Source organism: Arthrobacter sp. TWP1-1, from assembly GCF_049897845.1.
GTDB lineage: Bacteria > Actinomycetota > Actinomycetes > Actinomycetales > Micrococcaceae > Specibacter.
In genome coordinates this window covers 114,396-157,754 of sequence record NZ_JAFCXC010000004.1, presented here as the reverse complement: position 1 = coordinate 157,754, position 43,359 = coordinate 114,396, and the positions used below count along the sequence as shown (strand labels likewise).

Here is a 43,359-nt window from a genome sequence, read left to right as displayed (position 1 = left end):
GCTCTCGCCGTTGGGGGGGGGGGGGGGTGGGGGCGGGGCGTCGGGCGCCGGCCGCCCCCCCCCCCCCCCCCCCCCCCCCCACCACCGGGAAGGGCTTTAGTGGAACTGCTGGGCTTCGGTGGAGCCGGCCAGTGCGAGGGTGCCGCTGTTTGGGTTCAGCGCGCTCGCGACCAGATCGAAGTAGCCTGTGCCCACTTCGCGCTGGTGCTTGGTTGCGGTGTAGCCGCGTTCTTCGGAGGCAAATTCGCGCTCCTGCAGTTCGACGTAGGCGCTCATCCCGTCCCGGGCGTAACCGTGGGCGAGGTCAAACATCGAGTAGTTCAGGGCGTGGAAACCAGCCAGGGTGATGAACTGGAATTTGAAGCCCATAGCGCCAAGTTCACGTTGGAACTTGGCGATCGTGGCGTCGTCCAAATGCTTTTTCCAGTTGAACGACGGTGAACAGTTGTAGGCCAGCATCTGGTCCGGGAATTCGGCGTGGATGGCGTCGGCAAACTTCTTTGCGTGTTCCAGATCCGGGGTGCCAGTTTCCATCCAGATGAGATCGGCGTGAGGTGCGTAGGCGAGGCCGCGAGCAATGCAGGGCTCGATCCCGTTGCGCACGTTGTAGAAGCCTTCGGGAGTGCGTTCGCCGGTGATAAACGGCTTGTCGCGATCGTCGACGTCGGAGGTGATCAGGGTGGCTGCCTCGGCGTCCGTGCGGGCAATGATGACCGAAGGGACACCGGAGACGTCCGCCGCGAGGCGTGCTGCGTTGAGTGTGCGCACGTGCTGGGCCGTAGGGATCAAGACCTTGCCGCCCAGGTGGCCGCACTTCTTCTCGCTGGCGAGCTGGTCTTCCCAGTGCACACCGGCCGCGCCGGCGGCAATCATGGACTTCATGAGCTCGTAGGCGTTCAGTGGCCCACCGAAGCCGGCCTCGGCGTCGGCCACGATCGGCACCATCCAGTCCTCAACGCTCTGCTTGCCCTCGGAGAACTCGATCTGGTCCGCACGGAGCAGGGCGTTGTTGATGCGCCGAACAACTGTCGGGACCGAGTTGACGGGGTAGAGCGACTGGTCGGGGTAGGTATTGCCCGAGGTGTTGGCATCGGCGGCAACCTGCCAGCCGGAAAGATAGATGGCCTTCAGGCCGGCCTTGACCTGCTGCACTGCCTGGTTTCCGGTCAGCGCGCCCAGCGCGTTTGTGTAGTCTTCCTGGCCGGCGTTGCGGAGCTGGTCCCACAGCTTTTCGGCGCCGCGGCGGGCCAGCGTTTGTTCCTCGGTGACGCGGCCACGGAGCTTGACGACGTCGGATGCTGAGTAGGTGCGTTCGATCCCGTTCCAGCGGGGGTTGGCTGCCCACTCGAGTTCGAGGGCTGCGGCTGCCTGTGCGTTGCTCTGCTCCGGCGTCATTGCGGGTTCAAATGCTGCAGTCATGATGCTTGCTCCTTGTGCGATTCCGTGTTCTTCTTCGTGATTTCTACTATTCAGCGCTTTTCAAGGGGTTACTAGGGGTAAATGGTGGAAAGAATGGCAGTTCTTCGCGTATTCTCAAGAAATGACTAATGTGGGCTGGAACACAGGCGCCGCGCGGACGCCCAACGGCAAGGGATCCAGCGCAAACGCGGAACTGGACATTATTTCCCTGGGCAGGAGGGTGCGGCACCTGCGCAAGAACCTTGGCATGACCCTGGACGATCTTGGCGCTTTGGTGGGCGCGGCGCCGTCGCAACTTTCCTTGATTGAGAACGGCAAAAGGGAGCCAAAGCTGACGCTGCTGCAGCAGCTGGCCGGGGCACTCGGCGTCGGACTTGAACAGCTCCTGGGAGCCGAGCCGCCCAGCCGTCGGGCGGCGCTGGAAATCGAACTGGAGCGGGCGCAGCGCGGGCCGCTGTACCAGTCGCTCGGATTGCCCACCGTCCGCGTCAGCTCGCGGCTTTCCACAGAAGTGCTCGAGTCGCTGGTGGGTCTGCAGCACGAGCTGGAGCGGCGGTTGGATGAGCAGTCTGCAACGCCTGAGGAGGCGCGCCGGGCCAACACCGAGCTGCGCATGGAAATGCGTGAGCGCAACAACTATTACCCGGAGATTGAACGCCAGGCCCAGGAGCTGCTGGCCAAGGTGGGACATGACCGCGGGCCGCTCTCCCACCACGTGGCGGCCGACGTCGCCGAGCACCTCGGATTTGCCCTTCACTATGTGGGTGATTTGCCGCATTCAACCCGTTCGGTGACGGATTTGAAGAATCGCCGAATTTATCTCACGCAGGGCCAACGCTCGGATCACGACCCCCGTTCGGTGCTGTTGCAGGCGCTTGGACACTACGTCTTGGGCCATAAGACGCCGCTGAACTACGCAGACTTTTTGCGCCAGCGCGTGTACACGAACTACTTTGCCGCGTCGCTGCTGATGCCGGAACGGGCCACCGTGGACTTTCTCAAGGACGCCAAGGCTGCCAAGGAGCTGGCCATTGAGGACATTCGTGATGCGTTTTCAGTGTCCTATGAAACGGCCGCGCACAGGTTTACCAACCTGGCCACCGAGCATTTGGGGATTACGACGCACTTTCAGAAGGTGCATGAATCTGGCATTATTCACAAGGCCTACGAGAACGACGGCGTGAACTTCCCTGCCGATCACACGGGCGCCATCGAGGGGCAAGCTGTATGCCGGTTCTGGACCTCACGGGCGGTGTTTGATGTGCCGGACAAGTTCAGGGCGTTCAACCAGTACACGGACACCGGCGTCGGCACCTATTGGTGCACGGCGCGGACGGAACGTCATTCCTCGGGCGAGTACTCGCTGAGCATCGGAGTGCCCTACGCCCATGTGAAGTGGTTCAGGGGACGCGAAACCACGGAGCGCTCGCAGTCCAAGTGCCCAGATCCGGGCTGCTGCCGCCGCCCGCCGGCCGAGCTGTCCGCAGAATGGTCTGGCAATGCCTGGCCGTCAACCCGTGCCAACTCGCATTTGTTGGCCGCGATGCCGCAGGGCGCGTTCCCCGGCGTTGACGAGACCGAGGTTTATCGCTTCCTGGCGGCCCACGAGGGGCGCTAGGCCGGGCAGCCCGCCAGAGCGCGCCGTCGAGCCGTCACATAATGCCGCTATGAACGTTCAGAACGGCATTATGTGACGGCTCAACAGGCGATCTAGCTTGGGCAACGTTTTCCCGATCTTCGTCCGACGTTCATCTCACCATTGGCCTGCGGTCCGGCGGGGCAACATAGCGTGAAGTTGTCAGGAGCACCAAGGCTCCCAAGAGTGAGGAACTTTCATGACCACGAACCAATTCCCAGTCGTTTTGACCACCGAGGATGCTGCTTCCGATAACGAAGATGTTGTTGGAGGCAATGTTTCCGTCGTGAATGAGATGTACCTGGCCCTACTGAATGCAAACGAGATCGCGCCCAACGCGTTGCGCAGCTACTTCGTTGACTTTTACCTCGCTCAGGCGCTCGACGGCGGATTCGCCCAGTATGTCTTCATGACGCCCGACCGCGAAGAGCTGGACGCGTACATCCGCGAAGGCTTCGAAGCGATGGGCGCCAAGGCGCATCTGGAGCTTTTCAACCGTACCGCCGCGCTCTACGACCTCCTGTCTGAGCAGGACACGGAGGCTTACCTCGAGGACGAATCAGATTCAGAGTCCGAGCGTTCAGAGGGCGTCATTGCCATGGAGGAGCTGGACAACGAATTTGAGGAACTGTTTGAGTCCGAGGACGTCACCGGCCTGAACGCCCAGTGGCTGCGCGGACAGGAAGGGTTGCTCATCTTGGATGCCGAGGAGCTGGCCGCACACATCGCCACCCGCGTCGCAACGGTCACCGATCTTGAGGCGCGCAGGGCCGAAGCCGAGCTGGAGGACGCTCCCGAATTTGAGCAGGTCATCCGTGAGCTTTGTTCAGTTGCTGGCCACGAGCTCGAAAAGATCACCTTGGGCGATCCCAACTACGAGCACAACGGCGAAAAGGTCCTGGCCTGGCACTTCACGACCGACAAGGGCGAATACATCATGATCGACGACGATATCGAAGCCGTCATGATCGAGCCCAAGACGAAGGAGATCATCGCCACAGTTGAGTTCGAGCTGGACGACGAGCTCGCGGACGCATAGCCCAAGCTTCGCGCTCTGAGCTCCCTGAGCTCCCAAGGCCGGGGCACCCTATGTGGTGTTCCGGCCTTTCTGGCGCCATAGTAAAAAGAACGGATTGGCGCGGCCGTGCCGTAGGGTCAACTCCATGGAAGATCTCAAATGGACAGGCACGGCCCCTGCCAAAAAATCGTGGCAGGCGATGCCTTTCGCCCCCGGCATGTACAAAATATTCTTGACGGGCGCCCTGCCCAAGGATGCGAACTGGCCCGCAGAATTGACGCCGCTGAAGCGCGGTGACCTGCTGTACGTTGGCAAGGCGACGAACCTCCGCAGCCGTGCAAAGCACCACGCGGTACAAACATCCAAGTCCACTTTGCGCCGTTCCCTGGCAGCCATGTTGGGGCTGCAGGCGCAGTGGCACGGCAAATCAGCGCATCCGCGGTTGACTGACGTGGATGAAGAGGTCCTTAGCGCGTGGATGGTGGCCAACCTTGGCATGTCGTTTGCCGTGGTGCCCGAGCTTGAGCCCGTCTCCGGTCTCGAAGACGCCATGCGCGAGGAACTCTGCCCGCCCCTGAACCGCGATGGCCGCACGCCGGAACAGCTGCACGTCTCGGCAGTTACCGCGGCCGCCCAACGCAACGCCCTCCGCGACAAGGGCTAAGCAGCCGAACAGGTGGCCCCGGCGTCGTGCATTGTTAATGTGCGACGCCGGGGCCTTGCCTTTGGCGCGTTGGTGCACCTCTTGATTGGGGTGTCGAAGTGACACATGATGATCAAATACGGATCGGTTGTGCAACGGGGAGGACCGCGGGTGCAGTTCCATCAACACGGGTATGTTTCGGGGGATCCGCGCATCAGGCCGGCGGCGGGGATCGGGCTTGACCGCCCTAGCGAGCTGCCAGCGGAGATGGATGTATTGATCGTTGGCACCGGGCCGGCCGGCATGATCACGGCTGCCCAGCTGGCCGCGTTCCCCGACATCAACACCCGCATTGTGGAACGCCGCGGCGGGCGCTTGGAGATTGGCCAGGCCGACGGCATCCAGGCCCGCAGCGTGGAGACGTTTCAAGCCTTTGGCTTTGCCGAGCGGATCATTGCGGAGGCCTACCGGATCACGGCAACCGTGTTTTGGAAACCGGATCCCGCCGACCGTACCAACATTGTCCGGGCCGCCAGGGCTCCTGATGACACAACGGGCATCAGCGAATTCCCGCACCTGATCGTGAACCAAGCCCGTGTGCTGGATTACTTTGCAGAGGTCATGGCGTATTCGCCTTCTCGCATGAAACCAGATTACGGCTGGGAATTTCAAGGCCTGTCCATCGACGAATCCAGTGAGTATCCGGTGGCCGTGACGCTCGTCCGTACCGTGGGAGAGCATGCCGGTGAGGAGCGGGTTGTTCACGCCAAATACGTTGTGGGGGCGGACGGGGCACACAGTCCTGTCCGCGAATCGATCGGCGCCAAACACAGCAGCACCCACGCCAACCACGCGTGGGGCGTCATGGATGTCCTGGCCGTCACCGATTTTCCTGACATCCGTGCCAAGTGCGCCATCCAGTCCGGCGACGGCGGCAACATCCTCCTGATACCGCGTGAGGGAGGCTCCTTGTTCCGTATGTATGTGGACCTCGGCGAGGTCATTGAAGATGGCGCGCACGCGGTCCGCAACACCACGGTTGAGCAGGTCATCGCCAAGGCCAACAGGATCCTTCACCCCTACACGCTGGATGTGAAGAGCGTTGCGTGGAGCAGCGTCTACGAGGTGGGACACCGGCTCACTGACCGCTTTGACGACGTCCCGTTGGAGGAGCTCGGCACCCGGCTGCCCCGTGTTTTCATCACCGGCGACGCCTGCCACACTCACAGCGCCAAGGCCGGGCAGGGCATGAACGTCTCCATGCAGGACGGCTTCAACCTGGCCTGGAAGATCGCCCACGTCTTGGTGGGGCGGAGTCCTGCCAGCCTGCTCGCCACCTATTCGGCCGAGCGAAAAGTGATTGCCAAGAACCTCATTGACTTCGACCTTGAATGGTCAAGGCTGATGGCCATGCGGCCGGAGGAATTTGAAAACCCCACCGAACTTGAAGACTTCTACGTGCGAACCTTTGAATTTCCCGCCGGCTTCATGACGCAATACCAGTCGTCGATGCTGACCGCCGAGCCCGCGAACCAGGAACTGGCCACGGGATTCCCGATCGGCAAGCGTTTTAAATCTGCGCCGGTGGTGCGCGTGGCGGATGCCAACCCGGTGCAACTGGGCCATCATCACCGGGCTGACGGGCGCTGGCGCCTCTACGCCTTTGCGGATTCACATGCGGTGGGGGAGGCGTCCTTGCTGACCGACTGGGCACAGTGGCTCTCCACCTCGCCCGACTCGCCCCTCGTGAAGTACACCCCGGATGGCGCAGACATCGACAGCGTTTTTGACGTGAAGCTCATTACGCAGCAGGACTTTGAGGGCGTTGATCTGCGTCGCGTGCCGGCAACGTTCATGCCGCGCACAGGCCCGTTTGGGCTCATTGACTACGAACTGGTCTATGCCACCGATCCGGCGAATGACATTTTTGAAGCCCGGGGAATCAGCCGCGACGGCGCCGTGGTGGTGGTCCGCCCGGACCAGTACGTGGCGAATGTGCTGCCGCTTCAAGCGCCCACGGAGCTAGCGGAGTTCTTCGCGCCGATCATGCAAGCGAAGTCGTAGCCGACGTTGCTTAGGGGTTGTGTTGGTCCTTTGCGGACGTCCCCCGGGTACCCGTGATCTGAGGTGGGGTGCCGTGCTGGATCGACACCAAACAGCCCGACGTGGCCGCGGTCCGCAGAGGTTCTCCACCGGAAGGCCGGCTTATGCCATGCTGCGGTCGAACCACTGGCGCAGAAGTGCTTCCTCGCCACTGCCCGTGGTGCGCAGGCGCAATAATGGGATCTGGTGGACCTCGCAGATGGCGTCCTTTTGGACGTCCCGCCGCAGCTGAGCGGGATTGTTTTCGTGAAATGCGAACCCGTCGATCTCAATGGCGAAAGCCAGCCGGTTCGTGATGCGGTTGTATACGACGACGTCCAGCGTCGTGGCGCGGTGTCTAACGTAGTCGGCCTGTTCTTCCGTGAGTCGGGCCAGGTCAGGGAGCAGGTCGCGCAGCACGACTTGGTCCGTGACGGTGAAATCGGCGTACTGATCCTCGGCCAAAATGTCGTGGAGCACAGTCCATATGATGTTCTCAGAGGCATACTCGGACCTGTGCTGCAGCCTGGCTGCCAGCGGTTTCAGTCTGGGGGAGTAGTCCCTGTACAACAGGTCAAAGACAGAAATTATATTGCTGTCGAACACCTCCTGGCCGGGATTGTTGTATTGAATGTAGTGGACCAAGTCCCGCAGGTTGCGGCTCTGCGGCAGCATGTCATGGTTCGTGACGAGCACAAACTGCTTCTCGGCCCGGGACACGGCAACGTTGACCAAGTGGGGGTCGTCCACGAAGGCTAGGGTATTTCGATCCGAAACCCACCCATCCAGGACGGTGCTCATGATGACGATTTCCTTTTCACGGCCCTGGAATTTGTGGACCGTGCTTGCCTGGACTCCTGCCAGTTGTGCGGCAAACTTGTCTGCCTGGAGCCGGTATGGAGTGGCGATGCCAATCTTGTCGGGGTCGGTATCTGCAAAGAACTGACTGATGACCTCCTGGGTCACCACATCGATCTCCCTCTGGTTGCTCCGTCCGCCTTCCAGATGCCGCCGCATATGGTTGCCTGCCGTTGTCCGGACTATTCTCAAGGCTTGCACCCCGGGATTACCGGGCTTGTAGGCGACAAGCTGTCCGTTATAGAACTTCTTGTTGCAAAAGCCAATGATGGCCGGATCGCACCTGTAGTGCTCTCTGAGCATTGTCCGGGGGAGGCTGTCGCCATGCAATGCGATCAGAGACGACAGGATGTTGTGGCGCAGGTAGTCGTAGGGCGGCGCGGGGGCAGGGCCGGCGGCGGCACCGGCTGGAGTGTTTGGGATGTGCTGGAGCTGCTGGAGATCGCCGACAACAATCACGTTTCGGGCTTTTTTCAATGCCAGCCCCGCCGCAAGCAGGTCGACCTGGGACGCCTCGTCGATGATGAGGTAGTCCAACAGGTATCCCTCTGGCAGGCTGTTGCCCAGCGAGTGGCAGGTGCTGAGAATGACCGGGTAGTCCCGGACAAACTGCCCGAACTGTTTCTTGTACGTCGTCGGGCTGAAGTTTGTCCGGGGAATTTGGGCGTACCGCCGGTGAAGCAGACCCCGGAGAGCCTGGGCAGAAAGCTGCTGCTGTTCCATTGCCAGAGCCTTCATGTCGGCTGCTTTCAGCGAATGCTCCGCCGCCTCGATGTCGTGCTGCAGTTCAGAGATCTTGTTCTGGTAATACGCACGCTGCAGCTGCAGGACGGTGTCTGTACTTGCCGGGTCGATGCGCTTCGTGGAGCCGAACTGGAAGTATCTACGGATGCTTTGCAGAAGGCGGCGGACCGGATTCCTTTCGGCCTTGGCGAGGGCCGTCTCCGCAAGGAAGTCTAAGATGCGCCCGGATGTTTGTTTCAGGAGCGGATGCCCCTCGAGATGGGCTGGGCTGTGGCGCTCGAAGTGCTCGCTGAAGTGGCGGAATTCAAGGATGTACGCATCACGCTGCTGCCGCAGTTGCGCCAGCTGCAGCTCAGTTTCATGTAATGCCTGCAGGCGTCTGTCGACGTCGGCGATTTGTTCCGCCGGCGGCAAGGGTTCAGCACTGGCTCCGGCCAGGCGGTCGACGGCGGCATTTCTCTCCGCTTGGCTGGCAAAGAATTCGGCCCTTTTCTCTGTGCGGCCCAGGCCGGCAACGACGTGGCCAAATCCTTCCTTGTCGAGCTTTTCCCTGACATTGTCCACGGCCGAGTTGTTGAACGAAACGATGCCGACGGTTGCCCCCGGCGTGGCAATGATGTTCGCCACCAGGTTTAAGATTGTTTGGGTTTTGCCGGTGCCTGGCGGGCCGTCGATGACCGACACAGGGTGGCTGAGGCATGTGCCGACCGCCTCTCGTTGGCTCAGGTTTGCGGAGAACGGGAACAGGAGCGTTCCAGTGCCCTCTTCTCGCTCCACAGGGGTCCCATTGAGGTATCGACCCAGTGCGCTCTTAGTATCGACAAAGCCCAAACGTTCATAGGAAAATCGGAGCGGGTCTTTCGGATCCAGGCCGGAAACAATCCTGTGCCAGTGGTTGAGTATGTCCGCTGCGCGTGGTGCGGCGGCTGCGTCCTGATGGAATTCAACGTCTTTGTCGGTATGGCTCGCATAGCCTTCTCCGCCAGGGCTGGAGTAGACGATGTGCCACCAAGAGGCGTCGGGCCCGTCGAATCGCCAGGCCTCGGTGGCATTGCTCCACAGGGCTCCGCGGACGGCCAGGCGCATGCCGTTGTGGAGGGGGCCGCCTGCCGGGTTGCCCACCACTGCCACGTTTTCGGAACGATACCTGTATTCCTTGCCCCCATTGGCGGATCCAAATGTCAGGTACGTATAGCCCCGGTCTGCGCGGACGTGGAGCACGTCAGCGGACTTGTCGGCGAAGGCGCCGCCGTCACTGGGGCGGACAAACACCGCCTCGTGGCGAGGGTCGATCACGGCGGCTCCTTGGGGGTCAGATGCTGCACCTGGCTTGAAGTCTACGCATACCGGCCAGCAACGCACCTCAGGCTACGGGCCAGCGATGATGAATTCGTCCACGGGCGTTGTCCCGTCTGATTCATAGACCGGAACGCTGACGGGCTTTCCCTGCGGCCGAGGAGCGCGCGGTGCGCACGGCCAGCGACTGGTCAACTGGCGTCCCGCGTCGCCAGCCACAATCGACGGCGGACGTCAGCGCCCGGCCGGTGTGCCGCCGTCGTCCGCGTCCGCGTCAGGCAAAGCGGGGATGAACGCGGCGGCCAAGCCCTCGCTGCCCCGGGCCAGCAGCGTGACGTCGGCACCAACCAAGATCAGGTCCGCGCCGGCGTCGAGGTAGTGCCGGGCCGTGGCCGCACCAAAGGCGTTGACGCCCACGGGCTTGCCCGCCGCTTTTGCCGCCTTGATGCAATGCTCGACGGCGGCCAGCACCTCCGGATGTTCCTGCTGTCCCAGGAGGCCAAGGGACGCGGCTAGGTCCGCCGGGCCAAGGAAGATGCCGTCGATCCCGTCCACCGCGAGGATGCCTTCGACGTTGTCCACGGCCTGGGCCGATTCGATCTGCACCATGACCGTGATGGTGTCCGCGGCCCGGGCCAGATAATCCGGAATCCTGTTCCAGCGCGAGGATCGGGCCAAGGACGAGCCAACACCGCGCATGCCCCGGGGTGGATAGTGGGCGGCGGCCACCGCAGCCTCGGCGTCGGCAATGGTGTGGACCATGGGGATCAGCAGCGACTGCACGCCCACATCCAGATATTGCTTGATGATGACTGGATCGTTGATCGGCGGACGGACCATGGGCGTGACGGGGTAGCCGCGCACAGCCTGCAGCTGGGACAGGATCCCCTCGAGCCCGTTGGGGCTGTGCTCAGCATCGATCAGCAGCACGTCCAAGCCGGCCCCGGCGCAGATCTCGGCCACGAGCGGGCTGCCCGAACACACCCACATTCCAGCCAGCGGGCGGGTGGCGGCGGCGAGCGCGTCCTTCAGCGAGGGGTCCGGAGTTACTTGAACTGGCATGTGATGGTCCCCAACTTTCCATAGTCGGCAAAAATGGTGTCGCCGGCGCTGACCCAGAGCGGCCGGGTGAAGGAGCCCGCCAGGATGAGTTCCCCTGCCTTGAGGACGTCCCCGTGCGCTGCAATCTTGTTCGCAAGCCAGGCCACGCCCGACGCCGGATGGTTCAGCACGCCCGCGGCCACCCCTGTCTCCTCAACGGTTTGGTTCCGGTAGAGGATGGCGGCGACCCAGCGAAGGTCGACGGCGTCCGGCTTCACCGGGGTGCCGCCCACCACCATGGCGCCCAACGCAGCGTTGTCGCTGATGGTGTCCACGATGGTGCGGCCTTCCATCTCGATCCGGGAATCGAGGATTTCAAGGGCCGGGGTGACGTATTCGGTGGCGCGTAGGACGTCGATGAGTGTGGCGTCCGGGCCGCTGACGTCCTCTTTAAGGAGGAACGCCAGCTCCACCTCGACGCGAGGGTGCGAGTACTGCTTGCACTCCACCGTGGCGCCATTTTCTAGGATCACGTCCTTGAAGATGATGCCGTAGTCAGGTTCCGTGATGCCGGTGGCCTGCTGCATGGCCTTGGAAGTCAGCCCGATCTTGTGCCCGCCGAGCACCCGTCCGGCAGCCTCGCCCCGTTCACGCCACAGCTTTTGCACCTTGTAGGAGTCCTCCACCGTCATTTCCGGATACCGCTTGGTCAGCAGCGGGACAGGGACTCTTATGCGGGCGGCCGCCACCAGCTCGTCGGCAATGCGGGCGATGGTTTCGTCGTCAAGCATGGTCTGTCTCCTCTGGTTCGGTTGCTGAGAGCCGGCGCGCCGACCGCCGGGAGCCGGGTGGGGCATTTGGCCCGCGGGAGTGGCATCGGGCACCCGCGAAGCGGGCGGCGGGTAAATGCCCCACCGGCGAAGGCGGTCAGCCCGTCGGCGGCGTCAAACGATTCATAGCTGTCCGCCTAATTTGAAGCCGTGTGCCTCGGGATCGCCGCGGGTGTATGAGAAGCCGTCAGCGCCCACGGTGACTGCCATCTCCGAGGACTGGGTGCGCGGGATGACGGGCTGGGGGTTGCCGTCCAGATCGAGGACAAGGGAGGCCTCGGTGTACCAGGAGGGGACAACGGGGTTGCCCCACCAGTCGCGGCGTTGGTTGTCGTGCACGTCCCAGCTGATGACAGGGTTGTCGGGGTCGCCGGTGTAGTAGTCCTGGGTATAGATCTCCACGCGGTGTCCATCCGGGTCGAGGATGTACAAGTAGAAAGCGTTGGAGACGCCGTGGCGTCCTGGGCCGCGTTCGATCCGGTCCGAGATGCGCAGGGCGCCCATTTTGTCGCAGATGGCGATGATGTTGTGTTTCTCGTGGGTGGCAAATGCCATGTGGTGCATGCGGGGGCCGTCGCCACCGGTTAGAGCTGTGTCGTGAACTGTCTGTTTGCGATGCATCCAGACCGCGTACGTGGTTCCGGCCGCGTCCCTGATGTCTTCGGAGACGCGGAAGCCCAAGTCCTCCAGATATTTTTGTCCTCGCGGGACGTCCGGGGTGACCTGGTTAAAGTGGTCAAGGCGGACCAACTCACCTGCTGTGTAAAGGTCGTACCGCTGGGTCAGCCGTTCCACGTGGGTGCTCTCGAAAAAGAACTCGTAGGGAAAGCCCAGCGGGTCCTCCACCCGAACGGCGTCGCCAATTCCCTTAACGAAGCCCTCCTTTCGGCGCTCGGTGCGGCAGCCCAACTCCCTGTAGTAACTTTCGGCCGCATCCACATCCGCCGGAGTCCTGACCCGGAACGCAGCAACGGCAGCGGCGGCCACAGGCCCCTTGCGCAGCACCAAATTGTGGTGGATGAACTCCTCAAGGGTGCGCAGGTAGATGGTGTCGGCGTCCTCGAAGGTCACGTGCAGGCCCAGAACGTCCACATAAAACGCGCGGGAGGCGGCCAGGTCCGTGACCACCAGTTCCATATAGGCGCAGCGCACAATATCGGGCGGCGGGACGTGCGGGGTGGCGATGGGACCGCTCATGGGGTTGCTCCAAACTGGGTTGCTCCGAACCTTGGCGTGTGGACGGTTCCTAGCGTGATGTGGACAGCCTGCTGTTCCGTGTAAAAGTCGATTGAGCGGAAGCCGCCCTCGTGGCCCAGTCCGGAGGCCTTGACTCCGCCGAACGGAGTGCGCAGGTCCCGGACGTTATGGCTGTTAAGCCAGACCATGCCAACGTCAAGATTCTGGGCGAAGGTGTGGGCGCGGGTCAGGTTTTGCGTCCACACATAGGCGGCCAGACCGTACTTGACGCCATTCGCCAAAGCCAGCGCCCCGGCGTCGTTCTCAAAGGGCGTGATGGCCACAACCGGGCCGAAGATTTCCTCCTGGAAGATCCGCGCCTCCGGGGCAACGTCCGCAAAGACGGTGGGGGCAACATAGTTTCCGTTCTCCATGCCCGGTGGACGGCCGCCGCCGGCGAGTAGACGGCCCTCGGACTTGCCGAGCTCAACGTAGGACATGACCTTGGCATAGTGCTCCGGGTGCACCAGCGCCCCCACCTCGGTTGCGGGGTCATGGGGGTCGCCCACCACGATGTTCTTGGCCCGGGCGGCGAATTTTTCACAGAAGTCAACGTAAATGGACCGTTCCACCAGAATGCGGGAACCAGCCGTACAGCGCTCGCCGTTAAGGGAGAAAACCCCGAACAGGGCTGAGTCAATCGCGGCGTCCAGATCGGCGTCGGCGAAGACCACGCACGGGCTCTTGCCACCTAGTTCCATGGACAGGCCCTTGAGGCCGGTGGCCGCGTTGCGGAAGATGGTCTGGCCCGTGGTGGTCTCGCCGGTGAAGGAGATCAAGGGGACGCCCGGGTGTTTGACTAGGGCGTCGCCGGCCTCCTCGCCCAAGCCGTTGACCAGGTTAAACACGCCTTGCGGGAGGCCTGCCTCGGCAAAGATTCCTGCCCACAACGAGGCGGAGAGCGGGGTAAATTCGGCCGGTTTCAGGACCACGGTGCAACCGGAGGCCAGTGCGGGGGCCAACTTCCAGGACTCCAACATGAACGGTGTGTTCCACGGCGTGATGAGGCCGGCGACGCCGATCGGCTTTCGGTTGACGTAATTGATCTGGGCGCCGGGGACCTTCATGGCGTCATCGAACTGTGCGACGATCAGGTCCGCGAAGAAGCGGAAGTTCTCCGCGGCCCGCTGCGCTTGGCCATGGGCTTGGGTGATGGGCAGGCCCGTGTCGAACGTTTCCAGTTCGGCCAGCCGGGTCTCCTGAGTCTCGATGGAATCGGCGATCTGGTTCAGGATCCGGGCCCGCTCGCGGGATTTCAGCTGCGGCCACGGACCCTCGGTGAAGGCTCTGGTTGCTGCGGCGACGGCCAGGTCAATATCGGCCTGTTGCCCGGCGGCGGCCGTGGCGTAGTCGGTGTTCGACACCGGGTCCAGCACGCTGAAGGTTTCCCCGCCTACCGAGTCCGTGAAGGCGCCGTCGATGTAGTGCTGAATGTGGGTGGGCAGATCCTTCGGGATGAAATGGCCGGTCATGGCGTGGTCCCTTTCCTCAGATTGGCGTCCAGTAGATAGGCGTCCAGCGTGGCGGTGCGGTGCGTCCGGGCTGCGCGTTCTATGGTCTCGGCCGAGGCACCGCGCTCAATCAGCGCCAGCAGCGCCTCATGTTCTGCCACGGATTCGCTGGCCCGGTCGGGGATATGGCTGAAGGTGGAACTGCGCAGCGCCTGGAGCCGGTTCCACCCGCGGTGGACCAGATCGAGGATGTGGGGATTGGGACATTTTTCAAACAGGATGCCGTGAAATTCCCGGTTCAGGGCTGTGACTCGGAGGGGGTCAAAATGCGTCAACCCTTCGCGCATGGCGGCGTTGACCTCCTGCGCCCGGGCAATGTCCGCTGGTGTGAGCAGGGGTGCGGCCAGCGCGGTGGCGACACCCTCAACAATGCTCAAGGTCTGCATGGTGTACAGGTACTCGACCGGGTCTATCCCGGCCACGGTTGCGCCAACATTTCGCTCGAACGTCACCAGCCCTTCTGCTTCCAAGCGGCGAATAGCCTCGCGCACCGGAACTACGCTGCAGCGCAGATCCACGGCCAGCGAGGCCAACACCAGCCGGTGCCCGGGAGTGAACCGGCCGTCCAGGATCTTCTCCTTGACGGCGGAGTAGGCCTGCTCCGACTTGCTGGTCGTGGCCATGTCAGCTTCGCGGGTGGTCACGGCAGTGCCGCCGGGTTTGGGTGGCTCTTGGCCCACTCGCTGAACCGCGCCCGCCAGTGCGCATCCAAGGGGAACAGGCCTTCCACGCTGTGACCTTGGGTGACCATTTCCGCGATGAACACTTCCTCGTGTTCCTGGGCGATGGCCGCGTCTGCCACATCTTCCGCGAACGACGGCGGGATCACCACCAGTCCGTCGGCGTCACCGACAATGATGTCACCGGGCTGGACGGTGGCCCCGCCGCAGGAAATGGTGATGTCCGTGTCCCATGGAATGTGCCGGCGGCCAAGGACGGCGGGGTGGGCGCCGGTGTAGAAGGTGGGCATTTCCAATGCTGCGACGGCGGCAATGTCGCGGACGCCGCCGTCGGTCACGATGGCAGCCGCGCCGTTGACCTGGGCGCGCAGGGCCAGGACATCGCCGATGGTCCCCGCCCCCGGATCGCCCCGGGCCTCCATGACTAGGACGTCGCCGTCGTTCAGTGTGTTGATGATGCGTTTCTGGGCGTTGTATCCGCCGCCATGGGATATGAACAGGTCTTCGCGGTTGGGGACGAAGCGCAAGGTGCGGGCAATCCCGGCGATGCGGATCTCCGGCCGGGTGGACTGCAACCCGTCAATGCTGACGTTGTTCAGGCCGCGTTGGCGCAGTTGGGCGCTCAAGGTGGCCGTGCCGACGCTTGTCAGCTTGCGCCTGAGCTCCGTATTGAGGCCCTTCGGTGCCAGGCCGGCGGCCTCGACGGAGCCCCACGCTGCCTCGCGGTCGGCGTCGGTGGTTCGGGGTGCGTTGCCGTAGCTGGCGAAGGGGACCTTGCCCTGCGTCACGGTGGTGCGCAACCGGCCGCTGCTCATTCTTGCCGAGACGCAGTCGACCTCAATTTCCAGCACGTCGCCGGGGCCGGCAACCGAGGACCCTGCCGGGGTGCCGGTGAGGATGATGTCACCGGGGTGCAGCGTCATGAGCTGGGATAGATCAGCGACGATCTGGCTGAAAGGGAAGATCAAGCCGGCACTATTGTCCGACTGTACGAGCCTCCCGTTGACCCATGTTCGAAGGCGCAGCCGGCTCGGATCGACGGTGCGCGCGGGGATGAGTCCCGGGCCGATCGGGGTGAATCCGTCGCCTGACTTGGACCGGACATTGGAGCCCTTGTCCGCGTACTTGAGATCGTAAACGCCAAGATCGTTGCTCGCCGTGACATGTTCAACGTGCGCCCACGCATTGGCGGGTGCAACGCGGTGGGCCGCGGTTCCGATGATCAGGGCAATCTCACCTTCGTAGGCGAGCAGCTCACATCCGTCTGGGCGTTCAACGTCCGAACCGCTCAGACTAAGCGATGACGAAGCCTTCAGGAAGTAGGACGGCAAAGCGGGGACGTTTCCGCGCTGCTCAGCCCGCGACCGGTACGCCACGTGCACGGCGATGACCTTGCCGGCTCGTTTGAGCGTGCCTGCAGAGACCTGTTCCATGAAACACCTCGCCGTTGAAGGTTGCCTGGACGTTTCCGCCGGACCACTCTGCACCGGCGAGATCGTATACGATCAAGCTTCCGTCGTATTGGGAGCCACGTCAAGCATTCATCGTGGGAGGTGGCCTGTCAGAGCAGTATCTACGCGCCCGGGCCCGCTGCATTGATCGGTAGGTCATCGCTGAGCATGTCGAAGACGTCTGCGCGGAAGGCCGGCGGGACCTCTATGAATTCGCCGACCGTGACGAGCCCTTCGTCGGCCCAATGGGCAATGTTCTGCGCGATCGCCAGAAGATCTGGGTGCACAGATTCGGGGTCAGCCAGGGCCTGGATCATCGTCGCGGATTCGGGCGGGGCAACGGAAGAGCACTGGGTCAACCAATCCGACATTTCCAATTGCCAGTACTCGTAGTCGCCTTCTCCAGAGCCTGCCAAGGTGACCGTGAAAATGAAGAGGCCGATCAGCTCTCGCATGGTCTCGATGATGTCGTCCTCATCGGCCGAGGAATCAACCACCGGCTTCGTGACGTAGACGTGTGACTCGTTGATGGTGATCAGGCCAGCCACATCCAACATTTCCCAGTACAGGGAAAGCCGCGCCGCGTCGTGATCCTCAGGAGTGGTGAAATCAGCGGCATTGCCCAGCGTCCCTAAACCGCTATGGGTCAGTGTTGCCGCGCCTTCATCAAAGTCTCGAAGCGTGCGGTGCTCGGTGAGTTCCTTGCCGTCCCCAATCCAGTCCAGCAGAGCCATCGTGTTTTTCCACAACGGGGTGTCTAGGACCGTTGCCAGGATTTCCTTCTGTGTCAGTTCCGGGATGTAGACGTCGGCGAAATCGTAATCCTCCAGGGCTAGGAAGTCCTCTTCTACGTCCGCCCGGCCAGCCATTGTGCCCGTCCGCTTGAGCTCAGCCGTGACCGCATCGAGGTCCTCAGCGGAACCTGTCCAGAGCTTTGCATGAGCCAGGTAGTCCACATAATCCCGGACGCCGGCGCGCAGAGTCAGTACGCCCAGTGGATTGGCGTGGGCCGTGACCTCCATGACCTCTTGTACTGCTGCGGGAACCAGTGCCGTGGGATCGGTCTGCGGCTCAAGCATGCGGTACATGTCAAAGAAATCGTCAAGTATCAGCAGGCTGGTATCGATGGATTTGTCGGGCCTGCTCTGCGATTCCAACCACGCCACAAAACCCGGCGACAACGATTCCATGGCCCGTTCCAGCCGCACATCGGCAGAAGACGCCGTTGCTTTTCCGCGGGCGGCTGCATCGGCTGCTGCTTTCGCCGGATTACCGAAGCGGGACTTCTTGTTCTTCTGGGCCACAGGGTTCCTTGCGGTCGGCGGTACTGTTCCCCACAACGTTAGCGCCTCAGGCGAGCGAGCGTTCGCGAAAAGTGCCCCGGAAGAGAGCGAGCGTTGGGACAATAAGCGCCATAGGTGATGGAGGGTTGGGGGAAACAGCCCATTTAGTGAAGGAGGGTTTGGATTAAGCGGTGAATTCTGTCAGGACGATCTTGCCCGCGCCGTGTCCGGACATGCTTGCCTCGAATGCTTTGGCGGCCTCCTGCAGCGGGAACGTTTGAGCCACGTCAACGCTGAGAGTGCCGTCCTCAACTAGGAGGCTCAGACGTTCCAATTCCTCGGCACTGGGACGGACCCAGATGTATTGCCCGCCGTGGGACAAAACGGTCCAATCGGCGATGGAAGCGTGGCGACCGTCGGCCTTGAGCAACGCGAGGGTGTCGTCAACAACATCGCCGATGAAATCGGCAACGGCATCGACGCCATCGGGAGCCAAGGCGCGGACGCGTTCAACCAGACCGGGGCCGTATTCCACGGGTTCGGCACCAAGCTCGCGCAGGCGCTCATGATTTCGGACAGATCCTGTGGCGATGACGCGTACGCCAGCGTGGACGGCGAGCTGGATGCCTGTGCGGCCCACGCTGCCGGAACCGTTGTGGATCAATAGCGTCTGGCCGGCGGTGACTGCCAGGGCATCGAGAGTTCGCTGGGCTGTCAAACCCGTCAGAGGGAGTGCGGCCGCCTGCTCCCAGCTCAACGTTGCAGGCTTATGAGCCACGATGGCGGCCGGAAGAGCCACGAGTTCGGCAAAGGTTCCACCCTGGATAGTGTCGCGGCGGCCGTAGGAGTAAACCTCGTCACCGACCTTGAAATCCGGGGTATCAAAGCCCACGGCCTCCACCACTCCCGCCACGTCCCAGCCCGGGGTGACGGGGAAGTTCACGTCCATGAGCCCGTCCAGCGCGCCGGACATGATCTTCCAGTCCACGGGGTTGACGCCAGCAGCCTTGACCCGAATCAGCACAGCTCCGGGGGCAACCTTGGGTGTCGGCCGTTGTGTTAGTTCCAAGACCTCGGTGCCGCCGTATTGTGCGTACGTCATGGCCTTCATAGTTGAACTCATGGTGCTGGTTCCTTTCCTTGCCTGTATGGGCTTCCAAGTTGTTCAACGACGCGGGCGTGCCGATGATTCCTACACGTCTGCGTACCGTTATTAGCGAATGGTGCGCCACTTCTGGAGCTGCGCGCCATTCGTTCTTAACCACGCGCAGGCACATCAGTCGGTCAGGCCTGCCCAGCTCGCAACGCCCGGTCCTCCCACCGGTGTTGGGCTGCCGTATCCAGGACGGCTTCGACCCAGCGGCCCATCCCGGCGTAGGCCTCCACTCGGGTCTGGATAGGCGACAAGAACACGTCGTGGAAAGCGCCGGGAATCCTATGCAGAGTCACTCGATTGCCCAAATCAAGGGCACGCTTGGCCACGGCATCCACGTTCAGGACAACATCGGCGGCCAGCGCAGTGGAGGACCATTTGGGCTGCAGGTAGCTCTTGTCCGAAAGCATGACAAGCGCCGGAGCCTGCAGTCCCAATCCGCGGGCGAGCTGCGCCTGACCCTGGAACACCGCATTCAAGAACGACGGCGTCACCGGGAAGCCGCGGTCCGGGCGCCACAGCGATTCGTAATCCCACTCGCCGTCGTACTTCTTGGACACGGCCCGCGTGTAGAAGCCCGGATCAATGCCCGGCAGCGGCGTCATCGGCTTGAACCGGGTTCGCGCCTGGATGAGCGGAGCCATCATGGCCCGGCCCACCTCGCTGGCCTGAAACTCCAGCCACGGACTGTTAAGGACGACGGCGGCTGCCGCGCCCGGGTGCCGCGCGGCCCACAGGCTCAGGGTGAGCCCGCCGGTTGAATGGCCCAACAGCACCAGGGGCCGTTCGCGCGGCGGTTCCGGATGATCTTCCGGATGATCCCGGCCCGCCAGCGCATCAAAGGCGGCGCTGAGGCGGTGCCGGGCTTCCTCCAAAAATGCGATTTCGAAGGTCCATGGATCCGAGGCCTCCTCGGTGGTTGGAAGCGGCATGACCTCTTCGGGGACTCCGCTGCGGCCCATGGCGTCAAGCGCTGCGGCGATGTCGCCGTCGTACTCCGTGAGGGAGGAAACCTGGCCCGGAATCTGGCCAGGGCGCAGGCTTCGACCATGGTTGTGAAGATCCAGAGCGTAGAAATTCGCGCCGGCGCGGTGCCAAAACTCAGCCAGTTCGTGCTGGAAGAAGTAATCGGACCAGCCGTGGACGTACAGGATGTCGGCGCCGCTCAGGGACGACGGCGCCCATTGCTGCGCGGCGCCCACGTAGCGGACAAGCGTCGCCGGCGATCCGGCAGGAAGGTCGAGGGTGAGCTGTTCAAAGTCCGCGCCGAGGACGTCCGGCTGCCAAGAGGTCATGGCTTGATGCTATCGGCTACGAGCAGTATCCGAGTGTGAATTCGGCAATGACCACGGAATGCATGGACGAGGAGCATCAACAGGGCCGTGTGCTTGCAGAAAGATTCAAAAGCAATCGAAATTGCAAGCATCTTAAATATCAAAAACTTGAGACGGCCGTGCCTATGCTTGGAGTGTGCATGCGCGAGGTTTATTTTCCGACCGCCTGTGGCCAGAATTTGCAGTGACGCTGAGAGAAATAGGTGATGACATGGCCTTTTGGCAGGATGCATTTTATGACTGGGCACCCGCGTGGGCTGCCGTGCAGGACCAGGAATCGGAGGTTGCCGGAAACGTTGTCACGATTGGCGCCCAGCGCGTCATGATGTGGCCAGGCGATGCTGATTCTTCCGCTGCTTCCGAGGCGTCCGGCAGCCTGGTCCTGGTGACCGAAGACGTTGATGGCGCCACACACTTTGCCCAGTCGCTGGGACTACGGGCAACAAGGCACCAAGTGCTCCTGAACGCCGAGACGGACACGCTTGACCTGGTACCCGATCTGCCACCCGACGCCAATCTAGCCGAGGCCCCGCTGGAGAACTTCGACCTCGTCGAGGTGGCCCTGTTTGACCGGCCGGTGGCCCGCGGCCGCCTCAGCCTCGGCGACGAGCTGGCCGTGCTGGCTGAGCTGAGCGTCGACGACGGTCACGAAGAATTGGTCCACACGCTGGAACAAGCCATGGTGGCGGGCTTGGGCGAGGAAGCCTTTACTCACGGTGGCGACACGTTGTTCTTGGTCGCCAGTGAGGAGCAGGCGGCACGCTTTGACGCCGTCGAAGGCTGGAGCCGGGCGGCGGAAATCCTCACATTCGAGAAGTAGGGCTAGACCCTGACACGGTGTGAGGCCGTAAACCTGAAGGTGTCATGTTTTATATAGGAGATTTCGCCAGAGTCGGACGGGTGTCGGTGCGCATGTTGCATCACTATGACGCCATCGGGCTGCTGTGCCCTGACCACGTCGATTCCACCGGCTACAGGCTCTACGAAGCCACGGCGCTTGCGCGGCTCAACCGCATCGTGGCGCTGAAAAACCTTGGGTTCACCCTGAAAGCGGTGTCCCGGATTCTGGATGAGAGCCTCAGCGCGGAGGAATTGCGCGGCATGTTGCGGTTGCGCCGCGAGGAGCTGGAGGATCAGCTTGCCGCTGACACCGCCAGGCTGGCATCGGTAGAGGCGAGGCTCCGCGTCATTGAAAGTGAGGGCGTCATGCCTGAATATGAAGTCACCATCAAGTCCCTGCCTGCCGTCCGGCTCGCGGAGCTCTCGGCCGAGGCAGACAGCTTTGAACCGGCGTCCATCAGTCCGGTCATCCAGCCGCTGTACAAGCAGTTGTACACGGCGCTGGAGGCCGCCGGAATTTCACCTGTGGGTCCCGGGGTTGCCTACTACGAAGCGCTCGACGGCGGTCGCGTCCGCGTGCACGCCGGCTGCCCCATCCCCGATTCCGTTCGGGACGGGGAGTTCGACGTCGTTACGCTGCCTGCTGTGAAGCAGGCTGCAACACTCATCCACCGCGGGACCATGGACAATGTCATGCCGTCCGTGCAGGCTCTGGCCCGCTGGATCGACGCCAACGCGTTCACCTCCCAGGGGCTGAACCGCGAGCTGTACCTTGACTACGGCATGAGCGAGGACCCGGAGCAGTGGGTCACCGAACTGCAGGAGCCTGTGGCCTCCAACCGGTAAAGCCCTGACCGCGCAGAGTTCGACGGCGGCACCTGGCCGGGTGCCGCCGTCGAGCCTTGCTGTGGTACTTACAAGATGCGTCCCGGCTGCGGCCATGGCAGAATGGGGGATGGTCCGGGTGCAGACGGGCCCAGTGATAATACAGCCGACCGAGCAAGCCTCCCAGGGGCTCCGGTATGAGCGAACCACTCAGCTAGAGAAATTTGAGACCCATCATGTCCCCGCTGCAAAGCAAAGCTTCGGCAACCCCACTTAAAAACAATGTCGCTCCAACGTTTGCCGCTGTTGGCAGCCCCTACTTTGGGATCCTGCTGGCGGCCATGGCCGTGATCGTCATTCTCTCGAATATCGGCGCATCCAAGGGCGTGCTCTTTGGCCCGATCGTGACCGATGGAGGGTTCTTCCTCTTCCCGTTCGCGTACATTCTGGGCGATGTCATCAGCGAGATTTACGGATTCAAGGTGGCGCGTAAAGCCATTTTGACCACCTTTGTCCTTTCGGTTTTCGCGTCCCTTTGCTACTGGGTGATCATCGTGTTGCCCGGTTTTACCGATGACTACGGCATGGCAAAACAAGGAGCCATGGAATTGGCGCTTGGCCCGGTACCGCAGATTGTGCTGGCCAGCCTCCTCGGATTCCTCGCCGGGCAGACCATTAACTCCTGGATCATGGTCCGGCTCAAGGCCCGCCAGGGCGAGCGGAAGCTGTGGGCTCGACTCATGGGTTCCAGCGGAGTTGGCGAGTTCGTTGACACCCTGATCTTCTGCTCCATCGCCGCCCCGGTCATCGGGATTGTTGGCTTCGGGATGTTCATCAACTACGTGGTCGTGGGCTTTGTGTACAAGACCGCCGTGGAATTCTTGTTTATCCCCGTCACCACCGTGGTGATCCGGTGGTTCAAGCGCAACGAACCTTCTTATACGGCTACCGCAGCGTTGTAGTTTCGGAGCGACAAACGGACCCCTGTTGAGTTAGACGCTGCAAAGCGTCTAACTCAACAGGGGTCCGTCTTTTTTGGGTCTATTTCGGCGCCGGCGGCCCGCCACTACCGCTTCGGGTAGTACCGGCGCAGGGTCTCGGCCTTGAACTCGAAGAACGTGCCATCCTCGATGGCGAGCCGGGCGTCGTCGACCATCTTGACCACAAAACGCTCGTTGTGGATCGAGACCAGGGTGGAGGAGACCATTTCCTTCGCCTTGAACAGGTGGTGGATGTACGCGCGCGTGTAGTTTTCGCAGGTGTAGCAATCACACTCATCGGATAGTGGTGTGAAATCGCGCTTGTACTTGGCGCCGGAGAGGTTGAATCGGCCGTCCGGGGTGTAAAACGCGGAGGTGCGTGCAACGCGGGTGGGTGAGACACAGTCAAAGGTGTCTGCCCCATTTTCGATGGCCGTGAAAATGTCATCGGGTTCGGAGATGCCCAGCAGGTGACGGGGCTTGTTCTCCGGCAATTCCTCGGTGCACCAGCGCACGATGGTGCCCAGGTTTTCCTTCTCCAAGGCGCCACCGATGCCGTAGCCATCGAAGTTCATCTCGCCGAGATCGTGGGAGGCCTTGCGGCGCAGGTCCTCGTATTGGGCGCCCTGAATGACGCCGAACAGTGCCTGGTAGGGCTTGCCGACGCGGTCTTCGGTGAGCTGGAAATGCTCCGCGATACAACGCAGCGCCCACAGGCGGGTGCGCTCGAGTGACATCTCCTGGTAGCCGCGGGAGTTCAGCAGCGTGGTCAGCTCGTCGAAGGCGAACATGATGTCGGCCCCGATCTGGTGCTGGACCTGCATGGAGATTTCTGGGCTGAAGCGGTGCATATCCCCGTTGATGTGGGATTTAAACCAGACACCGTCGTCGTCAATGTGGGCCAGGCGTTCCTTGCCCACGGCTACGGAATCGTCGGCTCCGGCGTGCGGGGAAGCGGCCGCGGCATCCATGTTGATGACCTTTTTGAAGCCCGAGCCAAGGCTCATGACCTGGAATCCGCCGCTGTCGGTGAACGTGGGACCCTGCCAGTTCATGAACTTGCCGAGCCCGCCGGCAGTGTCGAGGATGTCGGCGCCCGGCTGCAGGTACAGGTGGTAAGCATTGGAGAGCAGCGCCTGAGCGCCCAGGTCCTTCATGGATTCCGGCAGCACGGACTTCACGGTGGCTTTGGTGCCCACGGCGATGAACGCCGGGGTCTTGATGGTGCCGTGCGGGGTGGTAATGACACCGGTGCGGCCCTGGAATTTCCCGCCGTTGCGTTCAACAGCGGCATCGTCCGGCGCGCAGCTGTCATTCAGGCGCGTGGTCACCTCAAAGGAGAATTCACTTTGTAAGGCCGGGGCACCGGGGGCGGTGTGCGGCTCGGTAGTGTGCGCTGGCGCGATGAGATCCGTGACGGTTTCTGGGGTGGGCATTATTCTATTTTGCCAGTCTTTGTGTCCGGCCATGACACCGTGTGAGAAGAACGACGGCGTTGCTTGCCTCACGCTGCCAGGCGCCGGGCGCCGGTGCCGCCGCTGCGGCCCCGTCAGGTTCAGCCTTCGGGGAAGTGGACCTCCATGAATGAATCCCATTGGGAGCCGATGGCCTCGAAAGCGGCCGAGCCCAGGCCATAAGTGCTGACGATGATCTGGGCGCCCGCGTGTTCACGGACTCCGTCGAGCGGGGCTTGGCGGGCAAGAACCAAGAGGCCGTCGCCGTGCTCGGCATAGTCGGCCACTGTCAGGCCAAGCTGTGTGTCACTGCGGTACCAAACCTTGCCCGTGAGGGTGGCACCGGTATTCAACGTGAGTTCATAGGGCTCGCCTGGGTCAGGAAGCCAGCCGGTGTCAATGCCCAGCGCATCCCACAGGTTGGTGTGGGCCGAGCTGGTGCCGTCGGTATAGATGGTGCGGCGCGCGGTCCTTGGATGGTGGTCCAAGGCGAACTTGAGCTGCTGTAGGAACATGGACCAGCCCTCGGTGATGTCTGAATCGTATTTGGCCCATTCGCCCGTGGCCTCACCGCGGGTCAGGGTCAGCAGGGTGCCATCCGGGCGTGGTTCCAGCGTAAAAACGTCTCCCATTTCCAGGTCCAGGCGAAGGTGATCCGGGCTTTCAGTCACGTTGGAGTAGTAGATCTGGGCGATCTCATCGTCCAGGCCCTCCATCTCCCACCCATGCCATTGGGCCAGCTTGGCCGGTTCACGGAGCATGAGCCACAACTGTTCGGCATCTGCGTTGACAAGGACAGAGAGCTGGTTGGTCGCCATGGAACGTAATCTACGCTGGATAGTTCAAACGGGCTAGAGCCACGCCGCCAAAAGCACGCAACGAGGCGGTTAGCGCCCCAACCCCGCGTAGGAAATCGCTTGGCGGACCAATGCGCCGCGGCCGCCAACGAACTCTTCCTGTACACCGGGGCTCAGAACTTCCTCGGGTGTCATCCAGGTCAGTTCAAGGGCGTCCTGGCGGGGCTCGCATTCACCGGTCACCGGAATGACATAAACCATCGCGACGGCGTGCTGGCGCTCATCGGTGAAACCGGTCTGGGAAGGCGAGGGCAGGTATTCGGCCACGGTAAACGGGACAGGGCTCACGGGAAGCTGCGGGAACGCGAGCGGCCCAAGGTCCTTTTCAATGTGGCGGATCAGCGCGGCACGGATGGTCTCGCGGTACAGCACGCGTCCTGAGACCAGTGTGCGCACCATGGAGCCCTCGTCGTCGGCCTGCAGCAGCAGCCCCACTTCGTTGACATAGCCGAGGGAATCAAGGCGCACCGGCACCGCTTCAACGTAGACCATGGGGAGCCGGTTTCGGGCTTCGTAGAGGTCCTCGGCGGACAGCCAGCCGGGATAAGGATCAGGTGTGCGTACGCTCATGCCTTTAGTTCTACCTCATCCCCGCCCCCAGCGCCGCACCCGGCCCGGAAAATCCCTCAGGATTCCCGCCAAGGCGCCACCGTGAGGAGGCCTCCGCGAGTTTCCCGCCGTCGGGCGTTTCCTAGTCGCCCGTGGTGATTTCAAGCTCGACGCCGGACGCCGCACCGGCCGCCGTGGCAACGAAACCGCCGTTCTTGGCCCGGAACAGGGCCCCGCCGCCCGGGCGCTCGGCGACGAGACGCGCGCCGATGTCGGTCAGAACCTTGTTGGCGGCAGCGACGTCCGGGGAACGCCACGTGACGGTGACGGCCAGCCGTGGATGGTCCAACAGCGGGTCGGCGCCGGGGAGACGCAGATCGGTGGAGGGATCGGCTAGAAAGGTGAAACCGTCGGGTGCCGTGATGCGGGCGGTGATTCCGTGGGCGGATTTGATGAGGCTGGATTCCACGAGCTCAGCCTGCGTGCCGTCCTCCAAGGTGCGGCGGACAAAAATCTCACAGTCGCGCACCTCGAAGCCGAGCTCCGTGGTGCCATCCTCGGCGCTGCCTGCCTCCGCCGTGTGCACGCCCACCTTGCCGCTGTCGGAGTCATAGACGCGCCAACTGCCGTGGTTCTCCACGCAGCGCAACCCTTGAGTCTCGAGTTCCGCGGCGAATTCATCGATCCTTGACGTGTAGTGGACGGGGCGGACGCGCAGCATGGTTTCTCCTGGTGGTTCCGGGGGTGCTTCCAATATTAGTGTTGAGCCATGGCCGAACTTCCTGAACTCCTGTTGTCCAATGCCGCTGCCTGGCGCGAATGGCTGGTGGAGAACCACGCGTCCAGCCCCGGTGTGCGTCTGGTCCTGCACAAGAAGGGCGGAAATGTGACGGAGCTGGACTATGCCGGGGCGCTGGATGAGGCCCTGTGCTTTGGGTGGATCGACGGAGTGGCCGGCAAGCGCGACGACGGCAGTCATCTGCGCCGGTTCACGCCCCGGACACGGACTAGTAAATGGTCAAAGATCAACACCGGGCACTATGAGCGGCTGGTCGCGGCAGGGCTCATGCGCCCGGCAGGGACGGCAGTCGCGGACGCCGCCAAGGCGGACGGGCGCTGGGAGATTGCCTACTCCGGGCAAGCGGATGCCCAAGTCCCGGATGATCTTGCCGCGGCGATTTCGGCTAGCCCGCGGGCGCAGGCCATGTTTGACGTGCTTACCTCGGTCAACCGCTATGCCCTGATTTACCGCACCAACTCGGTCAAGACCGCAGCCGTACGGGCGTCAAAGATTGCCGGATTCGTGCAGATGCTCGAGGCAGGGGAGGCCCCTTACCCGCAAAAACGCCGACCATAGTGCGCCGTGTGCGCTGTGTTTGTTGCGCTTCTGCGTGCCTACAGCGAGGCCGCCGCCGACAGAACTGTCCAGCGCTGGACCGCAGCGGAAAGCTGGATGGGCGGTTGTTCGCCGAGCCGGGCCGCCGTTTCGGTAACCATGGTCGACGCCGTGTCCCGGCTTTGCGCTGGCAGCCGCTGGTCCGAAGCGGCTAAGGCGAGGTAACGGCAGAGGATGCCGGTGAAGAGACTGCCGTCGCCACCCGGCTCCAGACGCAGACCTTGGCCGGGCGTATGGAGGTGGCGGCTGACAGCCTCGATGAGTGCGGCGGCGTCGGCCAGGTCTTGCGGCCGGCCGAGCGTCAGAAGGGCGGCAAGTGTGGGCCCCTGGTTGTAGGTGTAGACAGTTCTTTCAACATCGCGGCCCGTGGTTGATGGGTGAATGCCGTCGAGGTAGAGGCCCGTATCCGGGTCGAAGAGTTCGGTGCGCAGCCAGTCCGAGATGGCCTGCGCGGTGTCCGTGTTGCCGGTGCGGGCAAAGTGGAGCGCGGCCGGACCATTGGCTGGTGTGTTCTTGAAATCACGCTTGCGGGACCAATAAATGCCACCGCCAAGCACGGAATCGTGGGCGCCGTGCAGCTGTTTGGTCAGTGACTTGACGGCGTACTGTGCCAACGGCGAGGGCCGGGCCTCGAGACGCACAGAGAGAGCGTTGAGCCGCCCGGCCGCGAGCGCGAGCCATGCCATGTCGTCGTAATAAAAGTTGGGGAAGACGCCAAAGTTGCGGATCATGATGCCGCGGAGAAGCTGCCGAGCGCGGCTCAATTCCGTACGCGCAGTCATCCTCTCGCCTTGGGAGAGTGCTTGGAACGCTCCGTCGATGATGGAGTCGAGGTAGTGCGACTGCCACCAGTAGTGCCATTCGGTCCACGGCCGTTGGCGCGTATCTGTTCGAGGCCGGCGTCGTGAGGTGCGGTGACTTTCGGGACCATCGGGCGTAACGGCGGAAAGGGCGCCGATCCAGGTTCCGGGCACGCCCATCAGGCGGTGGCCAAAGCGGGCGTTTACGTCCGCGCCGGCAGCGGCGGCGAGCGCGGCCCAATGGTTGGCCGGGTTCTGTGAGTCGGCGTGTGCGTCAAGGCCAGTCATGGAATCAAGCCTACTGTCCGCCCCGCCCACCCAGACGCTCCTTCACATCCGGGGCGTTTTCCTCCGACGCTCCTCCACTTCCGGGGCATCTATCCCAGACGCTCCTTCGCTGCCCTGCGGCGGGCAAGGAATTTTGGTTAGTATTCATTAACGCAACTACTTCCACGCCCTTCCCGGGCTGCACCTCAACGAGGAGGAATCATGGAAATTTCGAATAACGGCACGGTCGCGCTCATCACGGGCGGGGCGTCCGGGCTGGGTGCCGCAACGGCGAGGAGGCTGCATGCGGCCGGTGCCGCCGTGGTGCTTGTCGATCTGCCCAGCTCAAGCGGAGCCGAACTTGCCGCGGAACTCGGTGATCGTGCCGTGTTTGCCCCGGCCGATGTCACCAACGAAGACCAGATTCGAGCCGCCATCGAGGCCGCCGCCGGGTTGGGGACGCTGCGGATCGTGGTGAACTGCGCCGGAATTGCGACGCCGGGCAAGGTGTTGGGGCGCGACGGCGTGCTGCCGCTGGAGCAGTTCAGCCGCGTGGTTCAGATCAACCTGATCGGCACGTTCAACGTTGTGCGGCTGTGCGCGGAGGCCATGGCCGCCGCCGAGCCGCTGGCGGGCGAGTTCGGTGCCGAGCGCGGTGTCATTGTGAACACCGCCTCCGTCGCCGCCTTTGACGGGCAGATCGGCCAACCCGCCTATGCCGCGTCTAAGGGGGCCGTGGCCGCCATGACCTTGCCGCTGGCGCGTGAGCTGGCCCGTTCGCTGATCCGCGTGGTCACGATTGCGCCTGGCATTTTCGAGACCCCCATGTTGGCGGGCTTGCCTCAGGCCGCACAGGATTCGCTGGGCCAGCAGGTCCCGCACCCCTCGCGCCTGGGCAAGCCGGCCGAATACGCCGCGCTTGTGGAACATATTGCCGCGAACGCCATGCTCAACGGTGAGACCATCAGGCTCGACGGCGCAATCCGGATGGCTCCGAAATGAGCACAGGCCCCGAAATGAGCGAGCTGCCGGCCGCCGATTTCTATGACTTTGAGTCACTGCTCAATGCCGCGGAGAAGGCCAAGCTGGCGCAGCTGCGTTCGTTCCTCGACGCAGAGGTGGCGCCGCACGCCGTCGGCTGGTGGAACGATGCGCAGTTCCCGGCCCACATCCTGCCCAAGATCGCCGCGCTGGATCTCGCCGCCCCGGACCGCCGCCAATTGAGCCACCTCTTCACCGGCCTGGTCGTGGCCGAGATGACCCGCGTTGACACCTCGCTGGCGACGTTCTTCCTTGTCCACCACGACCTTTTCGTCCAGGCGCTCATCGACTTCGGCACGGAGGAACAAAAGGCTCGGCTGCTCCCGGATGCGCTGTCGCTGCGGAGCACCGGGGCCTTCGCGCTGACCGAGCCGGACCATGGCAGCGACGTTGCCGGAGGCATGGCCACCACCGCTTTGCAGGTGAGCGACGACGGCGGCACCCACTGGGTGCTCAACGGCGCCAAACGCTGGATTGGCAACGGGACGTTTTGCGACCGGATGCTGCTGTGGGCGCGGGATGCTGAAACGGGGCAGGTGCGTGGCTTCTTCCTTGACGCTTCGCTGCCCGGAGTGGTGCGGACGAAGATTGAGAACAAGATAGCCCTGCGCACCGTCCAGAATGCGCACGTCACTCTGAGTAATGTGCGGGTTCAGGAGCAGGACCGGATTGCCACGGTCAACTCTTTTGCGGACACCAACAGGTTGCTGCTGGGATCACGGATCTCCGTTGCTTGGCAGGCCGTGGGGCAGCAACTGGCGGCCTTCGACGTTGCCCGCGCCTACGCGGTGGAACGTCAGCAATTCGGCCGTCCCATCGCGGCCTTCCAAATGATCCAGTCGCAGCTGGTGAAAATGCTGGGCAACGCCACGTCGTCGATGGCCATGATGGTGCGCATTGCTGCGCTACAAGATGGCTCGGACAGCGACGCAACCATGGCGCAGGTTGCACTGGCCAAGGCGCACACCACGGCCGCCATGCGCGAGACCGTGGCCCTTGGGCGTTCCATTTTGGGCGGCAATGGGATCGTGAGCGATTACGGCATGGCCAAGATCTTTGCCGATGCCGAGGCGATCTACACCTATGAGGGCTCGCACGAGATCAACACGCTCATTGTTGGCCGAGCCATTACGGGCGTTTCCGCGATCGTGTAGCAGTACCGGGCGGAGCTGGCGTGGCCGTTATGCGCCCAATTCAGGCTGAGTGGTGCGCATAGGCACTTATGCGCACCATTCACACTCAGTTCAGCGCACAAGTTTTCAGCCGTGACCTTATGCGCCGAACTCGCGCTCAGTTCAGTGCATAAGGTCACGGAGGGGAGGGTGGCTAATTGCGGGGGTCGCGTTCGCCGGCTTCGACAGCAAAGGGCAGGGTGTTTGTAAGGATGGGCGCGGGGCAGGTGCCGTAGTCGGTGAAGGCGCTGGGGTAGTTGATGGAGCGGTTGAAGTCCACCAATACGGTCCCGTCCGGACGCGGCCTGGTCAGCTCCACCTTGCGCCAGTGCGAGGTGGTGTCATTGTTGGTGGCATCGTTGAAAGCCACCACAAGGGAACCCAATGAGCCTTCCTCTGCTGCCAAGGTGTAGTTGATCCCCGCAAGTTCAAAGGACACCTCACCCACCAGCACCGCACGGCCCGGAACTTCGGGGTTGGCAGTCTTGATGACCTCTTCGCGAGGTTCCGCGTAGGGCGTGAAAGTGCCCGTGACAACCAGCTCCGGATCGTAGTCAAACACCGGGACGCCGGGAAAATCTACGAGTGTTGGTGACTGCGAATCACGGGTGCGGATCATGTACCGGTTGGCCCTTACGCCTAGCTCAACCACCACCGATCCGTAAGAAACCCACTTCAGTGACTCTTCATCCGCAAGCTCGGCCGTGATGGTGCCAACCACCGGCTGCCCACTCGAGAGCAGCGTGAGGTGGTCCTCGGCGGTGGCGGTGAGGGACGCCGTCGTACCTTCAAAACTCCACAGTCCGGGCACGCCAGTCAGGCGGGACGGAGCGGCAGGAAGCCACTGGAATGAGGTGAGCGTGAGCCAGCCGTCGGGACCGGCCAGCGAGGTGTTGCGGCCGGTGCGGAAGCGTTCCCATCGCTGGGTGAGGCGGTCGAGTTCGGCAATGTTGGTGCTCATGATGCTCCTTGCTGGCAATACGGCTGGCTATGCGGAAGATCCACAGTAGCCACAACAGTTTCGGCTGGGCGCGTATTCCAAGGCCGCGCCATGACCGGCTGCATCAACTGGTGAAAGAATGGGACCATGGCAACAAATTCAACACTGAACAAGGACATGACGCGCCACCCGTTGGGTACGGCCGTCCCGCTGGACGGCGAGCGTACGGAACTGACGTTGACGCGGCACTATTCGGCGGCCCCGGAGGTTGTTTGGGGCATGCTCACAGATCCGGCCAAGACCCAGATGTGGTGGGCCAAGGTACGCGGCAGTGCCAAGACCGGGTCCTCCTTTGACCTGAAATGGCTCAACCTCAAGGACGAAGGCCACGGGATCGAAAGTGACTGGTGGTACGGGCGGATCGTGGAAGCGGATGAACCGCGGCTGCTGGAACTCTCCAACGACATGCATGGACGCATCCGCGTAGAACTGACCCCCGCCGAAAATGGCACGCAGCTGGTCTTCAGCAATATTGTTGCCGTGCAAACGGAAGTGGTGCTGATGTCACTGGCCGGCTGGCACGTTCACCTTGACCATTTGCAGGAAGCGCTCGACGGCAAGAGCGTTGACTGGCAGCACTGGTGGGATGATTTCTATCCTTGCTGGGAGCAGATCCACGCACTCTATGGGGATGCCTGAACACGTCAGTATCTGAGACGGATTGGCTCGTGTGAGCGCCCACACAGTAAGATCCAAGCGGCCCTGTCTTGGGCCCCACCGTATCCAACGTCGCATACGAGCACCCCAGACTCACAGACCGTAAGGACGCTGACTCATGAGCTCAGACTTGCAAGCCAACCACGCGGGCGCCGCACAGGACCCGGAGCAGGACACTGACCTGCGCGCCGATGTGCGCCGCGTCAGCACCCTCCTGGGTGAATCGCTGGTCCGCCAGCATGGCCCCGAGCTGTTGGCCATGGTGGAGCAGGTGCGCCTGCTGACCAAGGAATCCAAGGAAGCCGCACGTGGCGAAACCGGCACCGGCCCGTGGAGTGCCAACGACGTCGCAGAGCAGGTCCGTGAGGTCCTCGCCTCCCTGCCGCTCGAGCAGGCGACAGACCTGGTCCGCGCCTTCGCGTTTTACTTCCACCTGGCCAACGCCGCCGAGCAGGTGCACCGCGTTCGCAGCCTGCGCTCACGTCCGGAAAAGGACGGTTGGCTGGCCAAGGCCGTAACGGAAATTGCCGAAAAAGCAGGAACCGAGGCGCTGCAAAAGGTCGTCAACGAGCTGGATGTGCGCCCCATCTTCACGGCCCACCCCACTGAAGCCTCCCGGCGTTCGGTGCTGGATAAGATCCGCAAGCTGTCCGATATTTTGGCAACGCCCTCCGAAGAGGGAAGCACCGCACGCACGCGCCAGGACCGCAAGCTGGCCGAGATCATCGACCAGATGTGGCAAACGGATGAGCTGCGCAAGGTCCGTCCCACCCCCATGGACGAGGCTCGCAACGCGATTTACTACCTGCGTAACATCCTCACCGATGCCATGCCGGAGGTTCTGACCGAGCTCAGCGACCTGTTGGGTGAGCACGGCGTGACCCTGCCGGCCGATGCGGCCCCGCTGCGCTTTGGCTCCTGGATCGGTGGCGACCGCGACGGCAACCCGAACGTCACCTCCGAGGTGACACGCGAGGTGCTGGTCCTGCAGAACCAGAACGCCGTCAAGATCTCCCTCGTGCTGATCGATGAGCTGCTGAGCGTTCTCTCCAACTCAAGCGCCCTGGCCGGTGCAGATGCGGCGCTGACGGATTCCATCGCCGTCGACCTTGCCAACCTGCCCGCGATTGACCCGCGCGTCCTTGAGCTAAATGCCGATGAGCCGTACCGCATGAAGCTCACCTGCATCAAGGCCAAGCTCATCAACACGCAGAAGCGCGTGGCGGCTGACGCTTACCACGAGCCGGGCCGCGACTACAGTGCCACGTCCGAGCTCATTGCCGACATCGAGCTGCTGGAAGTGTCGCTGCGCAATAACTCCGCCGCGCTGGTGGCCGACGGTGCCCTCGCATCGGTGCGCCGCGCCATCGCCTCCTTCGGCCTGCATCTTGCCACGCTGGATATCCGCGAACACGCCGACTACCACCATGACGCCGTCGGGCAGCTCATGGACCGCGTTGGCGAGCTGACCAAGCCCTACGCCGAGCTTGACCGCGCCGAGCGTCTGGCCGCCCTGGGCACCGAGCTTGCCAGCCAGCGTCCGCTTTCCGGCCACCCAATTAAGCTCGACGGCGCAGCGAACGGAACGTACGACGTCTTCCGTGTGGTGCGCCGCGCCTTGCGCACCTACGGCCCGGACGTTGTGGAAACCTACATCGTCTCCATGACCCGCGGCGCCGACGATGTTCTGGCCCCGGCCGTTCTGGCCCGCGAAGCCGGATTGGTCCAGCTCACGGGCTCGGAGCGGTACGCCAAGATTGGCTTCGCGCCGCTGTTGGAAACCGTTGACGAGCTCCGCGCTTCCGCTGAAATTGTTGACCAGCTGCTCTCCGACCCCTCGTACCGCGAACTGGTGCGCCTACGCGGCGACGTGCAGGAAATCATGCTGGGCTACTCGGACTCCAACAAGGAATCCGGTGTGCTGACCAGCCAGTGGGAGATTCACAAGACCCAGCGCAAACTGCGCGACGTTGCGCTCAAGCACGGCGTCAACGTGCGCATGTTCCACGGCCGCGGCGGTTCCGTGGGCCGCGGTGGCGGACCCACGTACGACGCCATCATGGCCCAGCCCAACGGTGTCCTTGAAGGCGCCATTAAGTTCACCGAGCAGGGCGAGGTCATCTCCGACAAGTACTCCCTGCCTGAACTGGCCCGCGAAAACCTTGAGCTCTCGCTGGCTGCTGTCATGCAGGGTTCGGCTCTGCACCAGGCGCCGCGCCACTCGGACGATGACCTTGACCGCTTCGGCGCCATCATGGAAGTCATGTCCGACGCCGCCTTTGGCACCTACCGGACACTCATCGACCACGAGGACCTGCCGGCCTACTTCCTGGCCTCCACCCCGGTGGAGCAGCTGGGCTCGTTGAACATCGGCTCACGCCCGTCCAAGCGCCCCGATTCCGGCTCCGGTCTTGGTGGCTTACGAGCCATCCCGTGGGTCTTCGGCTGGACCCAGTCCCGTCAGATCGTGCCGGGCTGGTTCGGTGTTGGTTCCGGCTTGAAGGCTGCCCGCGAGGCCGGCCGTGGCGCTGAGTCGAAGGAAATGCTCACGCTCTGGCACTTCTTCTCCTCCACAATCTCCAACGTGGAAATGACGCTGGCCAAGACGGACATGGACATCGCCGCGCACTACGTTGCCACCCTTGTCCCCGAACCGTTGCGCCACCTGTTCGCCACGATCCGGGCCGAATACGATCTCACGCTGGCCGAACTGCAGTTGCTCACCGGCGAGAGCGAGTTGCTGGACAACCAGCCGCTGCTCAAGCGTTCACTGAACGTCCGCGACCAGTACCTGGATCCCATTTCTTACCTGCAGGTTGAATTGCTGCGCCGCGTGCGGGAAGCAGACATCAGCAACGAAGAAGTGGACGAGCGCCTCCAGCGCGCCATGCTGATCACCATCAACGGTGTGGCAGCGGGCCTGCGCAACACGGGGTAATCCCCACGCCCTCCCACCCCTCGCAAGCTCGGGGCGGGTCCCTCGGGCGTGTGGGCCCACTCCTTTGAAAATGCCGCCGTTCCTGCTTATTGCCGCCGCTATACCTGCGGCAATAAGCAGGAGCGGCGGCATTTTTGCGTGCGGCCCGTTCCAAATAGGCTGGAGCCATGCCTTCCTTCCGCGCCACCCTTCAAATCACCGGCCTACGTCCCGGCCACGCCCCCGAAGACGTCATGGACATGGCCGTCGTCACAGTGGGATCAGCCCATGTAGTTGAGGCCAATCAGCTGGACATTGTGGCTGGCGTCCCGCGGATCACCATTAGATTCATGGTTGAGGCCAGCGAGTACGACGCCGAGAACCAGTTTGCGCGCAACGCCGCCGTCTCCATGGCTCACGGAGTCAACGGGGTGGCCACCACGGGTGCGTTGCGTACTTATCGCCGTTCGGCAGGAAAGTGGCTCACTCTCTAGAGGGCCGCCTTTTCTCCCACCACCACAGGCAAACTAGGCTAAATCAGAATGTGATGCAGCTCACGCGTGATTGACCGTGAGGAATCTACCGGTCAGTACGCCTTATCTGTGTAGGCGCCAAACAGGTGCCGAGCTAGAAAAAGTATCTACACGAACAATTTCGGGAGTGATTATTTTGACTACTCAGCCTCAGATCAAGAACCAGGGCTCTACCAACAGCGCACCGGCAAAGCAGACGGTCACCAGCCGCGGCACCACCACCGTGGCAGACGGCGTTGTTGCCAAGGTCGCCGGCATCGCAGCCCAAGACATCCCGGGCGTTTACGCCTTGGGTGGCGGAGCGGCGCGTGCACTCGGAAGCATCCGCGAAGCCGTAGGCCAGAAGGACCTGACCCAGGGCGTTAGTGTTGAAGTTGGCCAGACCCAGGTGGCCGTGGACATCACCCTCGTGGTGGAATACCCGCACCCGCTGCAGAAGGTCGCCGACAATGTCCGCGATGCCATCTACGCGGCTGTTGAAGATGTCGTGGGCATGGAAGTGACAGAGGTCAACGTCTCCATCACCGATATCCACATCGCCTCAGATGAGTCAGAGGAGAAGTCCGCAGCGACCCAGCGGACCGATGACCAGGGCGGCCAGCGCGAAGCCCGCGTTTCATGAGTGCCACCATGGCAGGAACGGCTGTAGCGGCAACGCTGGCCATCTCGGCTCTGGCGTTCGGCTTCTGGGCCATGCTCCTCGTGGCGCTGTTTATGGCCGTGGGCGCAGTGGTGGGAAGAAGCATTGACGGCAGGCTTGATCTGCGCGGCGTCCTCGATGCCCTGCGCGGCAAGCGCACCTCGTCATGAGTGCCGGCACGCTGGGGTTTGAACAGGAAGCCAAGCTGCATAACCACTCAACCGCGCGTGCCGGATACACCAGCATTTCCTCCGGCACCATGGACCAACTGCTCGCAGCCATTGCCGCCGAAACGTTCAATGTTCCGCTCCGGGATGTCCGGGCCGGGATTCACGACGAGCAGGGGCAAGTTAGCGTCACCCTCGCCGTCCCCGTGGCCTTGACACTCATGGCTGAGCGTCCGGGCAAGGATTTCCTAGCGAACGACGCCGGGACCTTGTTTGAGCGCGCAGCCTCGGCTCGGGCGGTGGTGGCACAGCGTCTCTACGAACTCGCGGGCACAAACATAACCCGAGTTGATGTCCGGTTTACCGGGATCCATGACAGAAAACAAGCAACCGCAGGGAGGGTCCAATGAGAAAAATGCATGCTACTGAGCCGCAGTTGATCAAAAGGCTCAACCTGCGGGAAATACGCTCCAGCAGGGCGGCCTTGTCGATCGTGAGCGCCTCGGTGCTACTCGTGGCCATTGTTTGGTTCGGGGTTGAACTGGTGTTGTCAGTGACGGGAAATCCAGCTCTGTTGATATCTCCCGCTGACTTGGCCAGCAGGATAGCCTCGCTGGGTACGGCTACGATCTCTTGGGTTCTCATCGGTGCTGGCGCAGTAGCGGCACTCTTGGGAATCGCCCTCCTTGCCGCCGCGATCTTGCCTGGCACGAAGCCACGGCACGTTCTCGAAAACTCGCGCTCCGCCGTCGTGGTTGACAGTGAAGTTTTGGCGTCAGCCATTTCCCGGGCGGCTCGCACGGCGGCCCGGTTGGCCCCTGAACAAGCGGCCAGCCGCGTTGGACGCAAACGGGTTGATGTGACAGTCCGCCCCGGCGCGGGCAGAACTGTGGATGCCAATGCCATCCGAGAAGCAGTCGAACAAGATATGAGTGGTTACCGGCTCCGCAAGCCGCTGGCCATCGTGCTCTCCACCGGAAAACGTGGGGAGGTAGGCGCATGAACGGCACCAATCGCGGTCTGAACCGCGCAATGTTGGGGGTGTTCGGTCTGGTACTTGCCGCGGCAGGAGCCATGGCGATACTTGCCGGGGCCAGCAGGGGATTCGCCCAAAGCTGGACCTCGACCGGCACCACGATCTGGGCCAGCATCCAGGAACGGCTGGATGCTGCCCGGATTCCAGGAACTGACACCAGCTGGTGGACGGCCACCGTGTTCGCGCTCCTTGCCCTGATCGCGGTGCTGGTAGTTTGCTGGATTGCTTCCCAAGGCACCGGCCGGAGCAATCAATTGGCGCGCCAGGATGATCAAGCCGGAGATACCACAGTGGATACGACGGTGGCTGCACAGGCCATCAAGGCTGCGCTGGCCGGCAACAGCCAAGTTCTCTCCACCTCAGTACAATCTTGGGAAACCAAGGGCGCCGAGGAGGGCACCGGGCTGAAAATCAGTGTCCAAGTCCGGAAAGGTACCTCGCCCGCCGAGGTGAGCACCGCCGTCGAACATCTCTTGGAGAGCCTGGATCAACTGCTGGGCTTCCAACTCCCGGTGCTGGTCCGCATCAAGGCCGGAGCACGCACCAAATTTGCCCACACAGAACGTGTGGCGTGATCATCACCTTGTGAGCATCAACCTTAGGAGTACACCGTGGGACTGAAAGACAAGATCAGCAACACCGCCGAAAAGGGCCTCGGCTCCGCAAAGGAGACTGCCGGCAAGCTGCTGGACAATCCGGAGCTTGAGCAGGAAGGCCGCACGGATCAGGCAGCCGCTTCGGCCAAGCAGGCTGGCGAAAAGGTCAAGGACGCCGCCAAAGACATCAAAGACGGCTTCACCAACTAACTTCACCAACTAAGTAACAACACAACAAAAGGAGGAAGCCCGTGGGTTTCTTTGCATTTATTTTTCTCGGATTGATCGTCGGCGCCATTGTTAAGGCCATCATGCCCGGCAAGGTTGGCGGTGGCTGGGTGACAAGCATCGTCTTGGGCATTGTGGGCGCCATTGTTGGCGGTTGGTTGGGATCCATCATCTTCAACGCCGACCTCGGATCATTCTTCAACATCAAAACGTGGCTCTTGTCCATCGGTGGTGGCCTGGTGGTCGCCGCAGTTTACGGCGCTATCCGAGGCCGCAAATAACTTGAACACCCCGGCCGGCAGGCCTTTACAGCCTGCCGGCCATTGGTGCGTATAGGCTCATCGCAAATTACCCATATACACAGATACCCAGATGGCCTTGAAACGAAAGGGCGCAAGCCGGTGAATCAACTGCAAGACCTGCCACATAAGCTCGCCGACGCTCCCGATCAAATGTTGGCCGAACGCGCCTCCGATGGTGACGTTGCCGCCTTTGAAACGCTGGCTCGCCGGTACGGACCGCTCATGCGCGCCTACGCGCGGCGGCTGACCCGTTCTTTTGACGAGGCCGACGACGTGGTCCAGGAAGCGCTGGTCACGGCGTGGAAGGACATCGGCGCGCTGCAGGACGGGGCCGCCGTGAAGGCCTGGCTGATGCGCATAGTTGGACACCGTGCGGTTGACGCCGGTCGGCGCCGCAAAACCCACGACAACCTCGATGATCAGGCCGATCCTGCAGACCGGAAACCTACCCCGGAGCAGGCGGCAGTTGCCGGCTCAGCCCGTTTGGCGCTGAATCAGGCCTTGGCGCGTCTGCCCGAGGAACAGCGAAGATGTTGGGTCCTGAAGGAATTTGGCGGTCAGTCCTATGACGAGATCGCCGAGGCGCTGGGCATCAGCGCCGCCAGCGTGCGCGGCCGGTTGGCCAGGGCACGAACCACGCTCGTGAAGGAAATGGAGGAATGGCGATGAACCCCACGCAAGAATGCGGCAGGCGCATCGAAGACCTCAGCGGCTATCTCGACACCGGTTTCTCTGCCGATGCCGAGCACATTGAGCACTGCCCGCAGTGCCAGGCAAGGCTTGCCGGGCTGCGCAGCCTGAGCGCCGCGGCACTAGACCTAATGGCCGACGACGTAGCTTCCGCGGGTGCGGATGGCGCCGGTTGGCTGGATGGCATGCTGGCAAACCTACGGTTGGAAACACGCGCCGGACGCCCCATTCCGCTCAGCGGCGGCCCCTTGGACGAACTGACCGAGACCGAGGGCGCAGTCATTGCCATGATTCGATCCGTTGGCGACTCACTCGGTGGGGTGTTGATTGGGCAGTGCCGTCTCGAGGGCGACGTCAGTGTGGCGGCGGCACCCGTGGAAGTGCACCTCAACGTCTCGGCCCGGTACGGGTATCCGCTGCAGCCGCTGGCGCAGGAATTGCGGACCGCGGTGATGGTCGAGCTGCTGATGCACACCGAACTGAATGTGATGGCAGTGAACGTGGCGTTTACCGACATGCGGCCACCGCTGGAAGATTTGGACGGCGTGAATGAGTCCGGCGTGACCGGGGAGGAACGGCCATGAGCCTTGAAAATCAAATTCACGAGTGGGTGCTGGGGCTTGACGGCGTCGGCACCGTGTATTCGGCAGATCCGTTGTGGCTGACCGCCGCGAAGGTGCTGGGTGCATTGGTGATTTCAGGAGAGCCCGCCGGAGCTGTGCCCTTTGTGGTGTGTGTCGAAGATGAGGTTGAGGGCCATTCCTTAATGACCGTCAAGGTACGCATTGGTGCCGATGGTTCGGTGCCGGCACCGTCCCTGGCTCGATCTGTTGCAGCCGAGATTCGATCATTCGTGGCTGGGCAGCGCCCCGAAACGGACGTCAAGGCAGTTGTGGAGATTGCCGCCATCGGCATCTAAGGCCCCGCCGCTGGTTGAGCCTGTCGAGACCCAGATTTCGACAGGCTCAATCAGCGAGGCCGGCCGTTGGTCGAGCTTGTTCCCGCCGTTGGTCGAGCCTGTCGAGACCTATTGGTGGTTCGGGAACTCCGAAAGCTCCAATTTTGAGGAGTACTTCACGGGTTCGCGGGTCAGCGGATCGGTGAAGGAAATGCTGTGGGCCAGTAGCTGCAGGGGTTTCGTGTAATCGTCGGGGGCCTGATCAAACAGGATCGGGTAGAACGAGTCGTTGAGGATCCCGATACCTTGTGCGGCCAGATGCACGCGCAACTGATGCGTCTTACCTGTATGCGGCTGCAGATCGTACAGCCCCAGTGTCTGCCCCGACGTGGTGTCAACCCGGGTATCCATCAGCTCAATGCGCGTTTCGGCGTTGGGCTCGCCCTCGACTTCCTGGGCAAGGAGGTAGGTGCGGGACTTGATCATGCGGCTACGGATCACCAGCGGCAATTCTAGGTCTTCGCGGACAGGCGCCACGGCGCGGTAGGTTTTTTCGATGCGTCGCTTTTCAAAGAGCAACTGGTACTTGCCCCGAGTTTCCGGGTTGGCTGAGAACAACAGCACGCCGGCCGTCATGCGGTCCAAACGGTGGATCGGGACAAGATCCGGCAGGTCAAGGAGTACCCGCAGGCGAACCAGAGCCGATTCCTGCACATACATGCCGCCCGGGGTGGTGGGCAGGAAGTGTGGCTTGTCCACAACCACCAAGTTCTCATCCTGATGAAGGATGGAAATTTCCACGGGAAGGCGAACTTCTTCAGGGAGTTCGCGGTAGTACCAAATGAACATGTGCTCGTTCAAGGGCGTGGTGGGGGTGACGATTTCCCCATCTAGCGCCCGGACCTCGCCGCGTTCAAATCTCTCAACGATTCCGGCCGAATCGACGTGGCCAAATTTCTCCAAAATATAGTCCATAGCCGTGGCCCAGGGGCCTTCAGCGGGCACTCGCACACGGGTTGCATTGACGCCATTGCGCACGGGAAGGGGAGATTTCATCACCTTTCAAGACTACCGACGGTTCAACAGCGCCCAGACCAAGCACCCAGACCAGCTGGCTAGCCAAGGTCCTTGACCATGCGCCGTTCGGTTCGGTCAGAGGAATCGTCGTGCTGCAGCTGGCCGCTGTCGGTATAGCCGGCCCGCTTGTAGACGTTGATGGCGCGTTCGTTGTCACTGATGACCCACAGATCCAGAGTGGCTCGGGACATATCCCGGGCGTAGCCTTCAACACTGGCGAGCAGGGCTTTTGCCACACCGCCGCCCCACGAATCTGGTGCCACGGCAAGGTAGAAGATCTCCAACGATTCTCCACGGGGAGCAAATAGTGTGAAGCCCACATAGTTGTCGCTTCTGGCGGCCAGAATCAACTCGGCACCTGCAATGTCGAGTCGCCGTTGGATCCCAGGCAGGGTTTTCTCAACTGGGTCGGGCTCGAAGTTCTGATCGCGATGTGCCTTGGCGAGGCCCCAAATTGTGGCGGCCTCGCGGGCAGCCTCGAGATCGCGATGAGTGGTCAGTTTCAGTGGGGCGGTCACGTGAACATCGTGCCATACGAACGTCGGTGTGATTGAAGGGGCAGTCTTCAGCTGACGAAGTAATGAAAGACTTGGGCCATGAGTTCCTTGGATGCCTTTGAATTGATCGCCGAACCGCCTGCTCTTGACGAATATCTTGACTTGCGGCGGGACGCCGGCTTATCGCAGAAGACTCGCCAACAGGGTGCCGGGGCACTCGCTGGAAGCTGGTTCTTTTGCCACGTTCGGGACAAGGTAAGTGGCCGCACCGTGGCCATGGGCAGGGCTATCGGCGACGGCGGATGGTGCTTTCATATTGCTGACATGGCGACATTGCCGGAATATCAGGGCAGGGGACTGGGCCGGCTCGTCATCGACACGTTGGTGGCCCGCATCCATGAGACTGCACCCGAGAATCCGTACATTACGCTCGTCGCCGATCCTCCGGGCAGGCGTTTGTATGAGCAAGCAGGCTTCACCGAGATCAACCCTTCTCGCGGGATGGAACTGCCTTGGGTGCGCGTGTCATGAATCTTGAGAGCAATCCGGAACGTGCGGCCCAGCTGTGCACAGAAGCGCAGGCCCGCCTGCTGAGCAGTGTCGTGGCGTTGACGGATAGCGATGTCCGATCTCCTAGCCGACTTCCCGGCTGGACCATTGGCCACGTCCTGACCCACTTGACGCGGAACGCCGACGCACACACCCGCCGTCTGGCAGGTGCGATTGAAGGTGAAGACGTGCCAAAGTACGAAAGCGGTGCGGACCAGCGGGCAAAAGAGATCGGGGATGGTGCCGACCGGCCGCTCAGGGAGATTATTGCTGATCTTGAGGGCAGTTTTTCGCATCTCGAGCAGGTCTTCGCCGCGTGCTCGGGCGCGGGATGGCCCAATGGACATTTTCTTGGCGGTGGGGATTACGGAGTGGCCGGATGCCCGGCGCACAGGCTGCGCGAAGTTGAGATGCACCATGTCGATCTGGGGCGTGGCTACACCCCCGCGGACTGGCCCGATGAGTATGTAGCGTGGGATCTGCAGGTGCTGCTTGCCACCGTGCCCGAGCGGCTTGGTTCCGGCCATGAACGACGGCGGCTCATGGCTTGGTTGGCGGGCCGCGGGTCCATGGACACCACGCCAACGTTGGGTCCGTGGTGATTCGGGTGAGGCGTGCACAACCTGAAATACTCAGACCATGACAGTCTCCTTCGAGTGCACCACGCGGACCACCATCCCCAAAGCGCAGCTGTTTGATCTTGCCCGCAGCATTGACGCCCACACCGAATCGATGGCGCAATCCCGGGAGCAAGCCGTTGGAGGCCTCACCTCCGGCCTCATTGCCTTGGGCGAAGAAGTCACTTGGCGGGCGTGGCATTTTGGTCTGCCGCTGCGGATGACAAGCAGGATCACCCTGATGGAAGTACCGGACTATTTCGTTGATGAGCAGGTCAAGGGACCGTTCCGGCGGTTCCGGCACGTCCACGAGTTTAGTGAAGATGCCGCTGGGACGACGACGATGATTGACCGCATCGAGTTCCAGGCGCCGGTTGGCCCCGTGGGGCGAGTAGTAGAGAAGCTAGTCCTGGCCCGCTATCTAAAGCAGCTGATTGAGACTCGGAACCGGCACCTCGTGGGAGATCACAACCTGGGGTAATGGCGCCGGTGGACGGACCGTGTCACCACTTTTAGACGTGAAGGTCTTCCCACTCGAATTCCGTCACCGTACCGCTTT

46 protein-coding genes (1 of these 46 cut by a window edge) are annotated in these 43,359 nt (G+C 62.4%); 26 read left to right on the top strand and 20 right to left on the bottom strand.

Annotated features, from left to right (window positions below; translation table 11 throughout):
* Positions 1–96: 96 nt before the first annotated feature.
* Positions 97–1,419, bottom strand: coding sequence for an isocitrate lyase (gene aceA, locus ACP7B9_RS09465; RefSeq protein WP_425862776.1), 1,323 nt, complete (start codon positions 1,417–1,419; stop codon positions 97–99).
* A gap of 121 nt (positions 1,420–1,540) precedes the next feature.
* On the opposite strand from aceA, the gene ACP7B9_RS09460 reads away from it, so the two are divergent.
* From ACP7B9_RS09460 to ACP7B9_RS09445, 4 genes are all read left to right on the top strand, one after another.
* Complete coding sequence (locus tag ACP7B9_RS09460) at positions 1,541–3,037, top strand: helix-turn-helix domain-containing protein (protein WP_425862775.1); 1,497 nt, start codon at positions 1,541–1,543, stop codon at positions 3,035–3,037.
* Between the two features lie 217 nt (positions 3,038–3,254).
* A complete protein-coding gene (locus ACP7B9_RS09455; protein WP_425862773.1) occupies positions 3,255–4,094 on the top strand; it encodes a DMP19 family protein in 840 nt (279 codons plus the stop codon).
* A gap of 124 nt (positions 4,095–4,218) precedes the next feature.
* On the top strand, positions 4,219–4,737 hold the full coding sequence (locus ACP7B9_RS09450; RefSeq protein ID WP_425862772.1) for a GIY-YIG nuclease family protein: 519 nt from the start codon (positions 4,219–4,221) through the stop codon (positions 4,735–4,737).
* Between the two features lie 150 nt (positions 4,738–4,887).
* Entirely contained in the window at positions 4,888–6,780 is a 1,893-nt protein-coding gene (locus ACP7B9_RS09445; protein WP_425862771.1) for an FAD-binding monooxygenase, read from the top strand.
* 141 nt (positions 6,781–6,921) lie between these two features.
* On the opposite strand, the gene ACP7B9_RS09440 is transcribed toward ACP7B9_RS09445, so the two are convergent.
* The 10 genes from ACP7B9_RS09440 to ACP7B9_RS09395 all read right to left on the bottom strand — a co-directional run bounded on the left by ACP7B9_RS09440 (position 6,922) and on the right by ACP7B9_RS09395 (position 20,176).
* Positions 6,922–9,696, bottom strand: coding sequence for an AAA domain-containing protein (locus ACP7B9_RS09440; RefSeq protein ID WP_425862769.1), 2,775 nt, complete (start codon positions 9,694–9,696; stop codon positions 6,922–6,924).
* A 234-nt stretch (positions 9,697–9,930) separates the two neighbouring features.
* Positions 9,931–10,758, bottom strand: a complete 828-nt coding sequence (locus ACP7B9_RS09435) for an HpcH/HpaI aldolase family protein (protein ID WP_425862768.1) — start codon at positions 10,756–10,758, stop codon at positions 9,931–9,933.
* Positions 10,743–11,528, bottom strand: a complete 786-nt coding sequence (gene hpaH / locus ACP7B9_RS09430; protein ID WP_425862767.1) for a 2-oxo-hept-4-ene-1,7-dioate hydratase — start codon at positions 11,526–11,528, stop codon at positions 10,743–10,745. The genes ACP7B9_RS09435 and hpaH overlap by 16 nt, the downstream gene beginning before the upstream one ends.
* A 162-nt stretch (positions 11,529–11,690) precedes the next feature.
* Positions 11,691–12,764 carry a 3,4-dihydroxyphenylacetate 2,3-dioxygenase gene (hpaD, locus tag ACP7B9_RS09425; protein WP_425862766.1) on the bottom strand — a complete coding sequence of 358 codons (1,074 nt, stop codon included), beginning with the start codon at positions 12,762–12,764 and terminating at the stop codon, positions 11,691–11,693.
* The gene (gene hpaE, locus ACP7B9_RS09420) at positions 12,761–14,275 is read right to left on the bottom strand and encodes a 5-carboxymethyl-2-hydroxymuconate semialdehyde dehydrogenase (protein WP_425862764.1); all 1,515 of its coding nucleotides are present in this window, start codon (positions 14,273–14,275) and stop codon (positions 12,761–12,763) included. Before hpaE ends, hpaD begins: the two co-directional genes overlap by 4 nt.
* Positions 14,272–14,937 (bottom strand): GntR family transcriptional regulator, encoded by a 666-nt coding sequence (locus ACP7B9_RS09415; protein WP_425863135.1) that lies wholly within the window; start codon positions 14,935–14,937, stop codon positions 14,272–14,274. The genes hpaE and ACP7B9_RS09415 overlap by 4 nt, the downstream gene beginning before the upstream one ends.
* A 17-nt stretch (positions 14,938–14,954) precedes the next feature.
* Positions 14,955–16,427, bottom strand: coding sequence for a fumarylacetoacetate hydrolase family protein (locus ACP7B9_RS09410; protein WP_425862763.1), 1,473 nt, complete (start codon positions 16,425–16,427; stop codon positions 14,955–14,957).
* A gap of 140 nt (positions 16,428–16,567) precedes the next feature.
* A complete protein-coding gene (locus ACP7B9_RS09405) occupies positions 16,568–17,749 on the bottom strand; it encodes a hypothetical protein (RefSeq protein ID WP_425862762.1) in 1,182 nt (393 codons plus the stop codon).
* 163 nt (positions 17,750–17,912) lie between these two features.
* Positions 17,913–18,839, bottom strand: a complete 927-nt coding sequence (locus ACP7B9_RS09400; protein ID WP_425863134.1) for an NADP-dependent oxidoreductase — start codon at positions 18,837–18,839, stop codon at positions 17,913–17,915.
* Between the two features lie 173 nt (positions 18,840–19,012).
* Positions 19,013–20,176 (bottom strand): alpha/beta hydrolase, encoded by a 1,164-nt coding sequence (locus tag ACP7B9_RS09395; protein ID WP_425862760.1) that lies wholly within the window; start codon positions 20,174–20,176, stop codon positions 19,013–19,015.
* A 250-nt stretch (positions 20,177–20,426) separates the two neighbouring features.
* On the opposite strand from ACP7B9_RS09395, the gene ACP7B9_RS09390 reads away from it, so the two are divergent.
* The 3 genes from ACP7B9_RS09390 (at position 20,427) to ACP7B9_RS09380 (ending at position 22,842) form a co-directional block, all read left to right on the top strand.
* The gene (locus ACP7B9_RS09390) at positions 20,427–21,035 is read left to right on the top strand and encodes a hypothetical protein (RefSeq protein WP_425862759.1); all 609 of its coding nucleotides are present in this window, start codon (positions 20,427–20,429) and stop codon (positions 21,033–21,035) included.
* A 44-nt stretch (positions 21,036–21,079) separates the two neighbouring features.
* Positions 21,080–21,901, top strand: a complete 822-nt coding sequence (locus tag ACP7B9_RS09385) for a MerR family transcriptional regulator (RefSeq protein ID WP_425862757.1) — start codon at positions 21,080–21,082, stop codon at positions 21,899–21,901.
* Positions 21,902–22,116: 215 nt separating this feature from the next.
* Entirely contained in the window at positions 22,117–22,842 is a 726-nt protein-coding gene (locus ACP7B9_RS09380) for a queuosine precursor transporter (RefSeq protein ID WP_425862755.1), read from the top strand.
* A 104-nt stretch (positions 22,843–22,946) separates the two neighbouring features.
* Here the strand turns inward: ACP7B9_RS09380 and tgt are convergent, their stop codons facing one another.
* The 4 genes from tgt to ACP7B9_RS09360 form a co-directional block, all read right to left on the bottom strand.
* On the bottom strand, positions 22,947–24,296 hold the full coding sequence (gene tgt / locus ACP7B9_RS09375; RefSeq protein ID WP_425862753.1) for a tRNA guanosine(34) transglycosylase Tgt: 1,350 nt from the start codon (positions 24,294–24,296) through the stop codon (positions 22,947–22,949).
* 119 nt (positions 24,297–24,415) lie between these two features.
* The gene (locus ACP7B9_RS09370) at positions 24,416–25,132 is read right to left on the bottom strand and encodes an SRPBCC family protein (RefSeq protein ID WP_425862751.1); all 717 of its coding nucleotides are present in this window, start codon (positions 25,130–25,132) and stop codon (positions 24,416–24,418) included.
* A gap of 69 nt (positions 25,133–25,201) precedes the next feature.
* Positions 25,202–25,741, bottom strand: a complete 540-nt coding sequence (locus ACP7B9_RS09365) for an NUDIX hydrolase family protein (RefSeq protein ID WP_425862749.1) — start codon at positions 25,739–25,741, stop codon at positions 25,202–25,204.
* A 121-nt stretch (positions 25,742–25,862) separates the two neighbouring features.
* A complete protein-coding gene (locus tag ACP7B9_RS09360) occupies positions 25,863–26,441 on the bottom strand; it encodes a VOC family protein (RefSeq protein WP_425862748.1) in 579 nt (192 codons plus the stop codon).
* A 48-nt stretch (positions 26,442–26,489) separates the two neighbouring features.
* Here ACP7B9_RS09360 and ACP7B9_RS09355 point away from each other — a divergent pair, with 48 nt between their 5' ends.
* Positions 26,490–27,077 carry a YdeI/OmpD-associated family protein gene (locus ACP7B9_RS09355; protein ID WP_425862746.1) on the top strand — a complete coding sequence of 196 codons (588 nt, stop codon included), beginning with the start codon at positions 26,490–26,492 and terminating at the stop codon, positions 27,075–27,077.
* Between the two features lie 38 nt (positions 27,078–27,115).
* Here the strand turns inward: ACP7B9_RS09355 and ACP7B9_RS09350 are convergent, their stop codons facing one another.
* The gene (locus tag ACP7B9_RS09350; protein ID WP_425862744.1) at positions 27,116–28,204 is read right to left on the bottom strand and encodes a glycoside hydrolase family 76 protein; all 1,089 of its coding nucleotides are present in this window, start codon (positions 28,202–28,204) and stop codon (positions 27,116–27,118) included.
* Positions 28,205–28,405: 201 nt separating this feature from the next.
* Here ACP7B9_RS09350 and ACP7B9_RS09345 point away from each other — a divergent pair, with 201 nt between their 5' ends.
* On the top strand, positions 28,406–29,185 hold the full coding sequence (locus tag ACP7B9_RS09345; protein ID WP_425862742.1) for a 3-hydroxyacyl-CoA dehydrogenase: 780 nt from the start codon (positions 28,406–28,408) through the stop codon (positions 29,183–29,185).
* A complete protein-coding gene (locus tag ACP7B9_RS09340; RefSeq protein WP_425862740.1) occupies positions 29,182–30,378 on the top strand; it encodes an acyl-CoA dehydrogenase family protein in 1,197 nt (398 codons plus the stop codon). Before ACP7B9_RS09345 ends, ACP7B9_RS09340 begins: the two co-directional genes overlap by 4 nt.
* 172 nt (positions 30,379–30,550) lie before the next feature.
* Here ACP7B9_RS09340 and ACP7B9_RS09335 read toward each other — a convergent pair whose 3' ends face one another.
* On the bottom strand, positions 30,551–31,357 hold the full coding sequence (locus tag ACP7B9_RS09335; protein ID WP_425862738.1) for a DUF1684 domain-containing protein: 807 nt from the start codon (positions 31,355–31,357) through the stop codon (positions 30,551–30,553).
* A gap of 126 nt (positions 31,358–31,483) precedes the next feature.
* On the opposite strand from ACP7B9_RS09335, the gene ACP7B9_RS09330 reads away from it, so the two are divergent.
* From ACP7B9_RS09330 to ACP7B9_RS09270, 13 genes are all read left to right on the top strand, one after another.
* A complete protein-coding gene (locus ACP7B9_RS09330; protein WP_425862736.1) occupies positions 31,484–32,035 on the top strand; it encodes an SRPBCC domain-containing protein in 552 nt (183 codons plus the stop codon).
* Positions 32,036–32,171: 136 nt separating this feature from the next.
* On the top strand, positions 32,172–34,991 hold the full coding sequence (gene ppc / locus ACP7B9_RS09325; RefSeq protein WP_425862734.1) for a phosphoenolpyruvate carboxylase: 2,820 nt from the start codon (positions 32,172–32,174) through the stop codon (positions 34,989–34,991).
* A gap of 167 nt (positions 34,992–35,158) precedes the next feature.
* Positions 35,159–35,464, top strand: a complete 306-nt coding sequence (locus ACP7B9_RS09320) for a hypothetical protein (RefSeq protein WP_425862733.1) — start codon at positions 35,159–35,161, stop codon at positions 35,462–35,464.
* A gap of 175 nt (positions 35,465–35,639) precedes the next feature.
* Entirely contained in the window at positions 35,640–36,125 is a 486-nt protein-coding gene (locus tag ACP7B9_RS09315) for an Asp23/Gls24 family envelope stress response protein (protein ID WP_425862731.1), read from the top strand.
* The gene (locus ACP7B9_RS09310; protein ID WP_425862729.1) at positions 36,122–36,313 is read left to right on the top strand and encodes a DUF2273 domain-containing protein; all 192 of its coding nucleotides are present in this window, start codon (positions 36,122–36,124) and stop codon (positions 36,311–36,313) included. The genes ACP7B9_RS09315 and ACP7B9_RS09310 overlap by 4 nt, the downstream gene beginning before the upstream one ends.
* Complete coding sequence (locus ACP7B9_RS09305) at positions 36,310–36,720, top strand: hypothetical protein (RefSeq protein WP_425862727.1); 411 nt, start codon at positions 36,310–36,312, stop codon at positions 36,718–36,720. The genes ACP7B9_RS09310 and ACP7B9_RS09305 overlap by 4 nt, the downstream gene beginning before the upstream one ends.
* The gene (locus tag ACP7B9_RS09300; RefSeq protein WP_425862725.1) at positions 36,717–37,313 is read left to right on the top strand and encodes a hypothetical protein; all 597 of its coding nucleotides are present in this window, start codon (positions 36,717–36,719) and stop codon (positions 37,311–37,313) included. Before ACP7B9_RS09305 ends, ACP7B9_RS09300 begins: the two co-directional genes overlap by 4 nt.
* A complete protein-coding gene (locus ACP7B9_RS09295; protein ID WP_425862723.1) occupies positions 37,310–37,921 on the top strand; it encodes a hypothetical protein in 612 nt (203 codons plus the stop codon). Before ACP7B9_RS09300 ends, ACP7B9_RS09295 begins: the two co-directional genes overlap by 4 nt.
* 36 nt (positions 37,922–37,957) lie before the next feature.
* Positions 37,958–38,152: a CsbD family protein gene (locus ACP7B9_RS09290; RefSeq protein WP_425862721.1), complete on the top strand. Its 195-nt coding sequence runs from the start codon at positions 37,958–37,960 to the stop codon at positions 38,150–38,152.
* A gap of 41 nt (positions 38,153–38,193) precedes the next feature.
* A complete protein-coding gene (locus ACP7B9_RS09285; RefSeq protein WP_425862720.1) occupies positions 38,194–38,451 on the top strand; it encodes a GlsB/YeaQ/YmgE family stress response membrane protein in 258 nt (85 codons plus the stop codon).
* Between the two features lie 171 nt (positions 38,452–38,622).
* Positions 38,623–39,141, top strand: a complete 519-nt coding sequence (locus tag ACP7B9_RS09280) for an RNA polymerase sigma factor (protein WP_425863132.1) — start codon at positions 38,623–38,625, stop codon at positions 39,139–39,141.
* Positions 39,138–39,746 (top strand): Asp23/Gls24 family envelope stress response protein, encoded by a 609-nt coding sequence (locus ACP7B9_RS09275; protein WP_425862718.1) that lies wholly within the window; start codon positions 39,138–39,140, stop codon positions 39,744–39,746. The genes ACP7B9_RS09280 and ACP7B9_RS09275 overlap by 4 nt, the downstream gene beginning before the upstream one ends.
* Complete coding sequence (locus tag ACP7B9_RS09270; RefSeq protein WP_425862716.1) at positions 39,743–40,081, top strand: hypothetical protein; 339 nt, start codon at positions 39,743–39,745, stop codon at positions 40,079–40,081. The genes ACP7B9_RS09275 and ACP7B9_RS09270 overlap by 4 nt, the downstream gene beginning before the upstream one ends.
* 108 nt (positions 40,082–40,189) lie before the next feature.
* On the opposite strand, the gene ACP7B9_RS09265 is transcribed toward ACP7B9_RS09270, so the two are convergent.
* Together ACP7B9_RS09265 and ACP7B9_RS09260 are read right to left on the bottom strand one after the other, a co-directional pair.
* Positions 40,190–41,116: a pseudouridine synthase gene (locus ACP7B9_RS09265; RefSeq protein ID WP_425863131.1), complete on the bottom strand. Its 927-nt coding sequence runs from the start codon at positions 41,114–41,116 to the stop codon at positions 40,190–40,192.
* 59 nt (positions 41,117–41,175) lie between these two features.
* Entirely contained in the window at positions 41,176–41,655 is a 480-nt protein-coding gene (locus tag ACP7B9_RS09260) for a GNAT family N-acetyltransferase (RefSeq protein ID WP_425862714.1), read from the bottom strand.
* A 78-nt stretch (positions 41,656–41,733) separates the two neighbouring features.
* On the opposite strand from ACP7B9_RS09260, the gene ACP7B9_RS09255 reads away from it, so the two are divergent.
* Genes ACP7B9_RS09255 through ACP7B9_RS09245 form a run of 3 tightly spaced genes read left to right on the top strand, consistent with a single transcriptional unit; the run spans position 41,734 to position 43,281 of the window.
* The gene (locus ACP7B9_RS09255; RefSeq protein WP_425862712.1) at positions 41,734–42,165 is read left to right on the top strand and encodes a GNAT family N-acetyltransferase; all 432 of its coding nucleotides are present in this window, start codon (positions 41,734–41,736) and stop codon (positions 42,163–42,165) included.
* On the top strand, positions 42,162–42,785 hold the full coding sequence (locus ACP7B9_RS09250) for a maleylpyruvate isomerase family mycothiol-dependent enzyme (protein WP_425862711.1): 624 nt from the start codon (positions 42,162–42,164) through the stop codon (positions 42,783–42,785). Before ACP7B9_RS09255 ends, ACP7B9_RS09250 begins: the two co-directional genes overlap by 4 nt.
* 37 nt (positions 42,786–42,822) lie before the next feature.
* Positions 42,823–43,281, top strand: a complete 459-nt coding sequence (locus ACP7B9_RS09245; protein WP_425862709.1) for an SRPBCC family protein — start codon at positions 42,823–42,825, stop codon at positions 43,279–43,281.
* 31 nt (positions 43,282–43,312) lie between these two features.
* Here the strand turns inward: ACP7B9_RS09245 and ACP7B9_RS09240 are convergent, their stop codons facing one another.
* Positions 43,313–43,359: the 3' portion of a GNAT family N-acetyltransferase gene (locus ACP7B9_RS09240; RefSeq protein WP_425862707.1), read on the bottom strand. Its footprint extends 496 nt past the window's final position; 47 of the gene's 543 nt are visible here — the last part of the coding sequence; its start codon lies beyond the right edge, outside the window; its stop codon occupies positions 43,313–43,315.

Bases quoted from the DNA above. Each gene is read 5' to 3' on its own strand.
- aceA (WP_425862776.1), bottom strand. From the start codon at position 1,419: ATGACTGCAGCATTTGAACCCGCAATGACGCCGGAGCAGAGCAACGCA.
- ACP7B9_RS09460 (WP_425862775.1), top strand. From the start codon at position 1,541: ATGACTAATGTGGGCTGGAACACAGGCGCCGCGCGGACGCCCAACGGC.
- ACP7B9_RS09455 (WP_425862773.1), top strand. From the start codon at position 3,255: ATGACCACGAACCAATTCCCAGTCGTTTTGACCACCGAGGATGCTGCT.
- ACP7B9_RS09450 (WP_425862772.1), top strand. From the start codon at position 4,219: ATGGAAGATCTCAAATGGACAGGCACGGCCCCTGCCAAAAAATCGTGG.
- ACP7B9_RS09435 (WP_425862768.1), bottom strand. From the start codon at position 10,758: ATGCCAGTTCAAGTAACTCCGGACCCCTCGCTGAAGGACGCGCTCGCC.
- hpaH (WP_425862767.1), bottom strand. From the start codon at position 11,528: ATGCTTGACGACGAAACCATCGCCCGCATTGCCGACGAGCTGGTGGCG.
- hpaD (WP_425862766.1), bottom strand. From the start codon at position 12,764: ATGAGCGGTCCCATCGCCACCCCGCACGTCCCGCCGCCCGATATTGTG.
- hpaE (WP_425862764.1), bottom strand. From the start codon at position 14,275: ATGACCGGCCATTTCATCCCGAAGGATCTGCCCACCCACATTCAGCAC.
- ACP7B9_RS09415 (WP_425863135.1), bottom strand. From the start codon at position 14,937: ATGGCCACGACCAGCAAGTCGGAGCAGGCCTACTCCGCCGTCAAGGAG.
- ACP7B9_RS09410 (WP_425862763.1), bottom strand. From the start codon at position 16,427: ATGGAACAGGTCTCTGCAGGCACGCTCAAACGAGCCGGCAAGGTCATC.
- ACP7B9_RS09400 (WP_425863134.1), bottom strand. From the start codon at position 18,839: ATGAAGGCCATGACGTACGCACAATACGGCGGCACCGAGGTCTTGGAA.
- ACP7B9_RS09395 (WP_425862760.1), bottom strand. From the start codon at position 20,176: ATGACCTCTTGGCAGCCGGACGTCCTCGGCGCGGACTTTGAACAGCTC.
- ACP7B9_RS09390 (WP_425862759.1), top strand. From the start codon at position 20,427: ATGGCCTTTTGGCAGGATGCATTTTATGACTGGGCACCCGCGTGGGCT.
- ACP7B9_RS09385 (WP_425862757.1), top strand. From the start codon at position 21,080: ATGTTTTATATAGGAGATTTCGCCAGAGTCGGACGGGTGTCGGTGCGC.
- ACP7B9_RS09380 (WP_425862755.1), top strand. From the start codon at position 22,117: ATGTCCCCGCTGCAAAGCAAAGCTTCGGCAACCCCACTTAAAAACAAT.
- tgt (WP_425862753.1), bottom strand. From the start codon at position 24,296: ATGCCCACCCCAGAAACCGTCACGGATCTCATCGCGCCAGCGCACACT.
- ACP7B9_RS09370 (WP_425862751.1), bottom strand. From the start codon at position 25,132: ATGGCGACCAACCAGCTCTCTGTCCTTGTCAACGCAGATGCCGAACAG.
- ACP7B9_RS09365 (WP_425862749.1), bottom strand. From the start codon at position 25,741: ATGAGCGTACGCACACCTGATCCTTATCCCGGCTGGCTGTCCGCCGAG.
- ACP7B9_RS09360 (WP_425862748.1), bottom strand. From the start codon at position 26,441: ATGCTGCGCGTCCGCCCCGTCCACTACACGTCAAGGATCGATGAATTC.
- ACP7B9_RS09355 (WP_425862746.1), top strand. From the start codon at position 26,490: ATGGCCGAACTTCCTGAACTCCTGTTGTCCAATGCCGCTGCCTGGCGC.
- ACP7B9_RS09350 (WP_425862744.1), bottom strand. From the start codon at position 28,204: ATGACTGGCCTTGACGCACACGCCGACTCACAGAACCCGGCCAACCAT.
- ACP7B9_RS09345 (WP_425862742.1), top strand. From the start codon at position 28,406: ATGGAAATTTCGAATAACGGCACGGTCGCGCTCATCACGGGCGGGGCG.
- ACP7B9_RS09340 (WP_425862740.1), top strand. From the start codon at position 29,182: ATGAGCACAGGCCCCGAAATGAGCGAGCTGCCGGCCGCCGATTTCTAT.
- ACP7B9_RS09335 (WP_425862738.1), bottom strand. From the start codon at position 31,357: ATGAGCACCAACATTGCCGAACTCGACCGCCTCACCCAGCGATGGGAA.
- ACP7B9_RS09330 (WP_425862736.1), top strand. From the start codon at position 31,484: ATGGCAACAAATTCAACACTGAACAAGGACATGACGCGCCACCCGTTG.
- ppc (WP_425862734.1), top strand. From the start codon at position 32,172: ATGAGCTCAGACTTGCAAGCCAACCACGCGGGCGCCGCACAGGACCCG.
- ACP7B9_RS09320 (WP_425862733.1), top strand. From the start codon at position 35,159: ATGCCTTCCTTCCGCGCCACCCTTCAAATCACCGGCCTACGTCCCGGC.
- ACP7B9_RS09310 (WP_425862729.1), top strand. From the start codon at position 36,122: ATGAGTGCCACCATGGCAGGAACGGCTGTAGCGGCAACGCTGGCCATC.
- ACP7B9_RS09305 (WP_425862727.1), top strand. From the start codon at position 36,310: ATGAGTGCCGGCACGCTGGGGTTTGAACAGGAAGCCAAGCTGCATAAC.
- ACP7B9_RS09300 (WP_425862725.1), top strand. From the start codon at position 36,717: ATGAGAAAAATGCATGCTACTGAGCCGCAGTTGATCAAAAGGCTCAAC.
- ACP7B9_RS09295 (WP_425862723.1), top strand. From the start codon at position 37,310: ATGAACGGCACCAATCGCGGTCTGAACCGCGCAATGTTGGGGGTGTTC.
- ACP7B9_RS09280 (WP_425863132.1), top strand. From the start codon at position 38,623: ATGTTGGCCGAACGCGCCTCCGATGGTGACGTTGCCGCCTTTGAAACG.
- ACP7B9_RS09275 (WP_425862718.1), top strand. From the start codon at position 39,138: ATGAACCCCACGCAAGAATGCGGCAGGCGCATCGAAGACCTCAGCGGC.
- ACP7B9_RS09270 (WP_425862716.1), top strand. From the start codon at position 39,743: ATGAGCCTTGAAAATCAAATTCACGAGTGGGTGCTGGGGCTTGACGGC.
- ACP7B9_RS09265 (WP_425863131.1), bottom strand. From the start codon at position 41,116: ATGAAATCTCCCCTTCCCGTGCGCAATGGCGTCAATGCAACCCGTGTG.
- ACP7B9_RS09255 (WP_425862712.1), top strand. From the start codon at position 41,734: ATGAGTTCCTTGGATGCCTTTGAATTGATCGCCGAACCGCCTGCTCTT.
- ACP7B9_RS09250 (WP_425862711.1), top strand. From the start codon at position 42,162: ATGAATCTTGAGAGCAATCCGGAACGTGCGGCCCAGCTGTGCACAGAA.
- ACP7B9_RS09245 (WP_425862709.1), top strand. From the start codon at position 42,823: ATGACAGTCTCCTTCGAGTGCACCACGCGGACCACCATCCCCAAAGCG.